Source organism: Lysobacter sp. CA196, from assembly GCF_052078695.1.
In the GTDB taxonomy this organism is placed as follows: Bacteria; Pseudomonadota; Gammaproteobacteria; order Xanthomonadales; family Xanthomonadaceae; genus Lysobacter.
This window is the reverse complement of the sequence record NZ_JBQJIN010000002.1, coordinates 169,713-227,383: the sequence shown is the minus strand read 5'-3', so window position 1 is coordinate 227,383 and position 57,671 is coordinate 169,713. Positions and strand designations below refer to the sequence as shown.

The following is a 57,671-nucleotide window of genomic DNA, read 5'->3' as shown; positions in this document are numbered from 1 at the left end:
CGACAGCACCGCCAGGGCGATCTTGGCGCCGATGCCGCTGACTCGCTGCACGTCGCGGAACAGGCGCCGTTCGGCCTCGCGCAGGAAGCCGTACAGCGAAACGCTGTCTTCCTTCTGCGCATAGTGTGTGAACAAGGACACTTCGCGACCGAGTTCGGGCAGGTCGTAGAACGTGCTCATGGGCGCCTCGAGCTCGTAACCGACGCCGTTGACGTCCACGATCAGCCACGGCGGCTGCTTGTGGATCAGGGTGCCTCTGAGACGACCGATCACTGTGAAGCTCCAGATACGGCCGGCCACGCGCACCGGCGAACCGGTCGGGCGCGAAGCGGGCTGAGACGATACGAAGACGAAGACGGCGCATCGGACGGAACGCGAGCGCGTGCGCAGGTCCCTACCCCGCGCGCCGCCGGGCCTGTGGCACGGGCCGGATTCACGCCCCGCGCCTGCGCAACTGGTGGGTGGCGATGCCGGTACGCAGCGCCGTAGCACTCATGTGGGCATGGGTCAGGGCCACCGCAAGCGCGTCGGCGGCGTCGGCCTGCAGCTTCACTTCGGGAAGATTCAGCAACAGCCGCACCATGTGCTGGACCTGCTGCTTGTCGGCCGCGCCGCGGCCCACCAGCGACTGCTTGATCAGGCGCGGCGCGTACTCGCTGATGGGGATACGCCGACGCACCACGGTCGCCAGGGCGGCGCCGCGGGCATGGCCGAGCTTCAGCGCGGAGGTCGCCGACTTGTCCATGAAGACGGTCTCGATCGCGACCTGGTCGGGCCGGTACTCGTCGAGCACCGCCTCCAGGCCTTCGCACAGCAGGCCCAGGCGCGAGGGGAAATCCTCGGCGTCGAGCAGCTTGAGCGCCTGCGCATGCACGTACACGCAGCGTCCGTCGGCCGCGACGTCGATCACGCCGAGGCCGGTCCGCTGCGAACCGGGGTCGATTCCTAGGATTCTGGTCACAGCGACAGCTTACGCGTTATGCGTAAGCGTCCTCGTCCAGATCGGCGTTCGAATAGACGTTCTGGACGTCGTCGATGTCTTCCAGCCAGTTCAGCAGCTTGACCACCTGCTGCGCGATCTCGCCGGTCACGGCGATGTTGTTGTCGGCACGCAGGGTGACCTCGGCCTGGCCGGCGACCAGGCCGGCGGCGTCCATCGCGGCCTTGACCTCGGCGAACGCCTCGGCGCTGGTCAGCACGTCGATCGAGCCGTCTTCCGGGTAGACCACCACGTCGTCGGCGCCGGCTTCGATGGCGACCTCGGTGATGCGCTCCTCGTCGGCGCCGGCTTCGAACCACAGCACGCCGCGCTTGGCGAACATGAAGGACACCGAGCCGTCGGTGCCTAGGTTGCCGCCGAACTTGCCGAAGGCATGGCGCACGTCGGCGACGGTGCGGACCTTGTTGTCGGTGAGGCAGTCGACGATCACCGCCACCCCGCCCGGGGCATAGCCCTCGTAGCGGATTTCCTCGTATTCCACACCTTCCAGCGCACCGGTCGCCTTCTTGATCGCGCGCTCGATGACGTCCTTGGTCATGTTCGCCGACAAGCCCTTGTCGATGGCGCTGCGCAGGCGCGGATTGCTGTTGGGATCGCCGCCGCCCGAACGCGCCGCTACGCTGATCTCGCGGATGATCTTGGTGAAGATCTTGCCGCGCCGCGCATCCTCGGCGTTCTTGCGTGCCTCAATCGACGGACCTCTACCCATGGCAATAACCGGACGTGTTGTCTGAACAAGCCGGCGATTTTACTCGATCGTGCCCGCCCACCGGCGGTCCGGACGACAACCGTCGGCGATCGGCCCGGTTTCGGTCCGCTTTGGCCCACTTCGGCCCGTTACGACGCCCCGCCCGGCTCGGCCGCCCGCTTAGTCGCCCCGCTCAATCGCCAAACCGGCCGCGACGGAAGAAGGCCTCGGCCAGGCACGCGGCCTGCGCCGAGAACAGCAGGCCGCTGTGGCTGGCGTCGATGACCGCATGGTCGCGCAGGCCTGGCAAACGAGTCTCGGCGACCGCCACCGTGCCGTCGTTTTCGCCCTCGAAACGACCGAAGAAGCGCCCCAGCCCATGCGGGGTGCGGCCGGCGATCAGGCCGACCTGGGCCGCGCCCTGCCAGGGCGGGCAACCGCGTTGCAGCACCTCGGCGGCGCGGCCGAGCACCGCGGCGCTCCAGGCCTTGCGGGCCAGGCCGCCGGCGGCGGCGCTGCCGCACAGGGGCGTGCCCAGGCAGACCACGCGCCGCACCGGCAACTGCGGCTGCTCGCGCAGGGCGTCGAGCACGATCAGGCCGCCGAGGCTGTGCGCCAGCACATGGCAGGGGGTATCGAGGCGTGCCATCAGGCGTGCGATCGAGGCCTCCGGACCGGCAGCGGCGCCGGCATAGCCGAAGACCTCGGGTTCGAAGCCGGCCGCGCTCAGGCGCGCGCCGAGCCAGGCCATCGACGCCCCGGGCATCCAGATGCCGTGCAGCAACAGCACCCGGCGCGGGCCTCGCGGCTTGGCGGCGCGTTCGGGGGAGCTGCGGGGGTCCGTGTCGGTGCGGCTGTCCATGCCGCGAATATGGCCGCCGCCGGCGGCGAATCCAAGCGCGCGGCGAGCACCGCGCGGTTAGGGGCCAGACGGCATTCAGCGATGCCGCCGCGCAACGCGAGAGCTGCGCGGCGGCACCGGGCCGATCAGCAGCGGTGCAAGGTCAAACCGGTCGGCGCGCCGGACGTGCCCCAGGTCTGTATCGAACCGTCGCATTCGATGCGGCCGCCGCCGATGGCGTTGCCGCTGCTGTCGTAGCGGGTCCACTCCGCCCATTCGACGCCGAGGATCGGGTAGCGCGCGAACGCCGAGCCCGCTACCGCGACCAATCCCAACAACAACGCTGCCGTGAATATCGCTTTCCGTGTACGAAGCATCTGACCTCTCCTTGTAGGTGCCGCGGACTGCATGTCCGCGCCTGCAGGCTAAGCCAGAGCGCCACCACGAATGTTCACCGGACACCGCCGGTCATCACAGTTCGAAGATGCCGACGCCAGCCGATGCCAGCCGACCCGTGCGCTGCGCCGGCTGCGAGTGCGACGGATTCGTAGCAATTGAAACCAGTCAATACAAATCCAAACATATCCAATATCGAAACCGCGACCGGTCTCGACAAAGTCGAAGATAAAAACATGATCGCCGCCAGAGTGTGACGGCGAGCTAATCCTGCGCGTCTTCACAGCCCCCAGGATTCGCCGCACCTCCCCCCGCTCTCGGAAGCCCGTATGAACCTGCGGCACCCCGCTTTGCCCGTCGTCAATGTCCTGGCATCGGCGTTGCTCGCCGCGGTCGCGATGTTTCCAGCAGCGCCCGCAGCCGCAGGCGAGCTTCACCCCACCCAAAGCAACAACGATCTGTCCAACCCGCATCGCGGCTTCCTGCTTTGGGGCAGCACCGTCGCCGCCGACGGCGGCCTGCCCGACAACCACTACGGCGCGTCGATCTATCAGATCTACGTCCCGTGGCGCGAAATCGAAAGCGCCGACGAACAGTTCGATTGGGACAAGTTCGAAACGAACCACCTGAAGCCGATTCTCGACGAGGACCCCAACGCCACCTTCGTGCTGCGTCCGGTCGCCGACTATCCCGACAGCGTGGCCAACAACATCGGCTACTTCTACCGCAACGAAGCCGAGCCGCTGCGCGCGTATCCGAAGTTCCTCGAACTGGCGCCGGTCGGCATCCAGTTCCACAATTACAGCCAGACCCAGTGCGACGACGTCGGCCCCGGCCGCGCGCCGATCTACAACACCCCGGCGATGCGCCAGCAGTTAGTGCAGTTCGTGCAGGCGTTCGGACGCCGCTACGACGGCGACCCGCGCATCACCGCGGTGCACGTCGGCCTGCTCGGTTTCTGGGGCGAGTGGCACACCGCCGGCTGCGACAGTTGGGAACCCGATGCGACCACCCGCAGCGTGGTGCGCGATGCCTACGCCGCCGCGTTCCAGCAAACGCCGGTGCACAGCCGCTACGCGCGCCAGTCCGACGTCGGCGGTACGAACTTCGGTTTCAGCGAGGACTACTTCCCGTCGTTCACCGCGATGTGCAACAAGTTCGCTACCAAGCTGCCCGAGTGCGACGACAGCGGCTGGCACAACCTGGAATGGGGCTTCCGCAACGACGCCACCGTCGCGCGCGGCAACTGGAAATTCAACCCGATCGGCGGCGAAAGCCCGAACAACGGCCAGAAGGCGACCTGGACCGGGCGCACCAACGACATCCTGACCCTGCTGCGCGAATACCACTTCACCTGGCTCGGCCCGGCCGGCCAGCATGAGGTCAATCCGTCGGGCAAGCCGACGACGTTCAAGACCAACATGCTCAAGGTCAAGCGCGCGCTCGGCTACGAGTTCACCGTGCGCCAGGTCAACTGGCCCGACGCCATGCAGGCCGGCGCGGCCATCCCGGTCAAGCTGAGCGTCGAGAACACAGGTTCCGCGCCGCTGTATCAGGTCTACCAGACCGAACTGCATTGGGTCGATGCCGGCGGCACGACCCGCGCCAAGGCCGCCTTCGACTATCCCTTGAACGCGTTGTTGCCGAACTCGGTGCCGGCATTGGTCGACGCCACTGCGCAAGTACCGGCCATGCTCGCACCAGGCAGTTATTCGCTGCGCCTGGCGATCGCCGACAGTTGGCCCGGCCGCCCGGCGATCAAGCCGCAGAACACCGGTCGCGACGGCGCCGGCCGATTGAACTTGGGGACGGTGACCGTCGCCGCGGCGGCGGCCGACCTTTGAACGAGCGGGCCGGCGTTCTACCCCGGGGCGCCGGCCCGCCCTTCAACGAGCCGTCGCGAAGGCATTCACGCCCGGGGTCCGGAACGGACCCGGCGCCGCTCACATAAGCGCGCGAGCGCCCTCGCTCCATACGCCTGCGCCCGCGCGATCCGCGGGCGCAGTCACGTTCGCGGCCTTGACCTGCCCCTAGATTCCCCGACGCCCATCGGGGCCAATCACCAGGGAGTCGGTATGAAACGATCGTCATGGTTCCTGGCGTTGAGCGTCGCGCTCGCGCCCTGCCTCGCCGCGCACGCGGCGCCGCCGCGGGTCACCCAAGGCCTGGTCGGCGAATGGCATCTGGAGTTGTCCGGCAACACCGCCTACGACAGCAGCGGCTTCGCACGCAACGGCTTGGTCGTGGGCGGCGCCGCGTCGAGCTACGGCTGGCTCAACGCCGGCGCCGACTTCAGCGCCGGCAAGTACGTCGAGGTGCCCAATTCGTCGAACCTCAACTTCGGCACCGGCAGCTTTACCCTCGCCGCGTGGGTGCGCATGGCCAGCCCGGGCTCGTCGATCGTCAAGACCCTGATCGAGAACCGCGCCAGCGGCGTCGGCCGCGGCTATTCGTTCGGCGTCGACCAGGGCCGCAACGTGCTGCTGCAACTCAACGACGGCAGCACCTGGGCCAACTACGTCTCCGACGGCAGCCTGGCCTTGGCGCCGAACCGTTGGCACCACATCGCCGCGGTGGTCAACCGCAGCACCGCGCCGAACACCATCTCGTTCTACATCGACGGCCGCCGCACCACCGCCCAGCCGACGCCGATCGCGGCCAATATCGACAATAGCGACCGGCCGTTCCTGATCGGCGGACACAAGGACACCGCGTCCTATCGATTCAACGACCGCGCCGACGAAGTGCTGGTCTACAACCGCGCGATCCCGGCCGACACGAGCGGCGGCCTCGGCGACCTGATGGCGCCGGGCCGCACCACCTTCCAGCCCACCTACTGGAACGACGACGCCACCCGCAAGCGTTACAACAACTGCTACAACTACGCCAACAGCAAGGCCACCAACACCTTCGCCCAGCCCGGCCGCGCCGCCGGCTCGATGTACAGCTCGATCAGCTGCGCCGCCGTGCACGCCGCCGCGGTCCGCGACGGCCTGGAACCGGTCGCCGACATCAACGCCTCCAGCTACAAGAACATCGCCGCACTGGTGGTCGGACCTAATTACGACTATCACTGGTACCGCCGCGACGCCAACGGCAAGTGGACCCACAAGCCCGGCCAGACCTCCGCCACCAACCGCGACAATTCCGGCAACGAAATCACCGACCCGCGCACCGCCAACCGCGGCGCCTACACCGATTTCTGCGGTTTCTTCCGGGTCTGGTCCGACAGCGTGGAGGGCACCGGCCATGAACAAGTCAACTAAGCCTGCGCCCACCCGGGGAATCGCCATGACCAAGCTTTCGCTGAAAACCCTGCTGACCGGCCTGGTCCTGTTGGCCGCGCCGGCCTTCGCCCTCGCCGCCGAAGCACCGGGCCTGCAGATCACCTACCTGGTGTATTCGGGCCGCCCGAACCCGGTGGTGACCGTGACCGACCCGGCCGCCTTGCGCGCGATCGAGACCCGCCTTGCCGACGCCCTCGCCGCCCCGGCGAAAACCGGCGCCGCGACCGAACCGGTGCTCGGCTACAACGGCATCCTGCTCGAACACGTCGGCGGCTCGTCGGCCAAGGCCAAGCCGCAACCGCTGCTGATCAAGGGCCAGCAAGTGCGCATCGACACCGCACCGGCCACCGCGATGAAAGCCGCGACCGCGACCACCCGCAGCTCGGTCGCCGCCGGCGACCTGGAAACGATGCTGCTCAAGCTCGGCCAGAAACAGGGTGCGCTCGACGCGACCACGTTGAACGTATTGCTCGATCAACGCTGAGAACATCTGCGTTTCTGATACGGCCTTCTCTGCTTCGGCGGGGGAGGCTGTTTTGTTTGGGTGGTTGTCGATTTCCGGCATGCATGTATTGGCACCGGCGCAGCGAGGTGAAGCGCCGCGGTCGCGGCTTGCGCCGCTCCTACCCTAGAGCGGACCCGGCCTCGGCTGCCGTTGCCGTTGCCGTTGCCGTTGCCGAGATTTTGATCTGCTTTGCTGCTTTGCCGCTTTGCCGCTTTGCCGGTCAAGAGAAGACCCGTAGGGCGGCCCGCATGGATGCGGGCCGTGCGCAAGCAGGCCATGGATGGCCTGTCTGGAGCATCCCTGCGTCGGCGTCGATCGTGCGGGCTTGTGCCCTTGCAAGGAGAGCCCTTTTCTTTGGTTAGCTTTGACCGAAGGAACTCCCTGTGGGACTTTTGGGCTTAGCAAAAGAAAGTAACCCGGCCGCGTTAGCGGACGGAAGCTCTGCTCTTGCTTGAAGAAGGGAGCATCGTGATGCTTCCCCTGTAGAAGCGACGTCCCACGGGATTTCCTTCGGTCATAAGTCGCGACCACGGTGCCGCAATCTCGCGCCGATGCCGGCCGCAGCCCGTCAGGGTAGGAGCGGCGCAAGCCGCGACCGTGCTGCGTCGGTCTTGCGGCGTCTCGCTCAAGCAAGGTCTAGATCCAGGTCTAGATCCAGGTCTAGATCCAGGTCTAGATCCAGGTCTAGATCCAGGTCTAGATCAAACGCCAAAAGCTTCCGCCACTAAAGCGGCGGGTTACTTTCTTTTGTCATAAGCAACAAAAGAAAGGTAACCAAAGAAAAATGCTTTTCTTTGAATCACAGGCCCGCATGCTCGATGCCGACGCAGGGATTTTTCATACGGGACATCCCTGTCCCGATGAAAAACGGCCCGCATCCCTGCGGGCCGCCCTTCGGGTCTTCTATTGCCTTCGCGAGGCTTAGGCCCCGCACAACAAAGGCGAAAGCAACGACAACGGCAACGGCGAAAACGAAGACGACGACAACGGCAACGGCAACGGCAACGGCAACGGCAATAACAATGGCAACAGGCTTCGCAGCCTCACATCACCCCGAAACCACCGCATCGCGCCGCAGAATGAATTCATGGTCCCGCGTATCGCCGACGATGAAGTCGTAATGCCCGACCTGCTCGAAGCCATAACGACCATAGAACCGCTGCGCGCCGAAATTCTCCGACCACACGCCGATCCACAGGGTGCGCGGGCCGTCGCGCTGCAGCCACTCCAGCACGGTGTCGAACAGGCGCGCGCCCCAACCGCCGTTCTGCGCTTCGCGCAGCACGTACAGACGCTTGAGTTCGCCATCGCCCGCGGCCACGTCCGGATGCGGCAGGCCACACGGTCCGGCCGCGGCGTGGCCCACCGCCGCACCGTCGCGTTCCAGCAGGAAGATCGCGTAATCCGGATGCGACAGGATCACGGTCTGTTTCTCGACCGAATAGCTGTCGAGCACAAACGCCTGCAGATCCTCCGGCGGATACAGATGACCGAAGGTTTCGACGAAGGTGCGCGTGGCGATGTCGGCGACGAGGGGCGCATCGTCGACGCCGGCGCGGCGGATGGAAAATTTCGGTGCGGCGTTCGTCATAAGGCCTCGCGATGTAAGCGGACGGTAACGATGCAACGGCAACGCATGCGAACTGACTGAGTCGAACCGGGCCGAGCAGCGCCCGGCAGGAGCGTTCCCACGGACGGACGGCGCCGAGCCCTGCCACCCACAACGGCGCGCGATCCGCGCACCGCCCGGGCGGCCCCGAGCGACCGGACTCATCGAGCCCGGCCCTGCGACTCGATCAGGCCGGGTCTTTCTTCGGGCGCACCATCACGTGCACTTCGGCCAGTTGCGCGTCCGGGATCGGCGACGGCGCGCCGGTCATCAGACACTGCGCGGTGGTGGTCTTCGGGAAGGCGATGACGTCGCGGATCGATTCGGTGCCCCCCATCAGCGCGGCGATGCGGTCGATGCCGAAGGCGATGCCGCCGTGCGGCGGCGCGCCGTACTTGAGCGCGTCGAGCAGGAAGCCGAACTTGGCCTCGGCCTCTTCCGCGCCGATGCCGAGCAGGTCGAACACCGCCGACTGCATCTGCGGACGATGGATGCGGATCGAACCGCCGCCGATCTCGTTGCCGTTGAGCACCATGTCGTAGCCGCGCGACACCGCAGTCTTCGCATTCGCGCGCAAGTCGGCGATGTCGTCGACCGCGGGCGCGGTGAAGGGGTGATGCAGGGCGACGTAGCGCTGCGCTTCCTCGTCCCACTCGAACATCGGGAAGTCGGTGACCCACAGCGGCTTCCAGCCGTCGGCGACCAGGCCGAGGTCCTTGCCGAGCTTGAGGCGCAACGCGCCCATGAAATCGCTGGCGGTCTTGTAGTCGGCCGCGCCGAAGAAGATCGCGTCGCCGCTCTGGGCGCCGCTGACTGCGACGATCTTGGCCAGGGTCGCGTCGTCGAGGAACTTGGCGATCGGCGAGTTGACGCCGTCGCGGCCCTTCGACGCGTCTTCGATCTTCATCCAGGCCAGGCCCTTGGCGCCGTACTTCGCCGCGTGTGCGCCGCACTCGTCGATCTGCTTGCGCGACCAGCCGGCCGCGCCGGGTGCGCGCAAGGCGACGACGCGGCCGTCGGCATGGTTGGCCCAGTCGGTGAAGACCTTGAACTCGCACTGCTTGACCAGCTCGGCGATATCGACGAATTCCAGGTCGATGCGCAGGTCGGGCTTGTCGGAACCGTAGCGGCGCATGGCTTCGGCATAGGTCATGCGCGGGAACTGCGCGTCGAGTTCGACCTCGATGGTTTCCTTGAACACCACCCGGATCATGTCCTCGACGGTGTCCTGCACGTCGCGCTCGGAGACCCAGGCGAACTCCATGTCGAGCTGGGTGAATTCGAGCTGGCGGTCGGCGCGCAGGGCTTCGTCGCGGAAGCAGCGGGCGATCTGGTAGTAACGGTCGAAGCCGGCCACCATCAGGATCTGCTTGAACAGCTGCGGCGACTGCGGCAAAGCGTAGAACTCGCCCGGATGCATGCGCGCCGGCACCAGGAAGTCGCGCGCGCCTTCCGGCGTGGCCTTGGTCAGGATCGGGGTTTCGATGTCCTGGAAGCCGCGCGCATCGAGCCAACGGCGCAGCGACTGCACCAGGCGGATGCGCGTGCGCATCATCTTCTGCATCTCGGGGCGGCGCAGGTCGAGGTAGCGATAGGTCAGGCGGGTTTCTTCGCCGGCGTTCTCATGGGCGTGGAACGGCAGAGGCTCGGCCTTGTTCAGCACTTCGATCGTCGCCGCCAGCACTTCGACCTTGCCGCTGCGGATCTTTTCGTTGGCGGCCTGGCGCGCGCGCACCGTGCCGGTCACGCGCACGCAGCTCTCCACGCTCAGATCGCCCGCGGCCTTGAACAGCTCGGCGGTATCGGAGTCGACGACGATCTGGACCACGCCCTCGTGATCGCGCAGATCGGTGAACACCACGTGGCTCTGGACGCGATTGGTGTTGACCCAGCCGCACAGGGTGACGGTCTGGCCGATCAGCGCCTCGTCGACGAGGCCGCAGAAATGGGTACGCATGGAAACTCCGATTGGTCGAACGCTGGATCGTGGGGGTTTGTCGCAGGAGGGGCCTGGGCCGGGCCGCGGCGCGGGCGCCGGACCGGAAACACCTCGCCGGCCGTAGCCGGGACTGCGCATTCTAGTGCACGGCGGGGAACGGCATGCGTTCGCCGGAGCGAGGGACTCAAAATCCCCGGGGCGGCGGTTCGATTCCATCCTGCAGCCCTGGAACGGTTGCGCTTACCGCGCCGCACGACTCCCAGCGCAGCCGGATCATTCGCGATCCGGTCCGGCGGCGGACGCGGTGCCGACCGATTCGGCGTTCGCGATCAGCCCCCGCAGAAACAGCAGGATCAACCGTCCCGACGGATCGGGCCCGGCCCCCGTGCCTTGCAGCGCCAAGCCATGAGCCAACGCCATGAAGGCCGCGGCCAGTTCCTCGGTTTCGGTCGGCGGCCTGCGCCCGAGTGTGGCGAATAACTTGCCGATCACACGGCCGAGCCCGGCCCGGTGCGCATCCCAGACACGCTGGTACTTGACCGCGAACGTCGGGCTGCGATTGGCGTGCAGCTGAAGCTCGATCGACAGCACGCACCAGCTGGCATCGCGGTTGAGGGTGGCGGCCCAAGACTCCAGCTCGCCGAATATCCGTTCGGGCGTGCGCCCGTCGCTGTCCATGAGCTCGGAAAGTTGCGCGGCCTCGGCCTCCATGTGCCCTCGCAGCAACTCCAGCAGAACCTCCTCCTTGCTGGCGAAGTTCGAGTAGAAGGCCCCCTGCGAGTAACCCGCCCGGTCGGCGATATCGCGGATCGACGTGCCTCCATAGCCGTTCGCGACAAACAGCTGCTGCGCGGTTTCGATCAGGCGCGCGCGGGTCTGCGCCTGGCTTTCCTCGCGGCTCAGCCGCTTTTTGGGCGTGGGTTCGCTCATGGCGATAAAGATCACACGAACTCGATACGACATGCAACTCAGATATCACTTGACATCTAAGGCCATCCTGGTCAAATTAAATTTCAATCGAACTTTGAAATTCATTTGCCATGCAAAGTACTCCACAGCTGAAGTCTGCGTTCGTCACCGGCGCGACCGGCCTGCTAGGCAACAACCTCGTGCGCGAGCTGATCCGGCAGGGCTTCCAGGTCAGGGCGCTGGTCCGCTCCTTGGCCAAGGGCCAGCAGCAATTCGCCGGTTTGGCGGGGGTCGAGCTCGTCCTGGGCGACATGGCCGATGTGCCCGCCTTCGCCGCCGCACTGCAAGGCCGCGATGTCGTGTTCCACACCGCGGCTTTCTTTCGCGACAACTACAAGGGCGGCAGCCACTGGAAAGAGCTCAAGCGCATCAACGTGGACGGGACCGAATCGCTGATCGAACACGCTTACGCCGCCGGTATCCGCCGGTTCGTCCAGACTTCGTCGATCGGCGTGCTCAATGGCGCCCCGGGCACGCCGATCGACGAGACCTGCCTGCGCGAGCTGGGCGATGCCGACGACTACTACCGCAGCAAGATATTGGCCGATCAAACCGTGCTGCACTTTCTGGCGCTGCACCCGGACATGCATGCGAGCCTGGTGCTGCCCGGATGGATGTGGGGGCCGGCCGATATCGGCCCCACTTCGTCGGGGCAATTCGTCAACGATGTGGCGCTGGGTAAATTACCCGGGCTGGTGCCCGGCAGCTTTTCCGTGGTCGACGCACGCGACGTAGCTCAGGCCCATATCGCAGCGGCGATGCACGGCAAACGCGCAGAGCGGTATCTGGCTGCGGGCCGGCATATGACGATGCGGGAACTCGTCCCCGTGCTAGGCAAGATCGCGAACGTCAAAACGCCGACGCGCGACTTGCCCATACCGCTCCTGTACGCCCTGGCGGCAGCGCAGGAAATCTATGCGCGTATCAGCGGCCGGCCCATCCTGCTCAGCCTGGCCACGGTGCGGCTGATGCTCAAGGAAGCCGGACGCAGCCACTTCGATCACGCCAAGAGCGAACGCGAACTCGCACTGGAGTTCAGGCCGCTCGAACAAACCGTGGCCGATACCGTCGCCTGGTATCGCAGCCACAACTGGTTTTGACGCCTGCCTTTCCGTTCGATTCCCTATCGGGCCGCTGCAGCGTCCCCGCGCTCGGTCAGGCGCTTCCTGCCGAGGTCTCGCCCCGTTCGTCCTTCACGAAGGCGGAGCCCACGGACGTCGGACCATGTCGCGTTGGAGCCCTGGATCCCCGCCTTCGCGGGGATGACGATCCAAGCGGCGAAGAGTGAGATCAAGGCCGGCCCACGATCGTGAAGCCACCCACGGCGCTTCGTCGCCGTTCCGCGCAACAAGCATCCAGCGAGCACGAAGCAACCCTGAAAACGCGCTGGGGCGCCTCACGGCGCCCCAGCACGATCCGATCCAGACCGGGAATCGCGGGCCTCAGCCCGCTCCGCCGCCGGTCGCCGGCTTGCTCGCCGCGGCGGCATCGGCCTTCTTTTCGGGTTTGGCCTCGGGCTTCTTCTCGGCCGGCTTGCTGTCGCCTCCGGGCCCGGTCGAGCCCGAAGACGCACCGCCCGAGCTGCCCTCGCCGGCCAGATTGCGTTTCTTGTCGCCGTCCTTCTTGAAATCGGTCTCGTACCAGCCGCCGCCGGCCAGGCGGAACTGCGGCGCGGTCAGCTGGCGCCCCACTTTCTCGGCGCCGCACTCGGGGCAGACGGTGGGGTCGGCGTCGGAGAGCTTCTGCAGACGGTCGAAGGCGTGGCCGCAGGCGCTGCACTGGAAGGCGTAGATAGGCATTGGCGGTGACTGTAGTTCGGGACGACGGACTGGCAGTGTGGGGGCGGATCGGGCCGATGCAAGCGCGGCGGCCTCCGATCGGGACCGGATCGAGCGCCTTTCCGCCCCCCGGCGGGTTCGCTCCGGCCACAGCAACAACAACGGTCGTCGCTGCTCTTGGGTAGGAGCGGCGCAAGCCGCGACCACGCCCCCCCTCATCCGCGCAGCCAGCCGCAGATCCGCGGTCGCGGCTTGCGCCGCTCCTACCCCGGCGAGAGCACGCCGCTTCGACGGATGACATAGGCGTTGTTGCCTCCACGCGTCCCGTGGTCGCGGCTTACGCCGCTCCTACAGGGGATGGCGTCGCCGCGCTGGATTCCCCATTGCCTGCTGTAGCTTTGGCTTTGCGTCGCCACGCACTCACGAAGGCCATCGAAGACCCGGAGGGCGGCGCGCAGGGATGCGCGCCGTTTTTCATCGGGACAAGGAAGTCCCGTATGAAAAGTCCCCGCGGAGGCACCGATCGTGCGGGCCCGTGATTCAAAAAGAAGCAACTTCTTTGGTTAGCTTTCTTTTGTTGCTTTAGACAAAAGAAAGTAACCCGCCGCTTCAGTGGCGGAAGCTTTTGGCGTTTGATCTTGATCTTAGGTGAGCGTCACGCCACGAGACCGTCGCAACGATGTCGCGGCTTGCGCCGCTCCTACCCTTGCGACAGCTAACGCCCCCGATCAATAACGAAGGCGTTGCGGACTCTGCGCGTCCCGCGGTCGCGGCTCACGCCGCTCCTACGGAAAAACAACGCCGCCGGAGCGACGACGCACGACCTCAAGCCGCGTCGTACAACGCCATCCACTCCGCCTCGGCCCTGGCCAACTCCGCCGCGACCTTTTCGCGCTGCTTGGCCAACTCGGCCGCGTTGTCGCCGCCGCCGGCGTACTTGGTCGGGTCGGCCAGGTCCATGTCCAGGGTGTGCAACTTGGATTCCAGCTCGGCTACGCGCTTTTCCGCCTCGGCCAGCTTGACCGGGTTGACCTTGCGCCCGCCCTTGCCGACCGGCGTGCCCTTGTTGGCCGCTGCCGCGGCACTGGCCTGCGCGGCGGCCTTGGCCACCGCCGCACCCTTGCCGTCGTTACTGTTGTCGCGGGTACGCAGCCACACCGCGTAGGCGTCGAGGTCGCCGTCGAAGGGCTGCGCCACGCCGTCGGCCACGCGCCAGAAGGTTTCGCAGACCAGGCCGATCAGGTGGCGGTCGTGCGAGACCAGCACGATCGCGCCGGCGAAATCCGACAAGGCCTCGGCCAGCGCTTCGCGCACGTCCAGGTCCAAGTGGTTGGTCGGCTCGTCGAGCAACAGCACGTTCGGCTTGCGCCAGGCGATCATCGCCAGGGCCAGGCGCGCGCGTTCGCCGCCGGAGAAACCGTCGACCGATTCGAAGGCGCGGTCGCCGGGGAAATTCCACTTGCCGAGGAAGTCGCGCAATTGCTGGGTCGGCACGCCCGGTGCGATCTCGGCCAGGTGATCGATCGGGCTGACGCCGGCATGCAACGACTCGACCGTGTGCTGGGCGAAGTAACCGATGCGCAGGTCCGGATGGCCGCCGCGTTCGCCGGTCAGCAACTCCAGTTCGCCGACCAAGGACTTCACCAGGGTCGACTTGCCGGCGCCGTTGGGGCCAAGCAAGGCGATGCGATCGCCCGCTTCGAGGATGAAGCTGACGTCGTCCAGCACCACGTGATCGCCGTAGCCGCAATCGGCATGGATCAAGCGCAGTAGCGCGTGCGGCAGCTTGGCCGGCGCCGGGAACTCGATGCGCATCGCGCGTTCCATCCGCACCGCCTCGGTGCCGACCATCTTGGCCAGACGCTTGACTCGCGACTGCGCTTGCTTGGCCTTGGCCGCGCTGGCGCTGAAGCGGTCGATGAAGCTCTGCAGATGGGCGCGTTCGGCCTGCTGCTTTTCGTGGGTGATCTGCTGCAGGCGCAGGTGCTCGGCGCGCTGGCGCTCGAACGAGGTGTAATCGCCGATGTAGAGCTTGGCCTTGCCGTCGTGCAGATGCAGGGTGTGGGTGGTGACCTCGTCGAGGAACTCGCGGTCGTGCGAGATCAGCAGCAAGGTGCCCGGGTATTTGAGCAGCCACTGCTCCAGCCACAGCACCGCGTCCAGATCCAAGTGGTTGGTCGGTTCGTCGAGCAGCAGCAGGTCCGAGGGCGTCATCAGGGCGCGCGCCAGGTTCAGGCGCACGCGCCAGCCGCCGGAGAACTCCTTGACCGCGCGTTCGTGGGTGTCGGCGGAAAAACCCAGACCGTGCAGCAGCTTGCCGGCGCGCGCGGTGGCGTCGTAGCCGCCGAGTTCTTCGAGCTGATGGTGGGCTTCGGCGACCGCTTCCCAGTCCTCGCGCTCGACCGCTTCGCGCTCGTCGACGATGACCTTGTAGACGTTGGCGTCGCCGGACAGCACGAAGTCCAGCGCGGCATCGTCCAGGGCCGGGGTTTCCTGGGCCACGCTGGCGATGCGCACGCGGTTGGGCACGTCGATGTCGCCGCGGTCGGCCTCGACCTCGCCCTGGATCGCTGCGAACAGCGAGGACTTGCCGGTGCCGTTACGGCCGATCACGCCCACCCGCCAGCCGGCGTGCAGGGTCAGGTCTACGTTGGACAGCAGCAGGCGTTCGCCACGCCGCATGGCGAAATCACGGAAAGAAATCATGCGGATATGGTCGCATGACTGATCGGTATTTGCTCATGAACACAAGTTCGGCCGCTGCCGGGGCGGCCGTCGAATAATCGGGACGTCGGCCTCAGACCGCCCCCACGCGTCACCGAGCTCGCCTCCCGCGGCAAAGCGCCCCTCGCGCCGGCCGTGGCGGCTTCGCTCGCCCTGACGTCCCCCGTTCGACCGCCCGGAGTCCCCATGTCCCGCCGTCTGTCCCTGCTCAGCACTGCCGTATCGATCGCTCTCGCCACCTCGCCTGTCTGGGCTCAGGCCGCTAACGGGCAGGCCTCCACCGGCGAAGCCCCGGCCGCCACGGACCCGGCCGCCGCCAACCCGACCAACCTCGACACCCTGATCGTCACCGGCACCCGGGTCAGCGACCGCACCGTCGCCGAGTCCACCGCGCCGATCGATATCATCACCCCGCAGACCCTGGAGGCGACCGGCACCGTCGAGCTGGCCACCGCCCTGGCGCGCGCCCTGCCCTCGCTGAATTTCCCGCGCCCGGCCATCACCGACGCCACCGACGCGGTGCGCCCGGCGCAGTTGCGCGGTCTGGCCCCCGACCAGGTGTTGGTGCTGGTCAACGGCAAGCGCCGCCACACGACTTCGCTGATCAATCTCAACGACAGCATCGGCCGCGGCTCTTCGCCGGTCGACCTCAACGCGATCCCGATCGCCGCGATCGAACGCGTCGAAGTGCTGCGCGACGGCGCCTCGGCGCAATACGGCTCAGACGCCATCGCCGGCGTCGTCAACATCGTGCTCAAGGGCTCCGGCGAAGGCGGCAGCCTCGCCGCGCGCTATGGCCAGCACAGCGCCGGCGACGGCAAGCAGTACCAGCTCTCCGGCGACGCCGGCATCAAGCTCGGCGAAAACGGCGCACTGCATGTGTCGGCGCAGGGCGGCCACAGCGACAACACCGACCGCGCCCGTCCCTATCTGGGCACGGTCACGCCGACCAGCAATCCGCCCGGCAAGGTCGTGCACCGCTACGGCGACCCGGAGATCGACCAGACCGCGCTGGCCTACAACGCAAAGTGGAGCCCGAGCGAAGGCGTCGAGTTCTATTCCTTCGGCACCGCCAGCCGCCGCCGCGCGATCTCCAACGGCTATTTCCGCGCCCCCGGCAACCCCAACAACATCCGCTCGGTGTATCCGGACGGCTTCCTGCCGCAGATCGACAACGTCAGCCAGGACCGCGCCTTGGTGCTCGGCCTGCGCGGCCAGACCGCCGGCGGCTGGAACCTCGACCTAAGCTACAACTACGGCCAGAACCAGCTCGACTTCGACGTGCGCAATAGCATCAACCGCACCCTCGGCGCGGCCTCGCCGCACGACTTCTACATCGGCGCGCTCGAAGTCACCCAGAACGTGCTCAACGCCGACTTCAACAAGTCCTTCGACGTGGGTTGGCTGAAGTACCCGCTGACCGTGGCCTTCGGCAGCGAGTGGCGCGGCGAGAAGTTCAACCAGTCCGCAGGCGAACTGGCTTCGTATGTCGCCGGCCCCGAACCCGGCGCGCCCGGCGCGCAGGTGTTCCCCGGCTTCACACCCTCGGACGCCAGCCGCCGCAACCGCAACAGCCATTCGTTCTACGCCGACCTCGAAGCCGACGTGACCGACAAGCTCTCGCTCGGCGCCGCCGCACGCTACGAGCGCTACAGCGACTTCGGCGAAACCACCTCGGGCAAGCTGTCGGCGCGCTACGCCTTCACCGACAAGGTCGCGCTGCGCGGCACCCTGTCGACCGGCTTCCGCGCACCGTCGTTGCAGCAGCAGTTCTACCAATCGACCCAGACCGTGATCGTGCTCGGCGACCCGACCCCGTTCCAGGTCCGTACCTTCGCCGTCGACGACCCGGCCGCGATCGCGCTCGGCGCCGAACCGCTCAAGGCCGAGGAGTCGACCAACATCGGCCTGGGCCTGGTCCTGCAGCCGGTCGAATCGCTGTACATCACCGTCGACGCCTACCAGATCGACATCGACGACCGCATCATTCTCTCGGAAAACCTGCGCGGCCCGGCGGTGGCGAGCTTCCTCGAAGCGCGCGGGCACCGCGGCATCACCGGCGGCCGTTACTTCACCAACGCCGTCGATACCCGCACCCGCGGCATCGACATCGTCGGCAGCTACCGCTGGACGCTCGCCGCCGGCGCGATCGACCTGACCGCCGGCTACAACCGCAACAAGACCACCCTGGAGCGCATCGCCGCCAACCCGCCCGAACTCACCGCCGGCGGCCTCAACCTGCAGCGCATCGGCCGCGTCGAACAGGGCCGCATCACCCAGGGCGCGCCGCGCGACAAGTTGTTCCTCGGCGGCAGTTGGACCACCGGCCCCTGGCGCTTCGACGCCACCACGACCCGTTACGGCGAGTTCCACACCTTCAACGACGACCCCAGCGGCGTACGCGACCAGACCTATCGCGCGAAGTGGACCCTCGACCTTGCCGCGACCTATGCCATCGACGGCTGGGAGTTCACCATCGGCGGCGACAACGTGCTCAACGAGTACCCGGACGAGTCGATCTACGCCAACAGCGAAAGCGGGCAATTGCCTTACAGCGGCAATTCTCCGTTCGGTTTCAACGGTGCGTTCGCTTATGCGAAGGTGGGGTACAAGTGGTGAGTCGGTAGTGACGGCTGACGTTCGTCGCATCCGATCGGGAGGCCGCCGCAGGGCGGCCTTGTTGGTTTTGGGTTTGTTTCATCGCCCTGGGCGAAGAGTGGCCTGCGTTCGATGGCGCAACCGTTTGGGTTGACCGATGCGCCGCGAGACCGCAAGCGCGCGGTCGCGGCTTGCGCCGCTCCTACCCAAGAGCAGCATCGAACGCTGCTGCCTCTGCTGCTGCCGTTGCCGTGCGTCGCCTCGCACTCGCGAAGGCTGAAGAAGACCCGGAGGGCGGCGCGCAGGGATGCGCGCCGTTTTTCATCGGGACAGGGATGTCCCGTATGAAAAAGCCCCGCGTCGGCATCGAACGTGCGGGCCTGTGATTCAAAGAAAAGCATTTTTCTTTGGTTAGCTTTCTTTTGTTGCTTTAGACAAAAGAAAGTAACCCGCCGCTTTAGTGGCGGAAGCTTTTGGCGTTTGATCTTGTTTCTTAAGAAGCCTCAATCAAGAGCAAAGCTTCCGTCCGCTAACGCAGCCGGGTTACTTTCTTTTGCTAAGCCCAAAAGAAAGGTAATGCACTGACCAGGACCAAGTGCATCACTCTTCATCTGATGACCCGCTTTTTCCTAGGCGGACGGCAAATCAGAAATTCTCGACTGATCAAAGGCTTACTCTGAATCAAGGCCGGTTTACCAGGCAGGAGGTTTAAGCCTTTGATCCGCTTGGGTGATGCACTTGTACCTTGAGAGTGCATAACCAAAGAAAAGGGCTCTCCTTGCAAGGGCACAAGCCCGCACGATCGATGCCGACGCAGGGATGCTCCAGACAGGCCATCCATGGCCTGCTTGCGCACGGCCCGCATCCTTGCGGGCCGCCCTACGGGTCAGCTTTTGACCGGCAAAGCGGCAAAGCAGATCAAAATAACTGCAACAACAACAGCAACAGCCAAGACAACCATCCCGACCATCACGACGGGCTCCATCTGATTGCCCAGCCCCCTCACCCCCAACCACCCAGCAGCAATCAACCATTCCGCGCAAATTCGCGCCCAACCACCCCATTGCCCGGCGCACAGCTGAATTCGCATTCATCCCCATACCCCTCACCGGCACGAACCGATTCCGGGCGACCGCCAAACCGTCACGCCCACGCCACCCCTTGCGCGCAAGTCTCCACCACGTGCCGGCCCTCGCAGCGCCCCACCGCCAAGGGGCAAAAATGTTTCAGAAACAATCATTTGCAAGCGCGGCACAAACGAGAAAGACTTGCATCCAACGGCCTCGCGACACATTCTAAAAGGACTACATCACAGGAGAGCCGATGCATCACACGTCCCTGATCGCCATCCTGGTAGCCGGTTTCGTACTCGCCTTCATCTTCGGCGCCATCGCGCAACGCCTGCGGCTGTCGCCGCTGGTGGGCTACCTCATCGCCGGCATCATCGCCGGACCTTTCACGCCGGGCTTCGTCGGCGACCAGACCCTTGCGCCGCAATTGGCCGAAATCGGCGTGATCCTGCTGATGTTCGGCGTCGGCCTGCATTTCTCCCTGCGCGACCTGCTCGAGGTCAAGAACATCGCCCTGCCCGGTGCGGTCGTGCAGATCGTCGCCGCCACCGCGCTGGGCTGGCTCATGGCCTGGCTGCTCGGCTGGTCGCACGGCGCCGGTCTGGTGTTCGGCCTGGCGCTGTCGGTCGCCAGCACCGTGGTTCTGCTGCGCGCCCTCGAAGAACGACGCCTGGTCGAAACCGCCAAGGGACGCATCGCAGTCGGCTGGCTGATCGTCGAAGACCTGGCGATGGTGCTCGCGCTGGTGTTGCTGCCGGCGCTGTCGGGCCTGCTCAAGGGCGAAGTCACCGAAGGCTCGGAAGTGTGGAGCCAGCTCTTCATCACCCTGGCCAAGGTCGGCGCCTTCATCGCGGTGATGCTGATCGTCGGCCGCCGGGTCATCCCCTGGATTCTCGAACGCGTGGCCGGGACCGGTTCGCGCGAGTTGTTCACCCTGTGCGTGCTGGCGATCGCGCTCGGCGTCGCCTTCGGTTCGGCCGAGCTGTTCGGCGTGTCCTTCGCGCTCGGCGCCTTCTTCGCCGGGATGATGCTCAACGAATCCGAGTTCAGCCATCAGGCCGCCGCCGAGACCCTGCCGCTGCGCGATGCGTTCGCGGTGCTGTTCTTCGTCTCGGTCGGCATGCTGTTCAACCCGATGATCCTGGTCGAACGGCCGCTGGAAGTGGTCGCCACGTTCGCGATCATCGTGATCGGCAAGTCGGTGGCCGCCTACGCCATCGTGCGCGCGTTCGGCAAACCCAACTCGACCGCGATCATGATCTCGGCCAGCCTGGCGCAGATCGGCGAGTTCTCGTTCATCCTCGCCACCCTCGGCGTGGAACTGAAGATCCTCCCGAAGGAAGGCCAGGACCTGATCCTCGCCGGCGCCCTGCTGTCGATCATCGTCAATCCGCTGCTGTTCGCCTGGCTCGACCGCAAGCAGGCGCGCGAGGCCGCGGCCGCGATCGAGGCGAGGATCGACCCCATCGCGCCGCCGGTGCCGGCGGACATCGACAAGCATGTGATCCTGATCGGCTACGGCCGGGTCGGCAGCGAACTCGGCCGCCTGTTGACCGAGCACAAGGTACCGCTGGTCGTCATCGACGGCGAAGACAGTCTGGTCGACAAGGCGCGCGCCGCCGGCCTGCCGGCGGTGTTCGGCAATGCGGTCAACGAACGCGTACTGCGCGAAGCGCTGCCGGAACGCGCGACCACGGTGATGGTGGCGATTCCGAACGCGCTCGAGGCCGGCGAGATCATCGCCCGCCTGCGCGAAATCAACCCGGCCCTGAGCATCGTCGCCCGCGCCCACAGCGATAACGAGGTCAAGCACCTGCTCCAACACGGTGCCGACGGTGCGGTGATGGCCGAGCGCGAGCTCGCCCACAGCCTGGCCGAGATGGTCATGGCCGCGCCGGTCTACCGCGGCGCGCGCCAGTTGCCGCCTTCGACCGCGCTCACCTGAGCGCGGTCCTCCCGTTTCAAACAGACACGAGTCCAGAACGACCATGAGCGAACTCGATAACGCCAGCAGCGACGCCCCGACCGACACCGCCGACGCCATGCCGCAATTGAGCGCGGCCGAGGCACGCATCATCGGCAGCCTGATCGAGAAGGAAGCGACCACCCCGGACGTCTATCCCCTGACCCTCAACGCCATCGTCACCGCCTGCAACCAGAAGACCGCGCGCGAACCGACGATGCAGTTGGAACAGGGCGAAGTCGCCAACGCCCTGCGCCGGCTGGAAACGCGCGGCTGGGTGAAGTCGCAGCACACCTCGCGCGCCGAGCGTTATTCGCACCGTGCCGGCACCGTGCTCGACCTGACCCGGCCGCAGACCGCCCTGCTCGGCCTGCTGCTGCTACGCGGGCCGCAGACCACCCACGAGCTGCTGGCGCGCAGCGAGCGCATGGCCAAGTTCGATTCGGTCGGCGACGTCCAGTACGCCCTGGAGCGCCTGGCCCAGCACACGCCGACCATCGTGCGAGTGATTCCGCGCCAGAGCGGGCAGCGCGAAGACCGTTACGGGCATTTGCTCAGTGGCGAACCGGTCTATGTCGGCGGCGGCGGCTGGTCGGGCGAGGAAGGCGGCGGCGCGGTAGCACCCTCGTCGGCGGTACTCGAACGCATCGCGGCGCTGGAAGCGAAAGTCGCCGAATTGGAAGCGCGACTGGAAGCGGCGGGGGCCTGAGCGCAGGCAGTGGCGCCCGACGCATTCGGGGTAGGAGCGGCGCGAGCCGCGACCACGTTGGTGTCCGGTCGCGGCGCAAACCGCATGCAAGCCGGCGTGGCATGAAGCGGGCGAGATTTCGATCGTAATCGGCGCTGCGCCGCAGCGGGTGCCCGCGCGGTCGCGGCTTGCGCCCGCTCCTACCCTTAAAGCCGTGGCGCGGCGGATCGATCGGGTGAATGCCTGCGGGGTCTGGTAGCCGTTGGCGAGCAGACGCAGCCCCTGCAGCAGGCGCAACCGCGCCACGGTCTCGCCAGTGGTTTCGCCGGTCATGGCGCGGTAGACGCGATGAAAATGGAAGGGCGAGAACGACGCCGCCTCGGCCAACCGGTTCAGCTCCGGCGGCTCCTCGCCGCGCGCGATCGCCTGTTCGATCAGGGCGACGGCGCGGTCGATGCGGCGCTGGTGGGCGTCGCGGGTACCGGCCTTCAAGGCGGGGCCGCTGCGTTCCGAGATCGGGTGTTCCTTGACCGACGACATGACCGTGCTCCTTGCGGACGATGTGGGATCGGTGCTCAGCCTGGCAGACCGGGCCCGCCGCGACGGTTCACATCTTGCGCTTTCGCAGCCGGCCCGAGGCCCCAAATCCATGAGCACCGCGCCGCACCCGACGCCGCCTTGAAACCCGTCAGTAGAACAGCGCCAGAGCGACCAGTACGGCCGCTTCGATCAACTCGGTCAGTGCGCCGCAGGTGTCGCCGGTCATGCCCTGCAAACGCCGCAGGCAGGCACGGCGCCAACACACGAAAACCAGCGCGGCGACGGCGAGCGCCAAGCCCCCGCGCCAGGCGCCCAACGCGCAGAACCCGGCGCTGGCGACGAGCGCAACGATGCAGGCCGCGCGCGGCGCGTCGACCAGACGCTGGCCGAGGCCGCCGCTGCGCACATACGGCAGACTGACGAAGGCCAAGGTCAGCGCGGCGCGCGCCAGCACCGGCGCGATCAGCAAGGCGACCCAGGCCGGCGCCGGCAGGCTCGCCAGTGCGGCGAACTTCAGCAGCACCACCAGCACCACCGCGACCACGCCGACCGGGCCGCTGCGCGGGTCTTTCATGATGGTCAGGGTGCGTTCGCGGGTCTGCTCCGGCGTGGCGCCCAGGCCGCCGACCCAGGCGTCGGCGCTGTCGGCGAGGCCGTCCAGATGCAGAGCGCCGGTCAACCCCACCCAGGCCGCGAGCAGCAACGCCGCCGACATCAGCGGCGGCCGCGTCTGCAGGGCCCAGGCCAGTGCGCACAACAACAGACCGATCAGCAGGCCCGCGGCCGGATACCAGGCCAGCGAGCGCGATTGCGCCTGCGGATCGTCGAACACGCGCGCCGGCACCGGAACCCGGGTCAGGAATCCGACCGCGGCCAGCAGCGCGCGCATCAGCCGTCGACCGGGTCCGTTTGCGCCTGCTCTTGCATCGGAACGAACTCGCTCGTGTGGCCCGGCGTCGGCGGCCACGACAAGGGATGCAACGAGGCATGAGCGACGTCGATGTTGAGCATTTCGTTGTAGCGCCGGCCCGCGGCCAGGCAACGCAGCAAACGGATCACGCCGCCGTGGGTGATCACCAGCACGCGCCGGCCGGGATACTCGCGCAGGATTTCGCCGACCGCACCGGTCAGGCGTGCGGCGAAATCGGCGAAAGTTTCCGCGCCCGGCGGCGGATATGCGACCGGGTCGGCCCAGAACCGCGCCAGCGCCTCGCCTTCGTTGTTGGCGATGGCGTCGACCGGCCGGCCCTGCCAATCGCCGAAGTGGTATTCGCGCAGGCGCGGTTCCAGCGCCAACGGCAGCCCGCGCGACTGCGACAGGTCGCGCGCGAACGCGGCGCAACGCTGCAAGGGCGAACTCACGACCGCATCCCACTCGCGCCCACGCACCGCATCGCGCATCTGCCGCCAGCCGAGTTCGAGCAGGCTGTCGTCGAGCTGTCCGCGGTAACTGCGGTGACCGGTGTCGCCGTGGCGCAACAGGTCGATAGGGGTGGCGCTGGCACTCATCGCATCGGCTCCGGTCCTTGTGCGCGGCATGCGTTCATCGGGGCCACATCATGCCTGTTGTGGGGCCGCCTCGGACACTCCCGCCTGGGCGAAGGTGGCCATGCCGTTGTGCAGGGCACAGGCCGAGCGCAACAACGGCACAGCGACCGCGGCGCCGCTGGCTTCGCCCAGGCGCATGCCGAGGTCGAGCAAGGGCTGCGCGCCGAGCGCCTGCAGCACCGCGGCGTGACCGCGTTCGTGCGAACGATGCGCGTACAGGAACCAATCGCGGCAGCTCGGGTTGATGGCCTGGGCGACGAGCGCGGACACGCTGGCGATGAAACCGTCGACCAGCACCGGCAATCCGGCCTGGGCGGCGGCGATGTAGGCGCCGGCCAGCGCCGCGATCTCGAAACCGCCGAGGCAACGCAGGCGCTCCCAGGGGTCGCCGGCATCGGCGTGAAGGGCCAGCGCGCGTTCGATCACCGCGACCTTGTGGGCGATGCCGTCGGCATCCAGGCCGGTGCCGGCGCCGCTCAGTTCGGCCGGCGAACGACCGAGCAAGACGCTCGCCAGCGCCGAGGCCGAGGTGGTGTTGGCGATGCCCATCTCGCCGCCGATGAACAACTGCGCGGCACCGTCGAGCGCGGCGCGCACGCTGGCCGCGCCGGCACTCAGTGCCGCGCGCAGTTGCGCTTCGCTCATCGCCGGGGCTTCGCAGAAGTTGGCCGTGCTCTCGGCGATGATCGCCCGATGCACGCCGCGGATCGGGCCCGGGTCATTGACCGTGCCGAGGTTGACCACGTCGAGGGTCGCGCCGAGGCTGCGCGCGAGTACGCTGATCGCGGCGCCGCCGTGGGCGAAGTTGCGCACCATCTCGCCGGTCACCGCCTGCGGGAACGCCGACACGCCTTCGGCGGCGACGCCGTGGTCGGCGGCGAATACGCTGATCCAGACCCTATCCACCTTCGGCGTCGGCGTGCGCTGCAAGGCCGCCAGGCGCACCGCTAGCTCTTCGAGCGCGCCAAGCGAACCCGGCGGTTTGGTCAGCTGGGTCTGGCGCGTGCGCGCCTGGGTTTCGATGGCGGCATCCGGACGCGCGCAACCGCGCAGCCACCACTTGCTTTCGTCGTTCAAGTCCTGGTTCCTCGCATACTCGGCTCCGCGGCGAGCGGAGCCCCTTTCAAGACCAGCGGCAAACCGGCCGCCACGAACACCACCCGATCGCACAGCGCAGCGAGCGCCTGGTGCAAACGCCCGGCCTCGTCGACATAGCGACGCGTCAACGCGCCCATCGGCACCACGCCGAGGCCGACTTCATTGCTGACCAGCACCACCCGGCCCGGCAGCCCCGCGAGCGAGGACAGCAAGGCCTCGCGTTCGCGCACGAACACGGTCTCGTCCTGCACGCCGAACAGGTTGCTGAGCCACAGGGTCAGGCAGTCGACCAGCAGGCAGCGATCCGGCGCGGCATGGCGATGCAATGCCGCCGCCAGGGCGATCGGTTCCTCGATGCAGCCCCAATGCGCCGGCCGGCGTGCACGGTGATGGGCGATGCGCGCGCTCATTTCCTCGTCTCCGGCCTGGCCGGTGGCGAGGTAGACGACGTCGTCGGACTCGGCCGCAAGGCGTTCGGCCAGGAAGCTCTTGCCCGAGCGCGCGCCGCCGAGGATCAGGCTGTGCATAGCGCCTCCTGCAGACCGAACCATTGTGCGAGCCGGGCAGTATCCAGATGCGCCTCGACCGCGTCGGCGAGACGATCGATGCTGGCTTCGCGCAGGCCGTGCATGTCGAGCGGTTCGGCCTCGGCCAGGCCGGCCCAGCGCAACAAGGCCGCCAGCGCCGCCGGTTCGTCGAACAGGCCGTGCAGATAGCTGGCGAGAATCTGGCCGTCGGCGGAGACGGCGCCGTCGTCGCGGCCGTCGTCCAGGCGCAGGGCCGGCGACGCCAGCGCCGGGCCGCGGCTGATGCCGCAATGGATTTCGTAACCGGCCACGACCGCATCGCTGTCGCCGCCGCTGTCGCCAATGACGAGGCGGCCGCTCACGTTGCGCAGCTGCTTGTGCGAGTCGAGTTCGGTTTCCAGATCGAGCCAGCCGAGGCCGTCGCTGGAACCCGGCTCGCCTTCGATGCCGAGCGGGTCGTGCACGGTGCGACCGAGCATCTGCAGGCCGCCGCAGATGCCGATCAGCTTGCCGCCGTAGCGCAGGTGGCGGGCGATGGCCTCGGCCCAGCCGTTGCGCCGCAGCCAGGCGAGATCGGCGCGGGTCGACTTCGAGCCAGGCAGCACGATCAGATCGCAGACCGGCGGGATTTCGCCGGGGCCGACGAACACGCAATCGACCTGCGGATGCGCGCGCAGCGAGTCGAAGTCGTTGTGGTTGCTGATCCGCGGCAAGGCCGGCACGGCCACGCGCAAACGCGCCTCGGCCTTGCCGTTGCGCTCGCGCGGCAAGGCGTCCTCGGCTTCCAGATGCAGGCCGTGCAGATACGGCAGCACGCCGAGTACCGGCTTACCGGTCTCGCCTTCGAGCCAATCGAGCCCGGGTTGCAGCAAGGCGAGGTCGCCGCGGAAACGGTTGATGACGAAGCCGACCACGCGTGCGCGTTCGCTGTCCGACAACAACGCCAGGGTCCCGACCAGATGCGCGAACACGCCGCCGCGGTCGATGTCGGCGATCAATACCACCGGGCAGTCGACCGCCTCGGCATAACCCATGTTGGCGATGTCGTTGGCGCGCAGATTGATCTCGGCCGGGCTGCCGGCGCCTTCGACGACGACGGCGTCGAAGGCCTCGACCAGGCGCCCGTGCGAGGCGAGCACGGCGTCGCGGGCGACGCGTTTGTAGTCGTGATAGCCGCGCGCATCCATGTTGGAGACGGCATGGCCGTGCAGGATCACCTGCGCGCCGGTATCGCTGTTGGGCTTGAGCAGCACCGGGTTGAAGTCGGTATGCGCGGCCACCCCGGCCGCCTGCGCCTGCACCGCCTGGGCGCGGCCGATCTCACCGCCGTCGGCGGTGACCGCGGAGTTCAGCGCCATGTTCTGCGGCTTGAACGGCGCCACCGCGACGCCGCGCCGATGCAGCCAGCGGCACAACGCTGTGACCAGCGCGCTCTTGCCGGCGTCGGAAGTGCAGCCCTGCACCATCAGCACGCGTGCGTTCACGACGGACTCCGTGCGCCGACGGTCTCGGCCAGCGCCGCATCCAGCCGCGCCCATTGCCCGGCATCGCCGGGCAGGCCGAAGCGCAGGCTGGCCGGCGCCTCGAACAAACGCGTGAGGATGGCGCGCCGCGCCAAGGCTTCATGCAGGTCGGCGGCATCGTCGCTGCGATGCCATTGGAAGAACGCGCTGCCGCCGCTCGGCGTGAGGCCATGGGTACGCAGCAGATCGGCCAGGCGCTTGCCTTGCGCGCGCAGTTGCGTGCGCATCGCCGCCTGCCACTCGCGATCGGCGAAAGCCTCGCGCAGCGCGTAACGGGTCGGGCCGGCCACGGCCCAGGGGCCGAGGCGATCGCGCAAACGCTCCAGCAACGCGGGCGCGGCGCAGACGAAGCCGGCGCGCGCGCCGGCCAGGCCGAAGAACTTGCCGGCCGAACGCAGCACGATCAGCCCTTCGCGTTCGCTGTACGCGCACAGGCTGTGCTCGGGTGTGGCGTCCATGAAGGCCTCGTCGATCAGCAGCCAGCCGCCGCGCGCGGCGAGGCGCTCGTGCAGGCCAAGCAGGCGTTCGCGATCGAAGCGATCGCCGCCAGGGTTGTTGGGGTGGATGAGCACGATCACGTCGAAATCGTCAACGCCGGCAATCAACTCGTCCGCCGCGCGCAACTCGACCCGATGGCCGCAGCGGCGCCAGGCATGCGCATGTTCGGCATAACCCGGCGCCAGCACGCCGACCCGCGAAGCTTCACGCAATTCAGGCAAGGCCTGAATCGCCGCCTGGGAGCCGGCGACCGGCCACAACGCCGGCGCTCCGTAGTAATCGCGAGCCGCTTCGATCAGACCGTCGTCGTCCTCGGGCAGCCGATGCCAGGCGCGCGCGGGAATCTCGGGCACCGGCCAGGCCACCGGGTTGATGCCGGTGGACAGATCCAGCCAGCGTTCCGGCGCGATGCCGTAACGCTGCGCGGCACGCAGCAGACGGCCTCCGTGCTCAAGCATTCGCTGATCTCCTACCGGTCGGTGGAACCGCATCGTGCCTGTAAAAATGCAGCGATTGCGTGATGACGGAAACGTCGGACTCGATGGCACATTGCAACGCGCCCGCAGCGAAACACACCGACTTCGTCGCGATCAATGAATGCCTCGGGGCACAATAAATATCGCAATGAAGATCGGCCGGCCGCACCAGTGCGAGTGCGGCCGATGCGGGTGCGGTCGCTGCATGCGCGCGAACCACGGTATGCGCCACCGCGAATACCGCCATCGTCAGCAACCACAGCATGACGCCGCGCCCGACCAAAGCTTGCGCTCGCACGATGCCGCGCGCGTCCGGCGCCTGCCCTTCGCCGAGCGCCGGCCGCGGCTCCCACACGCCGTGGTACGGCGCGGCGCCGCCGAGACGCACGCGCAACGCGCCCGCCCCCGCCGCCATCACCGGGCCCGCATTCGGGCTGTCCCACAGCGGCGCCTGCCGGCGCCAGCAACGCAGCGCGGTGGCGGTGTCGCCGAACACGGCATAAGTCGCGGCGGTCAAGCGTGCCGGCACCCAGTTCAGTACGTCGTCGATACGCGCCGCGGCCCAGCCGAAGCGTTCATAGCGCGGCGTGCGGTAACCCCACATCGCATCGAGCGTGTTGGCCAGCCGATACAGCACCGCCCCGCCCGGCCCGAGCACGGCGAACCAGAACAGCGCACCGAACACCGCGTCGTTGCCGTTCTCCAGCACCGATTCGGTGGCCGCGGCAGCGACGCGCTCGGCATCGAGCGCGGCGGTGTCGCGGCTGACGATGCGGCCGACCGCCGCACGGGCCGCGTCCAGGTCGCCGTCGCGCAAAGCGCGCGCGACCGGCGCGGCGTGTTCGTCGAGGCTGCGCAGACCAAGGGTGAGATACAGCACGCCGGCGGCATAGGCGCCAGCCAGCCACGGCGAACGCGCCTGCAGTTCGAACTGCAGCCAAGCCGCGAGCAGGCTCGCCGGCAGCACCGCCACGGCCCAGGCCAGCACCCCGCGCCCGCGACGGTCGCCGTGCAAGCGAGTTTCGATCGCCCGTGCCATGCGCCCGAACGCGACCAGCGGATGCGCGCGCCGCGGTTCGCCGAGCAGACGATCCAGCGCCACGCCGCTCAGCATCGCGATGGCGAGCGTCGGCGGGTTCATGGCTGCAGAAGCTTGAGCGCTGCGGCCGGGTTCGAGGGGAAGTAGAAATGGACGAAGCTCGCGCTCATGCGGCGGTCGCGATACACCGCTTCGCGGCTCGGCCCGCCGTTCGGGTTGACCGATTCGGCGATCGCCGCGGTCTCGATCTCGGCGCGGGCGTAATGGAAGGTGTGCCCGCGCAAGCCGCCCTCGGGCAGTTCGACCGATTGCAGGCCGAGCGCGGCCATGCGCGTCTGCATGACCGCATGCCCGGGCAGCAGGCCGGCCATGGCGGCGCACTCGCCGTCGCGGTCGGTCAATGAATCGAGCGCATACAGCAGGCCACCGCACTCGGCCAGCAGCGGTTTGCCGGCGTCACAGTGCGCGTGCAGGGCTTCGCGCAACGCGCCGTTATCGGCCAGGGCCTGCAGGTGCAGTTCCGGATAGCCGCCGGGCAGCCACACCGCGTCGCAATCGGGCAGGCTTTCGCCGGCCAAGGGCGAGAAGAACTTCAGCTCCGCACCCGCAGCGCGCAGCAGATCCAGATTCGCCGGATACAGGAAACAGAACGCGGCGTCGCGGGCGATGGCGATGCGCGCGCCTCGCAGTTGCGCCGGCACCGACTCCGCTGCGACCGGCTCGAACGCGACCGGCGGCGGCAAGCTCGCATCGGCGTGTTGGCCCCAGGCATCGGCGAGCGCATCGAGCCGCGCGTCCAGATCGCCGAGTTCGCCCGCCGCGACCAGGCCGAGGTGACGTTCCGGCAAGGCCAGGCCGGGATCGCGCGGCAAGGCGCCGAGCCAGCGCAGGTCGGCCGGCAGGCTCTCGCGCAACAACTGCGCGTGATAGGCGCTGCCGATGCGGTTGGCGGCGACGCCGTACACCTGCAGGCCGTCGCGATAACGCGCGAGCCCGGTCGCCAGGGCGCCGAAGGTCTGCGCCATCGCCGAGCCGTCGATCACCGCGAGCACCGGAATGCCGAGCCGTTGCGCGAGGTCGGCGCTCGACGGCGAACCGTCGAACAGCCCCATCACGCCTTCGATCAGGATCAGATCGGCCTCGCCCGCGGCCGCGTGCAGGCGCGCACGCACGTCCTGCTCGCCGCACATCCACAGGTCGAGCTGGTAGACAGGTTGCCCACTGGCACGCTCGAGCACCATCGGGTCGAGGAAATCCGGCCCGGTCTTGAACACCCGCACCTGCCGCCCCTGCCGCGCATGCCAGCGCGCGATCGCCGCGGTGACGCTGGTCTTGCCCTGGCCCGAGGCGGGAGCGGAGACGAGCAAGGCGGGACAAGCTCGGGACTCGGGACTGGCTCGGGACTCGGGACTGGGGACTCGGGACTCGGTCGAAGCCGCGGCGGTGGCCGCAGTCGCGGGCGTGCCCAAGGACACGTCTGATTTTTCGTTGCCAGAAGCCATATCGCTCGTCCCGTCAGTGCCTACGAATCCCGCTTACGAGTCCCCAGTCCCCAGTCCCCAGTCCCGAGTCCCGAGTCCCGCTCTAAAGTTCAATCCCCTTCTGCGCCTTGATCCCCGCCTTGAAGGCATGCTTGATCACGCGCATCTCGGTGACGGTGTCGGCCGCTTCGATCAGGGCATCGGGGGCGCCGCGGCCGGTGATGACCACGTGCTGCCGTTCCGGGCGGGCCGCGACCGCGGCGAGCACGTCGTCGAGCGCGACGTAGCGATGCGCCAACGCTATGTTCAACTCGTCGAGCAGGACGAAGTCGTAGCCGGGGTCGGCCATCATTTTCGCCGCGATCGCCCAGGCCGACTGCGCGGCGCGGATGTCGCGCTCCTTGTCCTGGGTCTCCCAGGTGAAGCCCTCGCCCATCACGTGATAGTCCAGTTCCTCGAAACGCCGGAAGAAGGCCTCTTCGCCGGTCGAGAAACTGCCCTTGATGAACTGCACCACCCCGCACCTGAAACCGTGCCCGAGCGAACGCGCGAGCATGCCGAAGCCCGAAGAACTCTTGCCCTTGCCGTTGCCGGTGTTGACCACCAGCACGCCGCGCTCGATCGTCGCCTGGGCGATCTTGCGGTCGATCAGTTCCTTCTTGCGCTGCATGCGTTCGCGATGGCGTTCTTCCGTGCTCGCGGCGAAACCGGCGCGGTCGGCCGGACCATTGGTGTTATCCGTGCTCATGCCGTCGCTCCGCTGCGCTGGCGCAGCAGCAGGCTGCGCGCAACGGTGTAGACCACGAAGGCCAGGCCGACGTAACCGGCCAAGGTGCCGAGTGCGCGCGGGTAGTACTGCGGAATGCGGTCGATGAAACCGGCCAGGCTCGCATCCGGGTAGCGGCCGGACAGAAAATAGAACCCGCCCTTGGAAATCAGATACGCCACCACCGAGGTCGCCAGCACCACCAACACCAGCCGCGGCACCGTGGCCCAGTGGTCGCGATGCACGCGCGCATAGACGCGTCCGCCCAACCACAGGGCGCCGTAGGCCAGGGCCAGCGCCCAATAGGCCGGCGACAAGCACCAGTCGGTGATGCGGCCGAGCGCCAGGCTGCCCAGGTCGAGCGCCGAGGACAGCACGAAGAACGCCGGGAACGCCCAGACCGGGCGCAGCAAGGCGCCGACCAGGAAAAACACCGCCCACGACGCGCTGGGCAAGGCGTCGACGCTGGCGAAGTGTTGGCCGCGGGTGCAGATCATCAGCAGCGCCAGCGACGCGCCGGTCGCGATCAGCGCCTGCCGCGATTCCAACGGCAACGCCGCGGCGGAGGCGACGGGAAGAGGGTTCGACATGCTCAAGCTCCGGAACGCGAAGGGACGGCTATCAACGGTTCGTGGTCGGCTGCGAGGCCGGCGGGCGCGCAATGCGGGCGATCGCCGCATGCGCGACCAGCGCGACCGCGATGTAACTCAAGGTGGTGCGTACGAACAGCGGGCCCCAGCGCCAGACTCGGCTCAGGTATTCGGCGACGTTCGGCTCCGCGTAACGGCCGCCGAACCAGTAGAAGGCGCCGTTGGAAATCAAAAACGACAGGCTGGCGGCGACCAAGGCCACGCCGAAGACCCGCGCGAAGCCGCGCCAGCCGGCCGGCATGCGCGGCGCATACCAGCGCCCGGCGTACCAGAGCACGGCATAGGCCAGCAGCAGGAACGCATACGACGGCGTTACACAGTAATGCGCGAAGAAATCCAGGCCGCGCCCGGTGATCGCGAAGTAGTCGATGCCGACCGCGGCGAGCAGGAAACCGACGAAGCCCAGGTGCCGGCGCAGATACAGACCGCCGAGGAAGAACACCGCCATCGAGGCGTCGGGCAGATGCAGCAGATCGCCGAAGTGATGAAAGCGCGTGGCGATCATCACCATCAACAACAGACACGACAGGCTTAATTGAATGGGACCGGGCAAGTTTTTCATCGGCGACTCTCGATAGGCGCCGGCAACACGGTGGTTGCCGGCAAAGCCCGCGGGCGCGGGCCGAGGTGCTGATCCGTCAGCGGGAAGGCCGGTAACGCAAGGTCAACAGATAGTTGCGGCCGGGCTGGTTGTAGAACGCGGCGGTTTCGTAACGGCGATCGAACACGTTGTTCGCCGCCAGCTGCACGCTCCAGGCTTCATTGAACACATAGCCCAGGCGCAGATCGGTGAGCGCATAGCCGGCGAGGCGACGCGTATTGGCCAGGTCATCATAGCGATCGCCCGCGGCGTAGACGCTGGCGCCGAACGACCAGGCACCGTTGGCGACCGCGAAACGGCGGTCGGCGTCGATGCGCGCGCTCTGCCGCGCGCGCCGCGGCAGCAGCTTGTCGCGGCTGGCGCTGCGGCTGTCGTTGCGCGGGTCCAGCCAGGTCGCGCTGGCGCGCAAGTCCCAGTCGGCCAGGCGCGTGTCGAACACCGCTTCCAGGCCGCGGATGCGCGCACGGTCGACGTTGCCGGGCAGGCCGATCGATGCATCGAACGCGATCAGGTCGTCGATGTCGCTCTCGTAGGCGTTGAGCGACCACACGTGCTGGCGGCGCTCGCCGTGGGTGCCGCGCAGACCGATCTCGACGCTACGCGAGGTTTCCGGCGCCAGCGCGGCATTGCCGTAGCCTGGGTAGTACAGCTCGTTGAAGGTCGGCGCCTTGAACGCGGTGCCGTAGCTCGCGGTCAGACGCAGCGCCTCGCTGAGGTTCCAGCCCCACAACAGGCTGCCGGTGGTCTCGCCGCCGAACTGGCTGTCGTCGTCGCGGCGCAGGCTGGCCTGCAACGCATGCGCGCCGAAACTCTGCTGCCACTGGCCGAAGGCGCCGCGCAGGATGCGAGCGTCGCGGGCATAGCGGGTGTTGCTGTCGATGCGGTCGCGCTGCCAGTCGAAACCGAGGGTGAGCAGGCCGCTGCCGAGGCCGATGTCGCCCTGCACCGAGCCGAGCTGGCGGCGGGTTTCGAAGGTGCTGGAGTACTTGCCGTTCTTGTAGGTGTCGCTGAGGTCTTCGCTGCGGCCGGCGCTGGCGCTGAGGCTGACGCGATCGCTGGGCCGGTAGCGCAGCTTGGCGCCGGCGACCTGCTGCACGCCGTCGGCCTCGTTGTTCTGGCTGCCGTCGTACTGATTGTGGTTTTCGGCGCGGAACAGACGCGCTTCGGCGTCCCACTGCTCGTTGAAGCGGTAACCGCCCTGCAAGGTCAGCGAATCGCTGCGATAACCGTCGCGGTCCGGCGAGTTGGTGAAACAGCCGGCGCCGCCCGGCGAAGGCTTGCCGCGGCAGGCGTTGATGCCGTCGGTGTCTTCGTGGGCGGCGTTGATCGAATACCAGCCGCGCTCGCTCTTGCCGGCCACGCCGGCAGTACCGCGATGGGTGGCATAGCTGCCGATCGAAGCGCTGAAGCTCGGCACGAACGCGCCCTGCGGGCGCCGGGTGAAGATCTGGATGACGCCGCCGATGGCCTCGGAGCCGTACAGGCTGGAGAACGGGCCGCGCACGATCTCGACCCGTTCGATCTGTTCGACCGGAATGTCCTGCAGCGAGGCGCCGCCACTGGTCGCCGAACCGATCTTGACCCCGTCGATCAGCACCAGCACATGGTCGGACTCGCTGCCGCGCAGGAATAGCGAGGTCGCCTTGCCCGGGCCGCCGTTGTTGGCCAGCGAAGCGCCCGGCGTGCCGCGCAACAGCTCCGGCAGCGACGACGGCTGCAGGCGCTCGATCTGCGCTCGATCGATCACCGTCACCGCCGCAAGCGTGGCGTCCTGGGTCTGGGCGGTGCGGCTCGCGGTGACCACGACCTGGTCGAGATCGACCGCGGGCGCGGCCAGCGCCGAGGCGGCGAATGCGGAGCCGGCGAGCACGAAAGCGCAGCGCGCAGGAAGGCGCGCAAGGCGCAGGGATTCGGAAAAACGGAACGTCACAGTCGGCTCTCCATGGCCGCGCCTCACCCGCGCGGTCTAGATCAGGTCGTGACAGGGAGACGGCGGAACGGAGACGGCGCGCGCGCCGATGCCCCGAGACACGGCCCTCCGCCTGTCGGTTCGCGCTCCGGGCCGGTCTCCGGGCTTGCGAGCGGAGTCGGTCCGAGATCGGACCGGGTCTCCCGTACCGCGCCTTCCCGTGTCGGAACACAGTGGCTTCGTGCGGTGCGTGTACTCGCTTACCGTTGCGGGGGCAGCTCCGGATTGACCGACCTGGCGAACGCCAGAGCGGGGACCGGATTCCCGTTTCAATCGCCGATTATGTGTCGGCGATCACCTTGAGCGCGTGCATCTTAGCAGTGGTGCGCCGTGGGGATGCCACCGGATTTTCGCGCAAGCGCGCTTTGAAGTGCTGGATCGCGGCCAGGCGCCTCTCACGGGGACGTGATCCCCCCAGTCATCCTCGCGCAGGCGGGGATGACGGCTGGAAAGCGGATGGCGACTTGAGGGGATTCGAACCTTCCGGCCCAGCACAGCGGGCACCGATCCACCCCCGGGTTCCGCAAAGAGTGTGCCACTACCACTTTTCTACTACTTGCGTTAGGCAAGATTTGGCCGCTTGATTGACCGGTTGTTACGTTCGTGTTAAATCAAAATGACATCGCTGTCATCACCACCAAGGAGTCGTCATGCCCGTCCGCCGCACCTTCGCCGGTTCACGTCACCCTCTGGCCCTCGGCCTCCTGGTAGCGCTCGCCGCGCCGGTCCACGCGCAAGACGCGCCGCAAAGCGATCCCAAGACCCTGGACCAGGTCATCGTCACCGGCACCCGCGTCAGCGACCGCACCGTCGCCGAGTCCACCGCGCCGATCGACATCATTACCCCGGAAACCCTGGAAGCCACCGGCACGGTCGAGCTGGCCACCGCGCTGTCGCGCGCCCTGCCCTCGCTCAACTTCCCGCGCCCGGCCATCACCGACGGCACCGACGCGGTGCGCCCGGCGCAGCTGCGCGGCCTGGCCCCCGACCAGGTGCTGGTGCTGGTCAACGGCAAGCGCCGCCACACCACCGCCCTGATCAACCTCAACGGCAGCCAGGGCCGCGGCTCCTCGCCGGTCGACCTCAACGCCATTCCGATCGCCGCGATCGAACGCGTCGAAGTGCTGCGCGACGGCGCCTCGGCCCAGTACGGCTCCGACGCCATTGCCGGCGTCATCAACGTCGTGCTCAAGGGCAGCGGCACCGGCGGCAGCATCGCCGCGCGCTACGGCCAGTACAGCGCCGGCGACGGCAAGCAGTACCAGTTGTCCGGCGACACCGGTATCAAGCTCGGCGAAAACGGCTGGCTGCACCTGGCCGCGCAGGGCGGGCACCAGGACCAGACCAACCGCGCGCGTCCGTTCCAGGGCCGCGTCGAGCAGCGCTACGGCGATCCCGAGATCGACCAGGGCGCGTTCGCCTACAACGGCGAATACAACCCGACCGACTACCTGAGCTTCTATTCGTTCGGCAGCTACAGCGAACGCGACGTGCTGTCGAACGGCTATTTCCGCTTCGCCGGCGACCCGCGCAACATCCCGGCGATCTACCCGAACGGCTTCCTGCCGCAGATCCACAACGTCAGCAAGGACCGCGCCGCGGTGTTCGGCCTGCGCAGCGAAACCGCCGGCGGCACCCAGATCGACCTGAGCTACAACTACGGCCACAACGGCCTGACCTTCGACATCGAGAACACCCTCAACCGCAGCCTGGGCCCGACCTCGCCGACGCAGTTCTACGCCGGCGCGCTGGAAGTCACCCAGCACGTGCTCAACCTGGACTTCACCAAGTCGATCGACTTCGGCTGGCAGTACCCGGTGACCCTCGCCTGGGGCGCGGAATGGCGCGGCGAGGAATTCTCCGAACGCGCCGGCGAGCCGCTGTCCTACGCCAATGGCGGCGTGGCTGCGCCGAACGGCCAGATCATCCCGGGCGCGCAGGTGTTTTCCGGCTTCCGCGCCAGCGACGCCGGCGACTTCGACCGCCACAGCTATTCGGTCTATATCGACGCCGAAGCCGACCTGACCGACAAGTTCTCGCTCGGCGCCGCCGCGCGTTACGAGACCTACAGCGATTTCGGCGAAACCACCTCGGGCAAGCTGTCCGGCCGCTACGCCTTCACCGACAAGGTCGCGCTGCGCGCCACCGCCTCGACCGGCTTCCGCGCGCCGTCGCTGCAGCAGCAGTTCTTCCAGTCGATCGCCACCAACTTCATCAGCGGCATCCCGTATGAAATCGGCACCTTCCGCGTCGACAACCCGGCCGCCATCGCCCTGGGTTCGGAAGCGCTGAAGGCGGAAGAATCGACCAACTACAGCCTGGGCCTGGTACTGCAGCCGGCCGACCAGCTCTACATCACCATCGATGCCTACAACATCCAGGTGAAGGACCGCATCCTGCTGTCGGAAAACCTGACCAGCACCGCGGTGCGCAACTACCTCAACGCCAACGGCTATCCCGGCATCGGCGGCGGCCGTTACTTCACCAACGCCGTCGACACCGACACCAAGGGCGTGGACATCATCGCCACCTACGGCTGGGACGTCGGCTCGGGCAAGTTCAACCTCACCGCCGGCTACAACTATTCGAAGACCGAGATCGACAAGATCGCCCCGAACCCGCCGCGCCTGGCGGCAATCGACCCGGCCGCGGTGCGCATCGGCCGCACCGAAATCGGCCGCATCACCCAGGGCGCGCCGCGCGACAAGTTCTTCCTCGCCGGCGACTGGAAGACCGGCAACTGGAACTTCACCGCCACCACCACCCGCTACGGCGAGTTCACCGAGTTGCACGCGACCGACCCGCGCCAGGACCAGACCTTCGGCGACGAATGGACCCTCGACCTGGCCGCGACCTACCGCCTCGACAACTGGGACTTCACCGTCGGGGGCGACAACGTGCTCGATGCCTACCCCGACGAGTCCAAGCTGGTGCGCGGCACCCGCAACTACCTGCCCTACAACACCGCCTCCCCGTTCGGCTTCAACGGCGCCTTCGGCTACATCAAGGTCGGCTATAAGTGGTAAGCGCCGTGGGTGATTTTGATTTGCTCTGCTGATTTACTGGTCAGCCGTAGAGCCGGAGGGCGGCGCACAGGACGTGCGCCGTTTTCCGATAAGACATGGATGTCTTATCGGAAAATCCCGGCGCCAGCTGCGACCTCGCAGGGGAGCTTCGTCAAGGAAGGCCTTTTCTTTGGTTAGCTTTCTTTTGGGCCAGCAAAAGAAAGTAACCCGGCCGCGTCAGCGGACGGAAGCTTTAGATGTTGATGTTGCTTCAGCGCTTTGCGGCAAGAAATGCAGCACCGGAAACGGCGCGGTCGCGACTTGTGTCGCTCCTGCCCTGGCGATAACGCGCCGCTTCGGCGAATGACGATGGCCTCGTTACCTCTACGCGTCCCGCGGTCGCGATTTGCGTCGCTCCTACCCGGCGAGCGCACGCCGCTTCGATAAACGACGTCGGCCTTGGCGCTTCTGCGCATTCCTTGGTCGCGGCTTGCGCCGTTCCTACCCTGGCGAAAGCGCGCCGCTTCGATGAAAGACGGCGGCCTTGGCACCTCTGCGTCCCGCGGTCGCGACTTATGACCGAGGGAAATCCTGTGGGACGTCGCTCCTACAAGAGTGGAAGATGCGGCACGCACCACCACGGCCCGGATCATCCCGGCCGTCGTTTTTTTGTCGATCGCAGTACAACCGCCGATCGACGGATCGGCTATAAAGAGGGCCTTGCCGCTACGGGCGCCCGCCAACGGCCCGGCCCAGCGGCCCCGCCGCAAATGCCCGAGGTGCCCGTCATGCGCTCGACCGTTGCGCTGTTGCTGTCCCTGGCGATTTCGAATGCCGTCGCCGCGCCCGCCAAGCGCGAACAGATCATGCTGCTGCAAGGCAAGCCCGCCGGCCAACAGGTCGTCGAGACCGCGGGCGACGGCAGCACCCGCGTCGAATACCAGTACAGCGACCGCGGCCGCGGCGATCACCTCAAGACCGAATGGACGCTCGACGCCGCCGGCATTCCGGTCGAGTACAAGGGCAGCGGCCACAACTACCTGAAGGTACCGGTCGACGAGAGCTTCAGCGTGCGCGACGGCAAGGCGCGCTGGAAGAACGACAGCGAGCAAGGCGAGAAAACCCTGACCGCGCCGGCCTTCTTCCTGCCGCTCAACGCCACCCCGGAAATCCAGGGCGTGCTGGTGCGCGCCTTGCTGAAAGCGCCCCAGCGTAAGCTCGCGCTTTTGCCGGCCGGCGAAGCGCGGCTCGACGCCGCCGGCACGCTGGAAGTGCCCACGGCCAAGGGGCCGGCGACCTTGTCGCTGTATCGCGTATCCGGGCTCGACTACACGCCCGGTTCGGTCTGGCTCGATGCCGAAGGCAATACCGCCGCGCTGATCATGGCCTCGGGCTGGGTCTCGATCCTTTCCCCCGAGTACAAGGATTCGCTGGGCAAGCTGATCGAATTCCAGGAACGCGCCGGCGCCGAGTGGTCGCTGAAGCTGGCGCGCGAACTGACCCACACGCCGAAAGGCCCGTTGCTGATCCGCAACGCGCGGCTGTACGACCCGCGCGACCTGTCGATAACGCCGAACACCAGCGTATTGGTCGAAGGCGATCGCATCGTCCGCGTCGCCGCGGACGCGGCGCTCAAGCCACCGGCGAACGCGGAGATCCTCGACGCCGGCGGCCGTTTCCTGATGCCCGGCCTGTGGGACGTGCACAAGCACTACGGCGACGCCGACGGCGCGATGGACATCGCCAACGGCGTCACCAGCAGCCGCGACGTCGCCAACAACACCGACGCCTTCCTCGACAAGGTCAAGCGCTTCGAGGCCGGCACCGAGATCGGCCCGCGCGTGCTCGCCGCGGGTTTCATCGACGGTCCCGGCCCTTACGCTGGTCCGACCAAGATGCTGGTCGCCACGCCCGAGGAAGCGATCAAGGCGGTCGACTGGTACGCCGACCATGGCTATATGCAGATCAAGAGCTATTCCTCGCTGAAACCCGAGCTGGTGCCGGTGATTGCCGACCACGCCCACGCCCGCGGCCTGCGCTACAGCGGCCACGTGCCGGCCTTCATGTCGGCGCGCCAGTTCATCGAGGCCGGCGCCGACGAGCTGCAGCACATCCTGTTCGTCGAACTCAATTTCCTTTATCCGCGCGTGCAGGAAACCCGCACCATGGCGCGCCTGACCGAACCGGCGGCGCATGCGGCCGAATTTCCGCCGGAGCGCGCCGAAGTGCGCGATTTCATCGCCTTCCTCAAACGCACCCATACCGTGCTCGACCCGACCATGGGCATCGCCGAAGACCTGTTCGCCGGCGACCCGCAGAGCAAGATCCCGCCCGGGCTGAAGACCGTCGCATCGCGATTGCCGCCGCAGGCCCAGCGCAACCTGAGCTGGGGTTCGCTGAAAGTGCCCAAGGGCGAAGAACACGCCTACCAACAATCCTTCCCGACCATGCTGCGCGTGCTCAAGGCGCTGAACGACGCCGGCGTGACCATTCTGCCCGGCACCGACGCCCTGGCCGGCTACATGCTGCACGCCGAGCTGATCCTGTACGCCCGCGCCGGCATCCCCAACGCCGAGGTGCTGCGCCTGGCCACGCTGACCCCGGCGCAAGTCCTCGGCGTCGACAAGGATCGCGGCGTGATCGCCCCGGGCAAACTCGCCGACCTCGTGCTGATCGACGGCGACCCGATCCAGGACATGAACGACATCCGCAAAGTCGACGCCGTATTCAAAGGCGGCAAACGTTATGACCCGGCGCAGATAGAGAGGGCGTTGGGGATCGTGCCGCGCAAGGCGGCGCCGGTGGCGGCGAATTGAATGGCGGTCAACGTTGCGCGCGTTAGCACAGCGCCCCAGACCGCTCGCTGCTGAGAAAGCCGTGCGGCATCGCGGCATTGCCGTTGCCGTTGCCGTTGCCGTTGCCGTAGAGATTTTGCTGTTGCCGTGCGCCGTCTCGCACTAGCGAAGGCAATCGAAGACCCGGAGGGCGGCGCGCAGGGATGCGCGCCGTTTTTCATCGGGACAGGATGTCCCGTATGAAAAATCCCCGCGGATGCACTGATCGTGCGGGCCCTTGACTCAAAGAGAAGCATTTTTCTTTGGTTACCTTTCTTTTGTTGCTTTAGACAAAAGAAAGTAACCCGCCGCTTTAGTGGCGGAAGCTCTAGCGTTTGATCTTGTTTGTATGAAAACCATAAGCAAGAGCAGAGCTTCCGTCCGCTAGCGCGGCCGGGTTACTTTCTTTTGCTAAGCCCAAAAGAAAGGTAACCAAAGAAAAGGGCTTTCCTTGACGAAGCTCCCCTGCGAGCACCCAGCTTGCGCCGGGATTTTCCGATAAGACGTCCCTGTCTTATCGGAAAACGCCGCACGTCCTGTGCGGCGCCCTCCGGGTCTCCACATGTTCTCGCAAGCTCGCCGCTGCGCCAAGCTCTTCACAGCAAAGGCAAAACGGATGGCGGATCCGCCACCGCTTTTGGGTAGGAACGGCGCAAGCCGCGACCACGAATAGACAAGGTCACAGCGAAAAACAAAGGCCCGCGAATCGCGGGCCTTTGCTGGTCATGCCGCATCCGTTGCGCCGATCACCCCTTCCCGAACACCAAATGCCCACCCTCGGCATCGACCCGAATCGTGTCGCCGCTGACGAACTCGCCGCTGAGGATCTTCTGCGCGAGCGGATTCTCCAACTGCTGCTGCACCGCGCGCTTGAGCGGACGCGCACCGTATACCGGGTCGAAACCGACGTTGCCGATCAGGGCCAGGCCCGCATCCGACAGCGCCAGCTTGAGCCCGCGTTCGGCGAGGCGCTTTTCCAGGCCGTGCAGCTGGATCTTGGCGATCTCGCGGATCTGGCTCTTGTCGAGCGGGTGGAATACGACGATGTCGTCGAGGCGATTGATGAACTCGGGACGGAAGTGCGCCTGCACCACGCCCATCACCGCGGCCTTCATCTGCGTGTAGCTCTCCGGCGTATCGTCGGAATTCAGTTCCTGGATCATCTGCGAGCCCAGGTTCGAGGTCATCACGATCACCGTGTTGCGGAAATCGACGGTGCGGCCCTGGCCATCGGTCAGGCGGCCGTCGTCGAGCACCTGCAACAGGATGTTGAACACGTCCGGATGCGCCTTCTCGACTTCGTCGAGCAGGATCACGCTGTAGGGACGGCGACGCACGGCCTCGGTCAGATAGCCGCCCTCTTCGTAGCCGACATAGCCCGGAGGCGCACCGACCAGGCGGCTGACCGCGTGCTTCTCCATGAACTCGCTCATGTCGATGCGGATCATCGCGTCGGCGGAGTCGAACAGGAACTCGGCCAGCGCCTTGCACAGCTCGGTCTTGCCCACGCCGGTCGGGCCGAGGAACAGGAACGAGCCGCTCGGACGGTTCGGGTCGGACAGGCCGGCGCGCGAGCGCCGTACCGCGTCGGACACCACTCGCACCGCTTCGTCCTGGCCGACCACGCGCGCATGCAGCGCCTGCTCCATCTTCAGCAGCTTGTCGCGCTCGCCTTCGAGCATCTTCGCCACCGGAATACCGGTCCAGCGCGCCACGACCTCGGCGATCTCTTCGGCGGTGACCTTGTCCTGCAGCAGCTTGAAGCCCTGGGTCTCGGCTTCCTGCGCGGCCTTGAGCTGCTTCTCCAGTTCCGGCAGCTTGCCGTACTGGATCTCGCTCATCCGCGCATAGTCCTGGGTGCGCTGTGCCGCTTCGAGGTCGAGCTTGGCCTGCTCGATCTGCTCCTTGATCTTGGTCGCGCCCTGCAAGGTCGCTTTCTCGGCCTTCCAGATTTCCTCGAGGTCGTTGAACTCGCGTTCGAGCGTGGCGATCTCGGCTTCGAGATCGGCCAGGCGCTGCTTGGATTCGGCGTCCTTCTCTTTCTTCAGCGCCTCGCGCTGGATCTTGAGCTGGATCAGGCGGCGTTCCTTGCGGTCGAGCTCCTCGGGCTTGGAGTCGATCTCCATGCGGATGCGCGAGGCCGCCTCGTCCATCAGGTCGATCGCCTTGTCGGGCAGCTGACGGTCGGCGATGTAGCGATGCGACAGGGTCGCCGCGGCGACGATCGCCGGGTCGGTGATCTCGACGCCGTGATGCACGGCGTAGCGCTCCTTGAGGCCGCGCAGGATCGCGATGGTGTCCTCGACCGTCGGCTCGCCGACGAACACTTTCTGGAAGCGGCGTTCGAGCGCGGCGTCCTTCTCGACGTACTTGCGGTACTCGTCGAGCGTGGTCGCGCCGATGCAGTGCAGTTCGCCGCGCGCGAGCGCGGGCTTGAGCATGTTGCCGGCGTCCATCGCGCCCTCGGCCTTGCCGGCACCGACCATGGTGTGCAACTCGTCGATGAACAAGATCACCTGGCCTTCGTTCTTGGCCAGGTCGTTGAGCACGGCCTTGAGGCGCTCTTCGAACTCGCCGCGGAACTTGGCGCCGGCAATCAGCGCGCCCATGTCGAGCGACAGCACCCGCTTGCCGCGCAGGCCTTCGGGCACTTCGTTGTTGATGATGCGCTGGGCCAGGCCTTCGACGATCGCGGTCTTGCCGACGCCGGGTTCGCCGATCAGCACCGGGTTGTTCTTGGTGCGACGTTGCAGCACCTGGATGGTGCGGCGGATTTCTTCGTCGCGGCCGACCACCGGATCGAGCTTGCCGGACTCGGCGCGCGCGGTCAGGTCGATGCAGTATTTTTCCAGCGCCTGCCGCTGTTCTTCGGCGTTTTCCGATTGCACGCTTTCGCCCCCGCGCAGTTTGTCGATGGCCGGTTCGAGCTTGGCCTTGGTGGCTCCGGCCGCCTTCAGCGCGCGGCCGACTTCGCCGCCGTCGTCGAGTGCGGCGAGCAGGAACAATTCGCTGGCGATGAAGGCATCGTTGCGCTGCTGCGCCAGCTTGTCGGTGACGTTAAGCAGGCGCGCCAGGTCGTTGCCGACCGAGACTTGCCCGGCCTGGCCCGACACCTTGGGCAGTTTCTCCAGCGCCTCGCCGAGGCGTTCGCGCAACAGCGGCACGTTGACGCCGGCCTGGGCCAGCAGCGGACGCGTGCTGCCGCCGCTCTGCTCGAGCAGCGCGGTCAGCAGATGCGCCGGCTCGATGACGCTGTGGTCGCGCCCGACCGCGAGCGATTGCGCGTCCGACAACGCCTGCTGGAAGCGCGAAGTAAGCTTGTCCATCCGCATGAGTGGTCTCTCCGAAGGTATGGCGGCCCGGGGCGCGAGTGTCGCGCCGCGGCCGCGAATGACCTGTTAATGCGGGCTGGGGGCGCTCTTTCAAGCTTGCGCGGGGCTTCGGGGGGCCAACGGCAGGAGCAAATCCCCCCTGCCCCCTTTTTCAAAGGGGGGACTGCGGTGCGGTAAGGTCGGGAACTGCGCCGGGCAACCTGCGTAATCCGGTGCCCCTTTGAAGAAGGGGGCGAGCGCTCAGCGCTGGTCGGAAGCCTGGCCGTCTCTATAGCGCGGGGGATTTGCTCTTGCTTGCGCTTGCGACTGAGCGCGACAGAAAACTCCCCGCCCTCACAAAGGGGGAGCTGCTTACGCAGTCAGAGGGGATGTCGGAAATTCGCGAAGAAACGACGAACAGACCGCAGCAACCTACAGCGACGGATCAAATCCGCGACGTAGGCTGCAGGATCTCCACCCAATACCCGTCCGGGTCCTTGATGAAGGCGATGTTCTTCATACGGCCGTCGGTCAAACGTTTCTGGAACGCAACGCCGAGTTGCTCGAAGCGCGCGCAGGCAGCTTCGATGTCGGGCACCGACACGCAGATGTGGCCGAAGCCGCGCGGGTCGCTGTTGCCGTCGTGGTAGGCGAAATCCGCGTCGTCTTCGGTGCCGTGGTTATGGGTCAGTTCGAGCACGCCGCGCTGGCTCAGCAACCATTCGCCGCGGGCGGGCTCCTCGGCCGGGATCTGCGCCGGGTCGGCCACCAGCACCAGGAAGTACAGGCTGAACCTGGCTTCGGCGAAGTCGCGCTTGCGCACCAGGGTGAAGCCGAGCACGCGGGTGTAGAAGTCCAGCGACTGGCGCGGGTCTTTCACCCGCAGCATGGTGTGGTTGAAGACGAAGTCGCGGGTGGCGGCTTCCGGGCGCGCGGTCACGCCGGGGACGGCGTCGAGTTCGTTCTGCAGGGACATGGCGTGGGCCGGTTCAAAGGGGAATAAAGGATTTGCGGGCAAACCCGGCCGCTCTCAAGCCTGCGGCTCGGCCGGCACGGCATTGCGCTGCAAAGACAGCAAGCCCAGCAAAATCGCCAGGCCGACGTAAGCGCCGATGAATTGCAGGGCGATCGTGCGTTGCAGCCCCTCCAAGGCCCACGGCAGGTAGATGCCGCCGCGCGGGTCGACCGAGTGGATGATGCCGAACAGGCTCAGTGCCGCGCCGGCCAGCAGGAATACCGAGGCGCGACGCAGGCGGCCGTCGACCATCGCCGCGACCGCCGAGGTCCAGATCATCGAGGTCATGATGAAGCCGTTGCCGAGGGTCACGATCACCGCGAGCTCGGGCAGGCCGTGGCCGTCGAGCGCGTTCATGAGCTGGGCGTGGTGATCCGGCGCGATCCAGCCCGGGTTGCCGGTCTTGATCGCCAACATATAGGCCACCGACGGCAGGAAGCCGAACACCATCGCGGTCGCATGCTTGCTCGGCGTGGCCTGGAAGGCCTGAGTGGTGATGTCGAGGGCGACGTAGACGATGATCGGTGCGAGCACCGCCAGCGGCAGCCACTGCACCAGTCCGGAGACGATGCCGAGGATGCCGCCGAGGCCGATGAACAAGCCGGTCAACAAGGTGTAGCCGCTGCGCGCGCCCATGTGCTTGTAGGCAGGCTGGCCGATGTAGGGCGTGGTCTGGGCGACGCCGCCGCAGAAACCGGCGATCAGGGTCGAGAAAGCCTCGGCCAGCAGAATGTCGCGAGTGCGGTAGTCGTCGCCGGCGGCGCGCGCGCTTTCGCTGACGTTGATGCCGCCCACCACCATCAGCAGGCCGAACGGCAACAACAGCGGCAAATAAGGTTTCGTATAGGCCAGGCCGTCGATGAAGCCCAGGCTCGGCCATGGCAGCACGAAACGCAGCGGCGAAGGCTCGGGCCACGCGAAGCCAGGCGCTCCCAACCCCACCGCCCCGAAGCCGTAATACAGCGCCGTGCCAAACACGAACGCCAGAAACACCCCCGGCAACTTCACCGGCAGTCGGCCCTTCGCGATCAACACATACAACAGCAACCCCAAGGTGATGAAACCCACCATCGGCGAGCGCAGGGTTTCGATAAGCGGTAGGAAGCCCATCAACACCAGGGCGACGCCGGCGATCGAACCCAGCAGGCCGGCGCGCGGGATCAGGCGGGTGACGGTGTCGCCGGCGAACGACAGCACGAACTTCAGCACGCCCATCACCACCAGCGAGGCCATGCCGAGTTGCCAGGTGGCGATGGCCGCGGCCTGCTCGTCCATACCCTGCTGCTTGAAACCGACGAAGGCCGGGCCGAGCACCAGCAAGGCCATGCCGATGCTGGTCGGCGCGTCCAGGCCCAGCGGCATCGCGGTGACGTCGTCGCGGCCGCTCTTGGCCGCGAGACGCCGCGCCATGAAGGTGTAGATCAGGTTGCCGACCAGCACGCCGAATGCGGTGCCCGGGAACATGCGCGTGTAGATCACGTCGGCCGGGAAACCGAAGATGCCGATCAGGGCGGCAGAAATGAAACCGAGGATCGACAGGTTGTCGACGACGAGGCCAAAAAAACCGTTGAGATCGCCGGCGACAAACCAGCGGCGCGGTACGGCGGCGCTCATCGGATGCACCCCGCGCGACTGGCGCTGGAGAGGGCGGCGGGAAGAACGCGGAAACTCGATGGCGTCATGTCGGTGCTCGAAACGCGAAAGGTCGACGCATCCCTGCCCGGTGGAACCCGCGCTCCGTGTGCGGGTGGATTGCAATGAAGGCAATGACGGGAAATCCATCCCGTCGGGACGATGCGCTTTAAGAGTAGGAGCGGCGTCCCACAGGGATTTCCTGCGGTCACAAGCCGCGACCACGAACCGTAAACGCGACGCCCCTCCCGAAAAGCCGCGGATTTCGCCGACAGACCCGGTCCGTCCAGAGCATAGAACGCCACAGGCCCCTTGGGGCCCGGGCTGAGGAAACGCAGCGGTCCAAAAGGCGGCACGGCCGCCCGCCGCACGCGCTCAGTCCTCGACGTCCAGCCAACCGCGATAGCGCACCAGCAAGCCCACCATCGGCAACTGCGCGGCGACGTCGAAGTGATAGCGCCCGTCGCGCTCGAACTCACGCGCGCGCACGCCGGCGAACCAGCCCGACGGCAGGGGCAGGCCGAGCGCACGCACCCGCACCAGCCGCCAGGACAGGCCGGGCTCGTCCGCATCCGGCGCGGTTTCGTCATGCGTCACCCCCGCCGGCTCGTCGGCAAGCTGGGCAGGCATCACCGCCGACGACACCGTCACCTGCGCAGTGCCGAGCGACATCACGCCCGACGCCGCCGCGTCGGGCAGCTCGCCGGCCAGGTCCAGCGCGAACGCGAACCGCATCGGCCCCAGGCGTTCGAACACCAGGCCATCGCGTTCGACCAGCCGCGAGCGCATCGCCGACTTGCCGAAGCGCCGGGTCCAGGTCTCGCCGCGCGCGTTGGCGTCGATCTCGACCTCGATCGGCCCGGCATGCGCCTTGGGCAGACGGGCGATGCGCGCGAACAACCGCGAGCACAGCCCGCGGCCGCGTTCGACCTGGGCCTCGCCGCGATAGATCCGGCGCCCGCCGCGGCCGTGCAACAGCCGCAAGGTCCGCGGCAGGAACACGAAACGCACGCCGAGCGCGCGCGGATACAGCCCTTCGCGCGCGCCCAGCCGCGCCTCGTCCGATGTCGGCACTTGTTTTACTGCCCGATTTCGCATTACAGCCCGCGCAGATCGTCCGGCACCGCGTACTCGCGGCCGTCATAGGCCAGGCGCACGCTGCTCTTCTTGGTCGGGCCGGGCACTTCGTTGCAGTCCTTGTCGTCGAGCTCGTTGCGGGTGCTTTCCTCGACGCTGTTGATGCGCAGGCCGGCATAGCCGCGGTCGCGCTTGGCGTCGATCGCCACGGTGCGCTGCACGTTCTCGAATTCGCCGGCGCAGTTGGTGTCCCACTCGCCGCGCTCTTTCGACACTTCGAGCTTGCTCAGTACCGGCCGCAGCCTGGCGCCCTCTGCCACGTACAGGTTCATCACGGTGCTGCCGTAAGGGTTGGCGCGCGAGGAGCCGGTGTAGCCGATGCGCACGCCGAAGGCGGTGGTGCTTTCGTTGAGACGGTAGCGCGCGGTGTCCAGGGTCACCGAGCTGATCCGCACCGCGTCGGACTGCAGCGCATCGTCCTCGCGGTAACGCTGCAGGATGCGCGGGCGCGCCGAATCGGCGACCAGCACTTCCAGGTCGGCGGTGTCGCTGTCCATGCCGGTGGCGGCCTGGTGACGCAGCCGCAGCGCCAGCAAAGTCTTGTCGGGCGAGGCCGGCCAGACCTTGCAGGCCACCTCGTCGAGGTTGATCCAGCGCGCGGGCGAGCCGGCGGTGCGCAGCAGTTCGCCCTCGTCGCCGGTTTCGCCGCTGCTGCCGGGATAGGCGGCCCGCAGCAGGTCGTAGACGCGCGACTGGCAATCCGCCGCCGCGGCATCGGCGCAGAACAGTGCGCTGAGGGATAAAGACAGGGACAGGACCGTCCGTTGGGCCAAGAGAGTCATCATTGCATCCAGATGAGGGTCGCCATGCGGCCGGTGCGGCGGTCGCGACGATGGGAGTAGAAGCGCTCGGGTTCGGAAATCGTGCACAACCCGCCGCCGTGGATATGATCGGCCGCCAGGCCGGCCTGCGCCAGACGCATCCGCGCCAGCGCATACAGATCGACGCGCCAATGCTGCGGGCGCGTGGCGACGAAGGCCGAGGCCGCTTCGGCATCGGCAGCGACGAAGGCATCGCGCACTTCGGCGCCGATTTCGTAGTGCTGCGGTCCCGCGGCCGGGCCCAGCCAGGCGCGCAAGCGGCCGGGCGTGGTGCGCATCGCCGCGACCGTCGCTTCGAGCACGCCGGCGGCGAGGCCGCGCCAGCCCGCATGGGCGGCACCGACTTCGCTGCCGTCCTCGGCGGCGAACAGCACCGGCAGGCAATCGGCGGTGAGGATCGCGAGCACGGTGCCGGGGCTGGAGGTCACCGAGGCATCGCCGACCGGCTCCTCGCCGGCGTCACCGCGGCCGTCGAAACGCACCACCTCGATGCCGTGCACCTGGTGCAGCCAACGCGGCGGCGACGGCAGGCCGGCGCGCTCGATCAACAGCTCGCGATTGCGCGTCACCGCGGCCGGATCGTCGCGGTCGCTGCCGTAGCGGGTGCCGAGATTGAAGCGGTCGAACGGCGCCTGGGAGACGCCGAGCCCCCCGCGCAGCGTGGTGAACCCGTGCACGGACGCGGCCATCGGCCACTGCGCATCGATCCACGGCGTGGCGACGGTCTCGCTCACCGGCCGGCCTCGGCGGCGGCGCGGGTGTCGGCGCTCAGCTCGGCGACCAGGTGGCGCAGATCGGCCGGCACCGGCGCGGTGCAGCGGATCGGCTCGCCGCTGACCGGATGCACGAACTCCAGGGTCTCGGCATGCAGGGCCTGGCGCTTGAAGCCGCGCAGGGCCTCGACCAGACCGTCGGTGGCGCCCTTGGGTAACTTGAGCGCGCCGCCGTACAGCGGGTCGCCGACGATCGGGTGCTTCAGATGCGCCATGTGCACGCGGATCTGGTGGGTGCGCCCGGTTTCCAGGCGGCATTCGAGCAAGGTGTGGGCGCGGAAGCGCTCGCGCAGGCGGTAGTGGGTGACCGCGTCGCGGCCGTCCTCGCGCACCGCCATGCGCAGGCGATCGCGCGGGTGACGGTCGATCGGCGCGTTGGCGGTGCCGCCGGAGACCAGCGCACCGACCACGACCGCGAGGTACTGGCGGTGCACTTCGCGCGCCGACAGCTGCTCGACCAACGAGGTATGCGCCGGCAGGGTGCGGGCCACGACCATGACCCCGGAGGTGTCCTTGTCGAGGCGGTGGACGATGCCGGCCCGGGGCAGGGTCGCCAGGCCGGGATCGCGGTGCAGCAAGGCATTGACCAGGGTGCCGGCGTGGTTGCCGGCGCCCGGGTGGACGACCAGCCCGGCCGGCTTGTCGATCACGATCACGTCGGCGTCCTCGTACAGCACGTCCAGGGCGATGTCCTCGGCCTCGGCGCGGGTCTGGATGTCGAGGACGACGGTCAGCTCGACCGACTCCCCGCCCTGGACCGGGTCGCGCGGGCGCACCTCGCGGCCGTTCAGGCGCGCGTCGCCGGACTTGATCCAGGTGGCCAGGCGCGAGCGCGAGTAATCGGGGAACAGTTCGGCCAGAACCGCATCGAAGCGGCGCCCGGCGGCGCTGTCGGGCACGGTGGCGGTGAGGGTCTGGCGGGGCTCGGTCATCGGAAGGGTCTATACGGCGGCGGGGAGACGGGATCGGTTAAGGGGCACGACCCGCGGACTGCTATTATCGGCGCTTCGTGCCTCCGGCGCCCGTCGATGCCTGCCATGACTGTACGTTTTGCCCCTTCCCGCGGACTTGTTCGCCTGTTTTGCCTGCTGCTGATCGTGGTTTTCGCTGCCTCCGGCTGCAGCCGCGTCGGCAAGATGTTCAAAAAGGACAAAGACGCGGACGAAGGCCAGCCGGTCGAGGCCATCTACAAGAAGGCCCACGGCTCGATGGTCAACGGCAACTGGGCCTCCGGCGAGGCGAGCTTCAAGCGCCTGGTCGCGCAGTACCCCTACGGCCCCTACACCGAGCAGGCCCTGATCGAGACGGCCTACGCCCAGTACAAGTCGGGCAAGCACGACGACGCGATCAGCAGCATCGACCGCTTCATCCGTACCTACCCGACCCACCGCAACATCGCCTATCTGTACTACCTGCGCGGGTTGGTGAACTCCAGCCGCGACACGGTGTTCCTGCAGCGGGTCTGGCGCCTGGACGTCAGCCGCCGCGACCTGTCGACGCCGATGCAGGCCTATAACGACTTCCTGATCGTGGTCGAGCGTTACCCGAACAGCCGCTACGCCGAAGACACCCGCAAGCGCATGCTCGCCCTGCGCGACACCTTCGCCCGCCACGAGCTCGACGTGTCGCTGTACTACCTGCGCCGCACCGCCTACGTGGCTTCGGCCGACCGCGCCAAGTACCTGCTCGAGACCTACCCGCAGAGCCGCTACCAGTACGACGCGGTCGCGGTGCTGATGAAGTCCTACGAAGGCCTGGGCAACCCGACCCTCGCCGCCGACGCCAAGCGCGTGCTGCAGCAGAACGACGCCACCCACCCGGCGCTGTCGGAAGACTGGCCGGACTACCCGAGCAACCTGCGCAAGCTCAACCCGTTCGCGGGCGAAAAGTCGGCGGTCGACAACCGCGACCGCGACGAAGAAAAGCGCAAGCAGTAAGCGCCCGCTTCGCAGCGCAGCAGCGAAGAAAACGCCGCCCTCGGGCGGCGTTTTTCATGGGCGCCGCCCCCCTGTAGGAGCGGCGTGAGCCGCGACCGCGCCACTGCGACAACGACGCAGGCGCGGTTCGCGTGGCAGGGGACCGGGCTTCGGGGGGCCGCGCGGTATCGATCGCTGCGTTTCCCCCGTAGGAACGGCGCAAGCCGCGACCGCGCTGCCGCGACAACGACGCAGGCGCGGTTTCTCAAGCTGGAGGGCCGGACTTCCGGGACCCGTGTGGTATTGATCGCTTCGGTTGATCGCGGCTTACGCCGCTCCTACAAAAGCGCTACCCGATCAACCGACGTAGCCATTGGTAATCGGATAACGACGCTCGCGGCCGAACGCCCGCCGCGAGACCTTCGGCCCCGGCGCGGCCTGGTGCCGCTTCCACTCGCTGATGCGCACCAGGCGCAGCACCTTGTCGACGGTGGCCGGGTCGAAACCGACCGCGACGATCTCGTCGCGCGACTGCTCCTGATCGACGTGGCGCAACAGGATCGCGTCGAGCACGTCGTAAGGCGGCAGCGAATCCTGGTCCTTCTGGTTCTCGCGCAGCTCGGCCGAGGGCGGACGATCGATCACCGCCCACGGAATCACCGGCGCGCCGGCGATCGCGTTGCGCCAGCGCGCGAGCGCGAACACCTCGGTCTTGTACAAGTCCTTGATCGGCGCATAACCGCCGCACATGTCGCCGTAGATGGTGGCGTAACCGACCGCGTACTCGCTCTTGTTGCCGGTGGTCAGCAGCAGCCCGCCGAACTTGTTGCTCATCGCCATCAGCAGCGCGCCGCGGGTGCGCGACTGCAGGTTTTCCTCGGTGACGTCGACCGCCTTGTCGGCGAACACCTCAGCCAGAGTGTCCAGATAGCCCTGGAACGGCTTCTCGATCGGCAAAGCCAACAGACGCACGCCCTGGCTCGCGCATTGCTCGGCGGCCAGGTCGTTGGACAGATCGGCGGTGTAGCGCGAGGGCATGCGCACCGCGACGACGTTCTCCGGGCCGAGCGCATCGACCGCGATGGCCATCACCAGCGAGGAATCGATGCCGCCCGACAGCCCCAACCAGACCTTATCGAAGCCGTTCTTGCGGCAATAATCGCGGGTGCCGCGCACCACCGCGCGCCAGGCCAGGGAATCGCGCCCCTCGTCCTGCTCGGCCGGCCACGCCACCGGCACGAAGCTGCGGTCCTCGTCGCGATAGTCGGCGACCAGCCAGTGATCTTCGAACGCGGTCGCGGCCGGATGCACATGACCGCTGCCGTCGGCCAGCACCGAGGCGCCGTCGAAGACCAGGGCGTCCTGGCCGCCGACGACGTTGAGATAGGCCAGCGCGACGCCGGTTTCCCTGGCCCGCACTTCCAGCAACGCGTCGCGCTGGGCGTGTTTGTCGCGCTCGAACGGCGAGGCGTTCGGCACCAGCACCAGCCTTACGCCGGCGGCCGCGGTCGCGGCGAGCGGCTCGGCGAACCACAGGTCCTCGCAGATCACCAGGCCGACCGCGATGCCTTTGACCTCGAACACGCAGGCCTCTCCGTCTGGATCGACGTCGAAGTAGCGGCGTTCGTCGAACACCGCGTAATTCGGCAGTTCGCGCTTGCGATAGGTCGCCTCGACCCGCCCGTCGCGCAGTACGCTGGCGGCGTTGTAGACCACCGCGCCGGCCGCCTGCGGCCAGCCCACCACGGCCACGATGCCGCGCGCGGCCTGGGCGATCCGCTCCAGTGCGGCCTCGCAATCGGCGAGAAAGCTGGGACGCAGCAGCAGATCTTCCGGCGGATAACCGCTGACCGCGAGCTCGGGAAACAGCACCACCTCGGCGCCGTGCCGGTCGCGGGCCTCGACGATCATCGCCGCGATGCGTTCGGCGTTCTTTTCGACCGCACCGACCGGGAAGTCGAACTGGGCCAGGGCGATGCGCAGGATCTTGGACATGGGGACGATAGGAAGATTCGGCAGGGGGCGCCGGCCTGGGCCGACAGCATGGCAGACCAACGCGGCATGGATCCTTTCCAGCACCGCATCGGTCTGCGTCAGGACGTCATTGTTCCAGAATCTGAGGACGCGGTATCCGTAAGCACGAAGGCAGCAAGTACGAGCCTCATCGACCTGTGGACCGGCGTGCTGGCCACCGTCGACTTCGACGATGACACCGAGCTCCAGGCAGGCGAAATCCGCCACATATCGACCGATGGGATGCTGACGCCGGAACTTGCAGCCCATCAGCGCCCGGTTGCGCAGGAAGAGCCACAGTTTGCGCTCGGCGTCGGTCATGGCCCGACGCAGACGGCGGGCGAAGTCGCGTTTCTGGCCTCGGCGCATCCTTGCGCTCCTTGCCTTTGGAAGCGACCAGTTTGGGACTTGCGCTCCATGCCTTCTGTAGGAAAAAGCGCCCTCACCCCAACCCCTCTCCCGCCAGCGGGAGAGGGGCTTGATCTCGGCTGTGGGTAGGCATTTCGGTACCGAAGGGCTCTTCCGTGCCACAGAGCCTGTCGGCACGGCCCGCGCGGACATCCCGGAGGTTCACGCCTGCCCGCGAACTCCCGGCTCTAAAGCCCCTCTCCCGTTCACGGGAGAGGGGTTGGGGTGAGGGCACACCCCCGGTCAGCCCAAAGAAAAAGGCCGCCCGAAGGCGGCCTTTTCGTGATCCGGCGAGCCGGTCGGTGACTCGACCGCTTACTTGGCCAGACGCTTGGCGATCGCCGCGCCGAGGTCGCCCGGCGACTTCACCGTGGTGACGCCGGCCTTTTCCATCGCCGCGAACTTGCCTTCGGCCGTGCCCGAACCGCCCGAGGCGATCGCACCGGCGTGGCCCATGCGCTTGCCCTTCGGCGCCGAGGCGCCGGCGATGAAGCCGACCACCGGCTTGGTCACGTACTGGCTGATGAACTCGGCCGCTTCTTCCTCGGCCGAACCGCCGATCTCGCCGACCATGATGATGCCTTCGGTCTGCGGGTCGTCCTGGAACCACTTCAGCGCGTCGATGAAGTTGGTGCCGTTGATCGGGTCGCCGCCGATGCCGATGCAGGTCGACTGGCCCAGGCCCACGTCGGTGGTCTGCTTGACCGCTTCATAGGTCAAGGTGCCCGAACGCGAGACGATGCCGATCTTGCCCGGCTTGTGGATGTGGCCCGGCATGATGCCGATCTTGCACTCGCCCGGGGTGATGACACCGGGGCAGTTCGGACCGACCAGGACCACGTCGTCGAAGCCGTTGAGGGTGTTCTTGACCCGCAGCATGTCCAGGACCGGAATGCCTTCGGTGATGCAGACGATGACCTTGATGCCGGCAGCTGCGGCTTCCAGGATCGCGTCGGCCGCGAACGGCGGCGGCACGTAGATCACCGACGCGTCGGCGCCGGTTTCATTGACTGCGTCGCGCACGGTGTTGAAGACCGGCAGGCCCAGGTGTTGGGTGCCGCCCTTGCCCGGGGTCACGCCGCCGACGACCTTGGTGCCGTACTCGAGCATCTGTTCGGCATGGAAGGTGCCCTGCGAGCCGGTGAAGCCCTGGACGATGACCTTGGTGTTCTTGTTGATCAATACGGACATGTCATTGGCCCCTTACTTGCCGGCGACGGCAGCAACCGCCTTCTTCGCGCCGTCGTTGATGTTGTCCGCCGGGGTAATGGCCAGACCCGAATTCTTCAGCAGTTCCTTGCCGGCTTCCACGTTGGTGCCTTCAAGACGCACGATCACCGGCACCTTGACGTCGACTTCCTTGACCGCGGCGATGATGCCCTCGGCGATCATGTCGCAGCGGACGATGCCGCCGAAGATGTTGACGAAGATCGCCTTGACCTTGTCCGAGCTGAGAATCAGCTTGAACGCTTCGGTCACGCGCTCCTTGGTGGCGCCGCCGCCGACGTCGAGGAAGTTGGCCGGCGAGCCGCCTTCCAACTGGATCACGTCCATGGTCGCCATCGCCAGACCGGCGCCGTTGACCATGCAGCCGATGTTGCCGTCCATGGTGACGTAGTTGAGATCGTGCTGGCTGGCCAGCACCTCGGTCTCGTCTTCCTGGCGGATATCGCGCATCGCGGCGAGATCCTTGTGACGGAACGTGGCGTTGTCGTCGCTGTTGACCTTGCCATCGAGCACGGCGAGGTTGCCGTTGGTGAGGATCGCCAGCGGGTTGAGCTCGACCAGCGCCAGGTCCTTCTCGTTGAACAGCTTGTACAGGCCCAGCATGATCGTGGTCAGCTGGCCGGCCTGCTTGGCGTTGAGGCCCAGGTCGAAAGCGAGCTCGCGGCACTGGTAGGCCTGCAAGCCCTGCACGTAGTTGACGTGCACGGTCTTGATCGCGTCCGGGGTTTCCTCGGCGACCTTCTCGATGTCCACGCCGCCTTCGGCCGAAGCGATGAAGGTGACCGACTGGGTCGAGCGATCGACCAGGATCGACAGGTACAGTTCCTTGTCGATGTCGGTGCCTTCGGAGATCAGCACCGAGTCGATCGGCAGTGCCACGCCGGCCGACTGGTAGGTCTCCATCTTGGTGCCGAGCATGGCCTTGGCGTACTGCTTCACTTCGTCGAAGTTCTTCGCCAACTTGACGCCGCCGGCCTTGCCGCGGCCGCCGGCATGGATCTGGGCCTTGACCACCCAAAGATCGCCCGGAATGGCCTTGGCGGCCGCAACGGCTTCATCGGGAGTGCGCGCAACGCGCCCGGCCGGCACTGCGATGCCGTAGTCGGCAAACAGCTGCTTTGCCTGATATTCGTGAAAATTCATGCGTCACCGAGGGGAGTGAAAGACGTCCCGCAGGTGCATGCGGCCGGGAGCCGGAGCACGCGCGAGGGGGCCGCATTGTCGCCGATCGGGGCGGGCCGAAGCAAAACCCGCCATTCCGGCCACCCCGGCCGCCCTGGCCGTCCCGCCCCCCTTCCTGCCCGGCGGCGCCCCCGGCCGCGCGATCGGCGCAGGCCGAGACAAGCCAGTCGCCCTATACTGATCGACACTCCGCCCGCGCAGGGAAAACCCGCTTGCCGTCAGGTCTCGCCCCCGTCAGTCCGGCCGATGCCGACCTCGCGCTGCGCCGCGAACTGTATTTCTTCACGCTTTACCGCCTGCTCGAAGCCGCCTTGCTGGTGTTCTTCCTGTTCGGCCCGGTGGCGGACCTGATCGGAGCACCGCGCCACGACCTGTTCGCGCGCTCTCTGGCGCTGGCCTATCTGTTCATCGCCAGCCTGTTGTTCCTGTTCAGTCGCCGCGGCGAGTTGCGCAGCCAGGTCTTCGCCGGCATCGCCAGCGACCTGTTCTTCGGCATCCTGGCCATCCACGCCCTGCCGCGCGCCGGCACCGGCATCGCCCTGATGCTGATGTTCAACGTCGGCGCCGCGGCCCTGCTGCTGCGCGCCCGCTACGGCATCGGCGCCGCGGTGGTGGCCTGCATCGGCCTGATCGGCGAGTGGATCTGGAACGAGATCGGCGGCGAAAGCCTCGGCCGCACCGTCGCCGAGCCGATCATGTTCGCTCTGGGCTATCTGTCGATCGCCCTGCTCACCAACGCCCTCGGCCGGCAGATGCGCGAAACCCAGGACCTGGCCGAGCGCCGCGGCGCCGAGGCCGCCAACTACGCCGAGATCAACGAACTCATCATCCGCCGCATGCGCACCGGCGTGCTGCTGGTCGACGGCGAAGGCCGTCTGCGCCTGGCCAACGAAGCGGCCATGCTGCTGCTCGGCGACTCCGGCGAATACGACGGCCAGCGCCACGGCCACCGCGTGCTGGCGATCGCCTCGCCGGAACTCGCGCGCCGGCTGAGCCGCTGGCGCACCGAAGGCCGGCCCGACGAAAGCCCGCTGCAGCTCGCCCCGGACCTGCCCGAGGTGGTGCCGCGCTTTACCCGTTTACTCGCCGGCAGCGACCAGACCCTGATCTTCCTCGACGACACCTCGCTGGTGTCGCGCCATGCCGAGTCGATCACCCTCGCCGCGCTCGGCCGCTTCTCGGCCAGCCTCGCCCACGAGATTCGCAACCCGCTGGCCGCGATCAACTACGCCGTGCAGTTGCTGGAGGAGTCGCACGATATCGCCATCTCCGACCGCCGCCTGCTCGAAATCGTGCGCCAGCAGGGTTCGCGCATGAACGGCATCGTCGAGAACGTGCTCGGCATGGCGCGGCGCGAACCGGCCAAGCCCGAGCACGTCGAACTGATGGGGTTCGTGCGCCAGTTCGTCGACGAATACCGCACCAGCCATCCGATCGAACAGGACACGCTGCGCGCGACCGGTCCGCGCAGCCAGGTCGAAGCCCTGGTCGACCCGAGGCAGTTGCACCAGGCCCTGACCGTGCTGGTGCACAACGCCCTGACCTACGGCCGCATTCCCGGCCAGCCGGCGCGGGTCACGGTGCACGTGTACTTCGATGAAGTCGGCCTGCCGGCGATCGACGTGC

General features: G+C 67.2%; 43 protein-coding genes, 2 pseudogenes and 1 riboswitch (2 of these 46 cut by a window edge). Of the genes and pseudogenes, 11 read left to right on the top strand and 34 right to left on the bottom strand.

From position 1 onward, the window contains the following. The 5 genes from ruvA to ACTOWK_RS03655 form a co-directional block, all read right to left on the bottom strand. On the bottom strand, positions 1 to 273 hold the beginning of the coding sequence (gene ruvA, locus ACTOWK_RS03675) for a Holliday junction branch migration protein RuvA (protein WP_441328833.1). It extends 321 nt beyond the left edge of the window; the window shows 273 of its 594 coding nt (coding positions 1-273); the start codon lies at positions 271 to 273; the stop codon falls past the left edge of the window. Between the two features lie 160 nt (positions 274 to 433). Beyond that, positions 434 to 961 carry a crossover junction endodeoxyribonuclease RuvC gene (gene ruvC, locus ACTOWK_RS03670; RefSeq protein ID WP_057971344.1) on the bottom strand — a complete coding sequence of 176 codons (528 nt, stop codon included), beginning with the start codon at positions 959 to 961 and terminating at the stop codon, positions 434 to 436. Between the two features lie 16 nt (positions 962 to 977). Continuing rightward, entirely contained in the window at positions 978 to 1,709 is a 732-nt protein-coding gene (locus ACTOWK_RS03665) for a YebC/PmpR family DNA-binding transcriptional regulator (protein WP_441328832.1), read from the bottom strand. A 172-nt stretch (positions 1,710 to 1,881) separates the two neighbouring features. Then, positions 1,882 to 2,550: an esterase/lipase family protein gene (locus tag ACTOWK_RS03660; RefSeq protein ID WP_441328831.1), complete on the bottom strand. Its 669-nt coding sequence runs from the start codon at positions 2,548 to 2,550 to the stop codon at positions 1,882 to 1,884. A gap of 125 nt (positions 2,551 to 2,675) precedes the next feature. After that, on the bottom strand, positions 2,676 to 2,906 hold the full coding sequence (locus tag ACTOWK_RS03655; protein WP_441328830.1) for a hypothetical protein: 231 nt from the start codon (positions 2,904 to 2,906) through the stop codon (positions 2,676 to 2,678). 348 nt (positions 2,907 to 3,254) lie between these two features. On the opposite strand from ACTOWK_RS03655, the gene ACTOWK_RS03650 reads away from it, so the two are divergent. The 3 genes from ACTOWK_RS03650 to ACTOWK_RS03640 all read left to right on the top strand — a co-directional run bounded on the left by ACTOWK_RS03650 (position 3,255) and on the right by ACTOWK_RS03640 (position 6,696). Then, positions 3,255 to 4,769, top strand: coding sequence for a DUF4832 domain-containing protein (locus ACTOWK_RS03650; RefSeq protein WP_441328829.1), 1,515 nt, complete (start codon positions 3,255 to 3,257; stop codon positions 4,767 to 4,769). Positions 4,770 to 5,000: 231 nt separating this feature from the next. After that, entirely contained in the window at positions 5,001 to 6,191 is a 1,191-nt protein-coding gene (locus ACTOWK_RS03645; protein ID WP_441328828.1) for a LamG domain-containing protein, read from the top strand. A 25-nt stretch (positions 6,192 to 6,216) separates the two neighbouring features. Beyond that, entirely contained in the window at positions 6,217 to 6,696 is a 480-nt protein-coding gene (locus ACTOWK_RS03640; RefSeq protein ID WP_441328827.1) for a hypothetical protein, read from the top strand. Positions 6,697 to 7,765: 1,069 nt separating this feature from the next. Here ACTOWK_RS03640 and ACTOWK_RS03635 read toward each other — a convergent pair. The 3 genes from ACTOWK_RS03635 to ACTOWK_RS03625 form a co-directional block, all read right to left on the bottom strand. Next, the gene (locus tag ACTOWK_RS03635; RefSeq protein WP_441328826.1) at positions 7,766 to 8,308 is read right to left on the bottom strand and encodes a GNAT family N-acetyltransferase; all 543 of its coding nucleotides are present in this window, start codon (positions 8,306 to 8,308) and stop codon (positions 7,766 to 7,768) included. A gap of 205 nt (positions 8,309 to 8,513) precedes the next feature. Continuing rightward, positions 8,514 to 10,283 (bottom strand): aspartate--tRNA ligase, encoded by a 1,770-nt coding sequence (gene aspS, locus ACTOWK_RS03630; RefSeq protein ID WP_441328825.1) that lies wholly within the window; start codon positions 10,281 to 10,283, stop codon positions 8,514 to 8,516. Between the two features lie 255 nt (positions 10,284 to 10,538). Then, entirely contained in the window at positions 10,539 to 11,210 is a 672-nt protein-coding gene (locus ACTOWK_RS03625; protein ID WP_441328824.1) for a TetR/AcrR family transcriptional regulator, read from the bottom strand. 95 nt (positions 11,211 to 11,305) lie between these two features. On the opposite strand from ACTOWK_RS03625, the gene ACTOWK_RS03620 reads away from it, so the two are divergent. After that, entirely contained in the window at positions 11,306 to 12,334 is a 1,029-nt protein-coding gene (locus tag ACTOWK_RS03620) for an SDR family oxidoreductase (protein ID WP_441328823.1), read from the top strand. A 342-nt stretch (positions 12,335 to 12,676) separates the two neighbouring features. Here ACTOWK_RS03620 and ACTOWK_RS03615 read toward each other — a convergent pair whose 3' ends face one another. Together ACTOWK_RS03615 and ACTOWK_RS03610 are read right to left on the bottom strand one after the other, a co-directional pair. Continuing rightward, positions 12,677 to 13,033: an FmdB family zinc ribbon protein gene (locus ACTOWK_RS03615; protein WP_441328822.1), complete on the bottom strand. Its 357-nt coding sequence runs from the start codon at positions 13,031 to 13,033 to the stop codon at positions 12,677 to 12,679. Between the two features lie 804 nt (positions 13,034 to 13,837). Beyond that, positions 13,838 to 15,718, bottom strand: coding sequence for an ABC-F family ATP-binding cassette domain-containing protein (locus ACTOWK_RS03610; RefSeq protein ID WP_441328821.1), 1,881 nt, complete (start codon positions 15,716 to 15,718; stop codon positions 13,838 to 13,840). A gap of 204 nt (positions 15,719 to 15,922) precedes the next feature. On the opposite strand from ACTOWK_RS03610, the gene ACTOWK_RS03605 reads away from it, so the two are divergent. Further along, the gene (locus ACTOWK_RS03605) at positions 15,923 to 18,355 is read left to right on the top strand and encodes a TonB-dependent receptor plug domain-containing protein (protein ID WP_441328820.1); all 2,433 of its coding nucleotides are present in this window, start codon (positions 15,923 to 15,925) and stop codon (positions 18,353 to 18,355) included. 865 nt (positions 18,356 to 19,220) lie between these two features. Here ACTOWK_RS03605 and ACTOWK_RS03600 read toward each other — a convergent pair. Then, a complete protein-coding gene (locus ACTOWK_RS03600; RefSeq protein WP_441328819.1) occupies positions 19,221 to 19,424 on the bottom strand; it encodes a hypothetical protein in 204 nt (67 codons plus the stop codon). 233 nt (positions 19,425 to 19,657) lie between these two features. Here ACTOWK_RS03600 and ybaL point away from each other — a divergent pair, with 233 nt between their 5' ends. Both ybaL and ACTOWK_RS03590 read left to right on the top strand, forming a co-directional pair. After that, positions 19,658 to 21,349, top strand: coding sequence for a YbaL family putative K(+) efflux transporter (gene ybaL, locus ACTOWK_RS03595; RefSeq protein ID WP_441328818.1), 1,692 nt, complete (start codon positions 19,658 to 19,660; stop codon positions 21,347 to 21,349). Between the two features lie 43 nt (positions 21,350 to 21,392). Further along, on the top strand, positions 21,393 to 22,076 hold the full coding sequence (locus ACTOWK_RS03590) for a YceH family protein (RefSeq protein ID WP_441328817.1): 684 nt from the start codon (positions 21,393 to 21,395) through the stop codon (positions 22,074 to 22,076). 667 nt (positions 22,077 to 22,743) lie between these two features. Here the strand turns inward: ACTOWK_RS03590 and ACTOWK_RS03585 are convergent. The 12 genes and pseudogenes from ACTOWK_RS03585 to btuB all read right to left on the bottom strand — a co-directional run bounded on the left by ACTOWK_RS03585 (position 22,744) and on the right by btuB (position 34,708). Continuing rightward, positions 22,744 to 23,487 (bottom strand): adenosylcobinamide-GDP ribazoletransferase, encoded by a 744-nt coding sequence (locus tag ACTOWK_RS03585; protein ID WP_441328924.1) that lies wholly within the window; start codon positions 23,485 to 23,487, stop codon positions 22,744 to 22,746. Beyond that, the gene (locus tag ACTOWK_RS03580; RefSeq protein WP_441328816.1) at positions 23,484 to 24,104 is read right to left on the bottom strand and encodes a histidine phosphatase family protein; all 621 of its coding nucleotides are present in this window, start codon (positions 24,102 to 24,104) and stop codon (positions 23,484 to 23,486) included. The genes ACTOWK_RS03585 and ACTOWK_RS03580 overlap by 4 nt, the downstream gene beginning before the upstream one ends. Positions 24,105 to 24,152: 48 nt before the next feature. Then, positions 24,153 to 25,220, bottom strand: a complete 1,068-nt coding sequence (gene cobT / locus ACTOWK_RS03575; RefSeq protein ID WP_441328815.1) for a nicotinate-nucleotide--dimethylbenzimidazole phosphoribosyltransferase — start codon at positions 25,218 to 25,220, stop codon at positions 24,153 to 24,155. Beyond that, the gene (gene cobU, locus ACTOWK_RS03570) at positions 25,217 to 25,768 is read right to left on the bottom strand and encodes a bifunctional adenosylcobinamide kinase/adenosylcobinamide-phosphate guanylyltransferase (protein WP_441328814.1); all 552 of its coding nucleotides are present in this window, start codon (positions 25,766 to 25,768) and stop codon (positions 25,217 to 25,219) included. Before cobU ends, cobT begins: the two co-directional genes overlap by 4 nt. Further along, on the bottom strand, positions 25,756 to 27,252 hold the full coding sequence (locus ACTOWK_RS03565) for a cobyric acid synthase (protein WP_441328813.1): 1,497 nt from the start codon (positions 27,250 to 27,252) through the stop codon (positions 25,756 to 25,758). The genes cobU and ACTOWK_RS03565 overlap by 13 nt, the downstream gene beginning before the upstream one ends. Then, the gene (gene cobD / locus ACTOWK_RS03560; protein WP_441328812.1) at positions 27,249 to 28,247 is read right to left on the bottom strand and encodes a threonine-phosphate decarboxylase CobD; all 999 of its coding nucleotides are present in this window, start codon (positions 28,245 to 28,247) and stop codon (positions 27,249 to 27,251) included. Before cobD ends, ACTOWK_RS03565 begins: the two co-directional genes overlap by 4 nt. A gap of 256 nt (positions 28,248 to 28,503) precedes the next feature. Further along, a pseudogene (gene cbiB / locus ACTOWK_RS03555) lies at positions 28,504 to 29,406 on the bottom strand (adenosylcobinamide-phosphate synthase CbiB); the annotation flags it as partial. Further along, complete coding sequence (locus tag ACTOWK_RS03550; RefSeq protein ID WP_441328811.1) at positions 29,403 to 30,671, bottom strand: cobyrinate a,c-diamide synthase; 1,269 nt, start codon at positions 30,669 to 30,671, stop codon at positions 29,403 to 29,405. The gene ACTOWK_RS03550 and the pseudogene cbiB, both read right to left, overlap by 4 nt. A 217-nt stretch (positions 30,672 to 30,888) precedes the next feature. Further along, positions 30,889 to 31,533 (bottom strand): cob(I)yrinic acid a,c-diamide adenosyltransferase, encoded by a 645-nt coding sequence (cobO, locus tag ACTOWK_RS03545; RefSeq protein ID WP_441328810.1) that lies wholly within the window; start codon positions 31,531 to 31,533, stop codon positions 30,889 to 30,891. After that, on the bottom strand, positions 31,530 to 32,141 hold the full coding sequence (locus ACTOWK_RS03540) for a hypothetical protein (RefSeq protein WP_441328809.1): 612 nt from the start codon (positions 32,139 to 32,141) through the stop codon (positions 31,530 to 31,532). The genes cobO and ACTOWK_RS03540 overlap by 4 nt, the downstream gene beginning before the upstream one ends. 31 nt (positions 32,142 to 32,172) lie before the next feature. Continuing rightward, positions 32,173 to 32,763, bottom strand: coding sequence for a hypothetical protein (locus tag ACTOWK_RS03535; protein WP_441328808.1), 591 nt, complete (start codon positions 32,761 to 32,763; stop codon positions 32,173 to 32,175). Between the two features lie 76 nt (positions 32,764 to 32,839). Next, entirely contained in the window at positions 32,840 to 34,708 is a 1,869-nt protein-coding gene (btuB, locus tag ACTOWK_RS03530) for a TonB-dependent vitamin B12 receptor (RefSeq protein ID WP_441328923.1), read from the bottom strand. 137 nt (positions 34,709 to 34,845) lie between these two features. Then, positions 34,846 to 35,088, bottom strand: a riboswitch (cobalamin riboswitch). Positions 35,089 to 35,421: 333 nt separating this feature from the next. Between btuB and ACTOWK_RS03525 the strand changes: the two genes are divergently transcribed. After that, positions 35,422 to 37,797 carry a TonB-dependent receptor plug domain-containing protein gene (locus ACTOWK_RS03525; protein ID WP_441328807.1) on the top strand — a complete coding sequence of 792 codons (2,376 nt, stop codon included), beginning with the start codon at positions 35,422 to 35,424 and terminating at the stop codon, positions 37,795 to 37,797. Between the two features lie 767 nt (positions 37,798 to 38,564). Then, positions 38,565 to 40,592 carry an amidohydrolase family protein gene (locus tag ACTOWK_RS03520; protein WP_441328806.1) on the top strand — a complete coding sequence of 676 codons (2,028 nt, stop codon included), beginning with the start codon at positions 38,565 to 38,567 and terminating at the stop codon, positions 40,590 to 40,592. A gap of 764 nt (positions 40,593 to 41,356) precedes the next feature. On the opposite strand, the gene clpB is transcribed toward ACTOWK_RS03520, so the two are convergent. The 7 genes from clpB to rluD all read right to left on the bottom strand — a co-directional run bounded on the left by clpB (position 41,357) and on the right by rluD (position 50,231). Beyond that, positions 41,357 to 43,942, bottom strand: coding sequence for an ATP-dependent chaperone ClpB (gene clpB / locus ACTOWK_RS03515; RefSeq protein WP_441328805.1), 2,586 nt, complete (start codon positions 43,940 to 43,942; stop codon positions 41,357 to 41,359). Positions 43,943 to 44,366: 424 nt separating this feature from the next. Then, positions 44,367 to 44,897: a lactoylglutathione lyase gene (gloA, locus tag ACTOWK_RS03510; protein ID WP_441328804.1), complete on the bottom strand. Its 531-nt coding sequence runs from the start codon at positions 44,895 to 44,897 to the stop codon at positions 44,367 to 44,369. Positions 44,898 to 44,951: 54 nt separating this feature from the next. Beyond that, positions 44,952 to 46,550 (bottom strand): hypothetical protein, encoded by a 1,599-nt coding sequence (locus tag ACTOWK_RS03505; RefSeq protein ID WP_441328803.1) that lies wholly within the window; start codon positions 46,548 to 46,550, stop codon positions 44,952 to 44,954. 393 nt (positions 46,551 to 46,943) lie between these two features. Next, positions 46,944 to 47,642, bottom strand: a complete 699-nt coding sequence (locus ACTOWK_RS03500) for a DUF4166 domain-containing protein (protein WP_441328802.1) — start codon at positions 47,640 to 47,642, stop codon at positions 46,944 to 46,946. 23 nt (positions 47,643 to 47,665) lie between these two features. Beyond that, entirely contained in the window at positions 47,666 to 48,487 is an 822-nt protein-coding gene (locus ACTOWK_RS03495; protein ID WP_441328801.1) for a hypothetical protein, read from the bottom strand. Continuing rightward, positions 48,487 to 49,215 carry a peptidoglycan editing factor PgeF gene (gene pgeF, locus ACTOWK_RS03490; RefSeq protein WP_441328922.1) on the bottom strand — a complete coding sequence of 243 codons (729 nt, stop codon included), beginning with the start codon at positions 49,213 to 49,215 and terminating at the stop codon, positions 48,487 to 48,489. The genes ACTOWK_RS03495 and pgeF overlap by 1 nt, the downstream gene beginning before the upstream one ends. Positions 49,216 to 49,256: 41 nt before the next feature. Further along, positions 49,257 to 50,231 carry a 23S rRNA pseudouridine(1911/1915/1917) synthase RluD gene (gene rluD, locus ACTOWK_RS03485; protein ID WP_441328800.1) on the bottom strand — a complete coding sequence of 325 codons (975 nt, stop codon included), beginning with the start codon at positions 50,229 to 50,231 and terminating at the stop codon, positions 49,257 to 49,259. 105 nt (positions 50,232 to 50,336) lie between these two features. Between rluD and ACTOWK_RS03480 the strand changes: the two genes are divergently transcribed. After that, on the top strand, positions 50,337 to 51,236 hold the full coding sequence (locus ACTOWK_RS03480; RefSeq protein ID WP_441328799.1) for an outer membrane protein assembly factor BamD: 900 nt from the start codon (positions 50,337 to 50,339) through the stop codon (positions 51,234 to 51,236). Between the two features lie 336 nt (positions 51,237 to 51,572). On the opposite strand, the gene ACTOWK_RS03475 is transcribed toward ACTOWK_RS03480, so the two are convergent. The 4 genes and pseudogenes from ACTOWK_RS03475 to sucC all read right to left on the bottom strand — a co-directional run bounded on the left by ACTOWK_RS03475 (position 51,573) and on the right by sucC (position 56,006). Then, positions 51,573 to 53,210, bottom strand: coding sequence for an NAD+ synthase (locus ACTOWK_RS03475; protein WP_441328921.1), 1,638 nt, complete (start codon positions 53,208 to 53,210; stop codon positions 51,573 to 51,575). Positions 53,211 to 53,279: 69 nt separating this feature from the next. Next, positions 53,280 to 53,597: pseudogene (locus tag ACTOWK_RS03470) on the bottom strand (endonuclease domain-containing protein); the annotation flags it as partial. Between the two features lie 354 nt (positions 53,598 to 53,951). Continuing rightward, positions 53,952 to 54,827 (bottom strand): succinate--CoA ligase subunit alpha, encoded by an 876-nt coding sequence (gene sucD / locus ACTOWK_RS03465; protein WP_441328798.1) that lies wholly within the window; start codon positions 54,825 to 54,827, stop codon positions 53,952 to 53,954. 12 nt (positions 54,828 to 54,839) lie between these two features. After that, positions 54,840 to 56,006, bottom strand: a complete 1,167-nt coding sequence (gene sucC, locus ACTOWK_RS03460; protein WP_441328797.1) for an ADP-forming succinate--CoA ligase subunit beta — start codon at positions 56,004 to 56,006, stop codon at positions 54,840 to 54,842. A 251-nt stretch (positions 56,007 to 56,257) separates the two neighbouring features. Between sucC and ACTOWK_RS03455 the strand changes: the two genes are divergently transcribed. Continuing rightward, positions 56,258 to 57,671, top strand: partial view of a sensor histidine kinase gene (locus ACTOWK_RS03455; RefSeq protein WP_441328796.1) — the 5' portion only. 212 nt of this gene lie beyond the right edge of the window; the window shows 1,414 of its 1,626 coding nt (coding positions 1-1,414); the start codon lies at positions 56,258 to 56,260; the stop codon falls past the right edge of the window.

What these genes read in the sequence shown, in the direction of transcription:
- ACTOWK_RS03475 (WP_441328921.1), bottom strand. Translation starts at nt 53,210, where the DNA reads ATGTCCAAGATCCTGCGCATCGCCCTGGCCCAGTTCGACTTCCCGGTC.
- ACTOWK_RS03540 (WP_441328809.1), bottom strand. Translation starts at nt 32,141, where the DNA reads ATGTCGAACCCTCTTCCCGTCGCCTCCGCCGCGGCGTTGCCGTTGGAA.
- sucC (WP_441328797.1), bottom strand. Translation starts at nt 56,006, where the DNA reads ATGAATTTTCACGAATATCAGGCAAAGCAGCTGTTTGCCGACTACGGC.
- ACTOWK_RS03635 (WP_441328826.1), bottom strand. Translation starts at nt 8,308, where the DNA reads ATGACGAACGCCGCACCGAAATTTTCCATCCGCCGCGCCGGCGTCGAC.
- gloA (WP_441328804.1), bottom strand. Translation starts at nt 44,897, where the DNA reads ATGTCCCTGCAGAACGAACTCGACGCCGTCCCCGGCGTGACCGCGCGC.
- clpB (WP_441328805.1), bottom strand. Translation starts at nt 43,942, where the DNA reads ATGCGGATGGACAAGCTTACTTCGCGCTTCCAGCAGGCGTTGTCGGAC.
- ACTOWK_RS03535 (WP_441328808.1), bottom strand. Translation starts at nt 32,763, where the DNA reads ATGAAAAACTTGCCCGGTCCCATTCAATTAAGCCTGTCGTGTCTGTTG.
- cobO (WP_441328810.1), bottom strand. Translation starts at nt 31,533, where the DNA reads ATGAGCACGGATAACACCAATGGTCCGGCCGACCGCGCCGGTTTCGCC.
- ACTOWK_RS03495 (WP_441328801.1), bottom strand. Translation starts at nt 48,487, where the DNA reads ATGACTCTCTTGGCCCAACGGACGGTCCTGTCCCTGTCTTTATCCCTC.
- cobD (WP_441328812.1), bottom strand. Translation starts at nt 28,247, where the DNA reads ATGCTTGAGCACGGAGGCCGTCTGCTGCGTGCCGCGCAGCGTTACGGC.
- rluD (WP_441328800.1), bottom strand. Translation starts at nt 50,231, where the DNA reads ATGACCGAGCCCCGCCAGACCCTCACCGCCACCGTGCCCGACAGCGCC.
- sucD (WP_441328798.1), bottom strand. Translation starts at nt 54,827, where the DNA reads ATGTCCGTATTGATCAACAAGAACACCAAGGTCATCGTCCAGGGCTTC.
- cobU (WP_441328814.1), bottom strand. Translation starts at nt 25,768, where the DNA reads ATGCACAGCCTGATCCTCGGCGGCGCGCGCTCGGGCAAGAGCTTCCTG.
- ACTOWK_RS03525 (WP_441328807.1), top strand. Translation starts at nt 35,422, where the DNA reads ATGCCCGTCCGCCGCACCTTCGCCGGTTCACGTCACCCTCTGGCCCTC.
- ACTOWK_RS03580 (WP_441328816.1), bottom strand. Translation starts at nt 24,104, where the DNA reads ATGAGTGCCAGCGCCACCCCTATCGACCTGTTGCGCCACGGCGACACC.
- ACTOWK_RS03645 (WP_441328828.1), top strand. Translation starts at nt 5,001, where the DNA reads ATGAAACGATCGTCATGGTTCCTGGCGTTGAGCGTCGCGCTCGCGCCC.
- pgeF (WP_441328922.1), bottom strand. Translation starts at nt 49,215, where the DNA reads ATGGCCGCGTCCGTGCACGGGTTCACCACGCTGCGCGGGGGGCTCGGC.
- ACTOWK_RS03600 (WP_441328819.1), bottom strand. Translation starts at nt 19,424, where the DNA reads ATGCGAATTCAGCTGTGCGCCGGGCAATGGGGTGGTTGGGCGCGAATT.
- ACTOWK_RS03650 (WP_441328829.1), top strand. Translation starts at nt 3,255, where the DNA reads ATGAACCTGCGGCACCCCGCTTTGCCCGTCGTCAATGTCCTGGCATCG.
- ACTOWK_RS03480 (WP_441328799.1), top strand. Translation starts at nt 50,337, where the DNA reads ATGACTGTACGTTTTGCCCCTTCCCGCGGACTTGTTCGCCTGTTTTGC.
- ACTOWK_RS03520 (WP_441328806.1), top strand. Translation starts at nt 38,565, where the DNA reads ATGCGCTCGACCGTTGCGCTGTTGCTGTCCCTGGCGATTTCGAATGCC.
- ybaL (WP_441328818.1), top strand. Translation starts at nt 19,658, where the DNA reads ATGCATCACACGTCCCTGATCGCCATCCTGGTAGCCGGTTTCGTACTC.
- ACTOWK_RS03620 (WP_441328823.1), top strand. Translation starts at nt 11,306, where the DNA reads ATGCAAAGTACTCCACAGCTGAAGTCTGCGTTCGTCACCGGCGCGACC.
- aspS (WP_441328825.1), bottom strand. Translation starts at nt 10,283, where the DNA reads ATGCGTACCCATTTCTGCGGCCTCGTCGACGAGGCGCTGATCGGCCAG.
- ACTOWK_RS03640 (WP_441328827.1), top strand. Translation starts at nt 6,217, where the DNA reads ATGACCAAGCTTTCGCTGAAAACCCTGCTGACCGGCCTGGTCCTGTTG.
- ACTOWK_RS03590 (WP_441328817.1), top strand. Translation starts at nt 21,393, where the DNA reads ATGAGCGAACTCGATAACGCCAGCAGCGACGCCCCGACCGACACCGCC.
- ACTOWK_RS03615 (WP_441328822.1), bottom strand. Translation starts at nt 13,033, where the DNA reads ATGCCTATCTACGCCTTCCAGTGCAGCGCCTGCGGCCACGCCTTCGAC.
- ACTOWK_RS03610 (WP_441328821.1), bottom strand. Translation starts at nt 15,718, where the DNA reads ATGATTTCTTTCCGTGATTTCGCCATGCGGCGTGGCGAACGCCTGCTG.
- ACTOWK_RS03605 (WP_441328820.1), top strand. Translation starts at nt 15,923, where the DNA reads ATGTCCCGCCGTCTGTCCCTGCTCAGCACTGCCGTATCGATCGCTCTC.
- ACTOWK_RS03665 (WP_441328832.1), bottom strand. Translation starts at nt 1,709, where the DNA reads ATGGGTAGAGGTCCGTCGATTGAGGCACGCAAGAACGCCGAGGATGCG.
- ACTOWK_RS03655 (WP_441328830.1), bottom strand. Translation starts at nt 2,906, where the DNA reads ATGCTTCGTACACGGAAAGCGATATTCACGGCAGCGTTGTTGTTGGGA.
- ACTOWK_RS03660 (WP_441328831.1), bottom strand. Translation starts at nt 2,550, where the DNA reads ATGGACAGCCGCACCGACACGGACCCCCGCAGCTCCCCCGAACGCGCC.
- ACTOWK_RS03505 (WP_441328803.1), bottom strand. Translation starts at nt 46,550, where the DNA reads ATGAGCGCCGCCGTACCGCGCCGCTGGTTTGTCGCCGGCGATCTCAAC.